Genomic DNA, 50,174 nt, shown 5'->3' on the forward strand with positions numbered 1-50,174 from the left:
GGGCCGGATACGGTATCCGGCCCCCGCCCACCACGCGCCCGCCCGCTAGCGACCCGCTACGGGTCCACGGTTCGCACAGGCCAACGACCCGTTACGCGCCCACGACCCGATACGGGCCCACGGCCCGCTACAGGTTCCCGCGCCGCTCCTGCTCGCGCTCGATCGCCTCGAACAGCGCCTTGAAGTTCCCCTTGCCGAAGCCCATCGACCCGTGCCGCTCGATCATCTCGAAGAAGACCGTCGGCCGGTCCTGGACCGGCTTGGTGAAGATCTGGAGCAGGTAGCCGTCCTCGTCGCGGTCGACGAGGATCCGCTCCTGGCGGAGGGTCTCCACGGGGACGCGGGTCTCGCCCGCCCACTCCCCCAGCGTGTCGTAGTACGAGTCGGGCGTGTCCAGGAACTGCACGCCAGCCGCCCGCATGGCCCGGACCGAACCCACGATGTCGTTCGTCGCCAGCGCGATGTGCTGGACGCCCGCGCCCCCGTAGAACTCCAGGTACTCGTCGATCTGCGACTTCTTCTTCGCGACCGCCGGCTCGTTGATCGGGAACTTCACCTTCAGCGTGCCGTCGGCGACGACCTTCGACATCAGCGCGGAGTACTCGGTGGCGATGTCGTCGCCCACGAACTCCTTCATGTTGGTGAAGCCCATGACCTTGTTGTAGAAGGCGACCCACTCGTTCATCTTGCCGAGTTCGACGTTGCCGACACAGTGGTCGATGGCCTGGAACATACGCCGGGCGGGCGGCTCGACGATCGGGTCGGCGGCGGCGTACCCGGGCAGGTAGGGACCGTCGTAGCCGCTGCGCTCCACCAGGGTGTGGCGGGTGGTGCCGTAGGTGGCGATGGCCGCCAGGACCACCGTGCCGTGGTCGTCCTTGACCTCGTACGGCTCCTGGAGGCCGGTGGCGCCGTGCGCGGTGGCGTAGGCGTACGCGGCGCGGGCGTCCGGCACCTCGATGGCGAGGTCCACGATGCCGTCGCCGTGCTCGGCGACATGGCCGGCGAGGAAGCGTCCGTGGTCGGTCGCGGCCTTGATGACGGAGGTGAACACGAAGCGGGCCGAGCCGCTCGTCAGGACGTAACTGGCGGTCTCGCGGCTGCCGTTCTCCGGTCCGGAGTAGGCCACGAGCTTCATACCGAAGGCGGTCGCGTAGTAGTGGGCGGCCTGCTTGGCGTTGCCGACGGCGAAGACGACCGCGTCCATTCCCTTCACCGGGAAGGGGTCGGCCTCACGCGCGGTGTCCGGGGTGTGCTGGGTGGTCTCAGTCATGGCAGAAGCATCCCGCCGTATCGCAAGGTGCGCAATAGTTCACGATTTTGCTGGGCAATCTGTGCAGTAGAAGACCAGGATGGGCGGTCCATCTGTACAGGGTGACCACAGAACAGTGGCATGCGTGACCGACGGGAGCGAAGCATGGGCGTGGGGACGGGCATGGGTACGGGTTCGGGTGCGGGCATCGACGGACTGGACGGCCGGCTGATCGTGCTGCTGGCCCGTGAGCCCCGGATCGGGGTGCTGGAGGCGTCGCGGCGGCTCGGTGTGGCGCGCGGGACCGTACAGGCCAGACTCGACCGGCTCCAGTCGCATGGAGTAATCCGGGGATTCGGCCCCGACGTCGATCCGGCCGCCCTCGGCTATCCGGTGACGGCCTTCGCGACGCTGGAGATCAAACAGGGCCAAGGGGCCGATGTGCGGGCCCACTTGAGCAGGGTGCCCGAGGTGCTGGAACTGCACACCACGACCGGTCACGGCGACATGCTCTGCCGCCTGGTGGCCCGGTCGAACGCGGATCTTCAACGGGTGATCGACCTGGTGGTGGGTTTCGATGGCATCGTGCGCGCCTCCACGGCGATCGTCATGGAGAACCCCGTTCCGCTGCGGATCATCCCGCTGGTGGAGCAGGCCGGCCGAGGAAGGGGCCCCGAGGAGTGAACTTCTGGCAGTACCTCGGCAACCGCTACCCGCAGCTGCTGGTGGACGCGGGCCAGCATGCGAGCGCGGTGTTCCAGGCGATGGTCATCGCGACCGCGCTGGGGGTGGTGATCGGGGTCCTGTCGTACCGCACGGAGTGGGCGGCCAACGTCGCCGTCGCGACGACCTCCTCGATCCTCACCGTCCCCTCGCTCGCCATGATCGGTCTGCTGATCCCGATCGTGGGTCTCGGTGTCGCGCCGACGATGATCGCCCTGGTGCTGTACGGGCTGCTGCCGATCGTCCGCAACACCATCGTCGGGCTGCGCGGCGTTGACGACGACCTGGTCGACGCGGCCACCGGGATCGGGATGTCCCGGCTGCGGCGGCTGCTGCGGGTGGAACTGCCGCTGGCCTGGCCGCCGATCCTCACCGGCATCCGGGTCGCCACCCAGATGCTGATGGGGATCGCCGCCATCGCCGCCTTCGCGTCGGGGCCCGGCCTCGGCAACCAGATCTTCCGGGGGATCTCCAGCCTGGGCAGCGCCAACGCGCTCAACGAGGTGCTGTCCGGAACGCTCGGGATCATCATCCTGGCGCTGCTGTTCGACGCCGCGTACGTCCTGATCGGGCGCCTGACCATTTCGAGGGGGATCCGTGTCTGACCACGCGCCGTACGAAGGTCCAGGGTCGGTGTCCGGGGCCGGACCGGCGCGCCCGGACCCCGCGGAGCCACCGGAGCAGAACGCCGTCACCGGTGCCACCATCCAGCTGGAGAACCTCACCAAGCAGTACGCGGGAACCCCGCTGCCCGCCGTGGACAGCGTCAGCATGGACATCGCGGCCGGGGAGATCGTGATCCTGGTGGGCCCTTCGGGGTGCGGCAAGTCCACGACGCTGCGGATGATCAACCGGCTGATCGAGCCGTCGTCCGGGGTGATCAGGATCGGCGGCGATGACGTCACCGGCATCGACCCGGTGAAGCTGCGCCGCAAGGTCGGTTACGCGATCCAGTCCTCCGGCCTCTTCCCGCACATGACGGTCGCCGACAACATCGGCCTCGTACCGAAGATGATCGGCTGGTCCAGGCAGCGGGTGCGGGACCGGGTCGAGGAGATGCTCGACCTCGTCGGGCTCGACCCGCGTGAGTACCACGGCCGTTATCCGCGCCAGCTCTCCGGCGGCCAGCAGCAACGGGTGGGGGTGGCAAGGGCGTTGGCGGCCGACCCGCCGGTCCTGCTGATGGACGAGCCGTTCGGCGCGGTGGACCCCATCACCCGCGACCACCTCCAGGACGAGCTGATCAGGCTCCAGCACGAGCTGCACAAGACGATCGTCTTCGTCACCCATGACTTCGACGAGGCGATCAAGCTCGGCGACCGGATCGCGGTGCTGCGCGAGCAGTCGCACATCGCCCAGTTCGACACCCCCGAGGCGATCCTCACCAACCCGTCCGACGACTTCGTCTCGGGTTTCGTGGGGGCGGGCGCTGCGCTCAAGCGGCTGAATCTGACCCGGGTACGGGAGGTGGAGATCGCCGACTTCCCGACCGCGACGATCGACGACCCGCTGGAGTCCATCTTCACCCTGCTGCGGACCGGCCGTACCAACGAGGTGCTGCTGCTCGACACACACCGCCGCCCCTACAAGTGGCTGCGGCGCGGCGACCTGATGCGGGCGCGCGGCTCACTGGCGCGGGCCGGGACACTCGTACACGACCATGTGACCCGGGACGCGACGCTGCGCGACGCGCTGGAGGCCGTACTGACGGACAGCGGCGGGCGGGTCCCGGTGACCGGCCGCAGGGGCGAGTTCATCGGCGTGGTCACCATGGAGACGCTGATGAACTCGGTGCACGAGATGCTGGAGGCCGACCGGCTCGCGGCTCTGGAGCACGATCAGGGCCTGGCGGATCAGCGGGCACAGCAGACCCATGCGCTCCAGGAGGGGATCTCCGGCGGTGGGACGGCCGGCGTACGGGAGGACCCGTCGTGAGCTCCGGCGGCCGGCGCCCGCCGCAGCGTCCCGACGGTGAACACGAGGTCCGGGGGCTGGCGTTCCGCGACGAGCAGGCCGAACAGGAAGGACTGGCCGAGCAGGCGGAGGCGGGGGCCGAGGAGACCCGGCAGGGGCTGACCGCGGCGCGCCGGCCGCCCGGACGGCCGGTGCGCCGGCTGACCTGGCTGAAGCTGCTCTTCATGCCGGTGCTGCTGGCCGTCGTGGTCGGCGCCACGCTGATCTGGATCACCCATATCCACCTGGACTCGATCTCGCGGAACTCGCTGGCCCACGACGCGACCCAGACCGCCCTGTGGCAGCACGTCCAGCTCACCGCGATCTCCACCTTCTTCGTACTGATCATCGCGATCCCGCTCGGTATCGCACTGACCCGCCGCGCACTGCGCAGGGCCTCGCCGTACGTCGTGGCGCTGGCCAACATCGGTCAGGCGACGCCCGCGATCGGCCTGCTCGCCCTGCTGGTGATCTGGCTCGGCACCGGCCGGGAGCCGGCCCTGATCGGGATCACCATCTACGCCGTGCTGCCGGTGCTCAGCAACACCATCGCGGGCCTGCGCGCCACCGACCCGGGCCTGATCGACGCGGCGCGGGGCATCGGGATGTCGGCGCCCGGTGTGCTGTTGCGGGTGGAACTGCCGCTGGCCGTACCGCTGATCCTGGCGGGGGTGCGGACGGCGCTGGTACTGAATGTGGGCACCGCCACGCTGGCCACGTTCGGCGGGGGCGGCGGCCTCGGGGACCTGATCAACGCGGGGATCACCAACCAGCGGATGCCGGTGCTGATCCTGGGCTCCGTACTGACCGTGGCGCTGGCGCTGCTGGTGGACTGGCTGGCGTCGATCGCCGAGGTGCTGCTGCGGCCGCGCGGGCTGGAGACGTGATGCGGGTACGTACGACACTCGCGGCGGCCGGGGCCGGGGTCCTGGCGGCAGCGGCCGCGCTCTCGGGGTGCGGGCTCACCAGCGGAAGCCCCATGGTCGACGATGTGAAGCCCGGGTCGATCGGCCGGGGGCTGCCGCTGAAGGGCGCGAACCTCACGGTCACGTCGAAGCAGTTCACCGAGCAGATCATCCTGGGCGAGATGATGGGCCTTGCCTTCAAGGCGGCGGGGGCTTCGGTCCTGGACCGGACGGACATCCAGGGGTCGATCGGCGCGCGCGAGGCGGTCAAGTCCGGTTCGGCGGACGGAATGTACGAGTACACGGGCACGGCCTGGATCACCTACCTCGGCCACACCAAGCCCATCGCCAGTCCGCAGAAGCAGTGGCAGGCCGTCCATGACGCGGACCTCGCGAACGGCATCACCTGGCTGCCGCCCGCCCGGCTCAACAACACGTACGCACTGGCGGTGAGCGCGAAGAACGCCGCGAAGTACCACCTCAAGGACCTATCCGACGTGGCACGGCTGGCGAAGACGAACCCGTCGGCGGCGACGGTCTGCGTCGAGGCGGAGTTCGCGGTACGCAACGACGGGCTGCCCGGAGTGGAGAGGGCATACGGCTTCTCGATCCCGCAGTCGCACATCAAAAAGATGGACAGCGGTGTGGTCTACACCCAGGTCTCCCGGGGCAGCACCTGCACCCTGGGCGAGGTGTTCACGACGGACGGCCGCATCCCCCACCTCGGGCTCAAGGTCCTCGCGGACAACAGGAAGTTCTTTCCCAACTACAACGCGGCGCCCGAGATGTACACGAAGGCGATGAAGAGGCACCCGGCCATCGCGGACGTGCTCAACCCGATCACGAAGAAGCTGACGACACAGATCGCACAGCAGCTGAACGCGAAGGTGGACGTGGAGGGCCAGGACCCGCACGAGGTGGCGAAGGCCTGGCTGATCAAGGAGGGCTTCATCAGGAACGGGTGAGAGGCAACCGGCGCGAGAGGGGGGGCGACCGGTGCGAGAGGGGCAACCGGCGCGGGACGGGCCGACCGGTGCGGGACGACGGGACGACCAGTGCGGGGAGGCTGCTCAGCAGCTGGGCACGGACCCGCCCTTCTTGAGCGCCCCCAGGGCCGACACCGCGCCCTTGAGCGTGGTGACCGGGATCAGCCGCAGGCCGTGCGGAAGGCCGGACTTGGCGTCCGCGCACTCGGCCTTCGGGACGAGGAAGACGGTGGCCCCGTCGCGGGCGGCGGACTGCGTCTTCAGCGCCACCCCTCCGACCGCGCCGACCTTCCCCGAGGCGTCGATCGTGCCCGTACCGGCGATGGTCCGCCCGCCCGTGAGGTCGCTGCCCGCACCGTCGCCGTCCAGCTTGTCGACGATGCCGAGCGAGAAGAGCAGCCCGGCGCTGGGGCCGCCGACGTCCGCGAGGTGCAGCACCACCTTGACCTTCTTGGAGCTGTCACCGAGGTACGAGAGCGCGGCCTCGGTCGCGGCGTCCTGCGAGCCCTTCATCTCGTCGAGGTTGTGCTGCTCGATCTGCTTGTCGCTGCCGCCGCCCGGATAGACCGCGTCACGCGGCATGACCGCCCGGTCGGTACGGAACCAGCCGTCGACCACCTGCCCCAGATCCACGTCCGTGGACGGCCCGGTCGCCTCGATGGTCACCATCCGCAACTGCCCGGACGTCTTCCGTACGGGAGCACCCGAGACGCTGATCACGGGCTGCCCCTTGTCGTCACCGAGCACGTTGGCGGTCAGCCCCGGCTGCGCCACCGAGAACGGCAGCGGCGCGAAGGCGGCCGTACCGAGCAGAGCGAGCAGCAGAACGGCACAGACGGCGAGGACACGGGAGCGCGGATCACGGAGGAGCACCGCCCCAATCTATCGGGCACCGCAAATCGGCCCGCCCGCCCGGCCGAATCAAGCCCGTCCGGCGACACCCCGGCCAAATCAAGCCCGTCCTGGGGGTCCCCCCGGACGGAGTCCGGGGGAGATTGAGGACCGGGGTCCGGGGCAGAGCCCCGTGCACACCGGGCAGCTCACATCTCCGCACCGCGCCACACACCACCCGCACCGCCCCATGTCACCGCCCCACGTCACCACCCCCCTGTCACCGCAACGCCTCCGCGACCTCCCGCGCCGCGTCGACCACACGCGGCCCCACCCGCTCCGGTATCGAGTCGGCGAGCATGACCACCCCCACACTCCCCTCCACCCCGGTCACCCCGACCAGCGGCGCGGCGGCGCCACTGGCACCGGCCTCCAGTTCCCCGTGGGTGAGCGTGTAGCCGGGCCCGTCGGGCAGCCCCTGCCGGGAGGCGAGGATCGCGCGCCCGGCGGCGCCCCGGTCCAGCGGATGGCGGAAGCCCGCCCGGTACGCCACGTGGTAGTCCGTCCACGTCGGTTCGACGACGGCGACGGCGAGCGCGTCCGAACCATCGACAAGTGTGAGGTGCGCGGTCGCCCCGATGTCCTCGGCGAGCGAGCGCAGCGCGGGCAGCGCAGCCTCCCTGACGAGCGGATGCACCTGCCGGCCCAGGCGCAGCACACCGAGCCCGACCCGGGCACGGCCCCCCAGGTCGCGGCGGACCAGGGTGTGCTGCTCCAATGTGGCGAGCAGCCGGTAGACCACGGTGCGGTTGACCCCGAGCCTGTTGGACAGTTCGGTGACGGTCAGCCCGTGATCGGTGTCTGCGAGCAGTTTGAGGACGCGGAGTCCCCGGTCGAGCGTCTGAGAAGTCTCGGCGGTCACGACGCCCACTCCTTACGTGGTAGTCGCGGCGGCTCACCACGAACGTCACGTCACCGGTTCCCGTCGGCGACGCGCGCGCAGCGGCCGCCGGCAGGCCAGGGCACCGGCTGCGCTCCGAGGCGGCTCTGCCACGGGGCGTATGCGTTGCCGGGACAGTAGCGAGCCGGTCCGCTCAGCGGAAGGGTAAGTCCAGAATCCGGGCAGTCGGTGCGACGTTTGGCCCATTTGTAACGGAATGACCGCAGTACGTGACCGAATCGCGTTCCCCTGCCTTCACTCTTTTTATGCCTAGCTTTTACTCTCCGCCGGGTCTCCCGCGTACCGGCAGCGCGCCCTCTCTCCCGGCGCCCGCTCAGCGCCCCGGAGGTGCGAGCGGGCGGACCGCGACAGACCCGGAGGGTTAGCCGGCCCCACCCCCAACCGGCGGAACCCGATGGCCTGTTGGCTGGATCCAGCGCTCAGACCGACCAGTGGAGTGGGAATGCCGACTGCGGTCCCACTGCGCACCGGCAGCGGCGTTTTACGTTGTCCTACGATCAACCGCGGGCTGAGGCACTGCCCAACACCGCGCACGACACGTATTCGCTCATAAGCAGGGGGACGACATGGGGGAGTCAGAGACACCGGCCGAGCTGAAGAAGCGCGCCGAGACGCTCCGTTCGGCGGCGCGGCGTGCGCGTACCGCCGCACATGGCCTTGGCAGCTATCTCGACAAGGAGGCGAAGAAGGCAGCAGGTAGGGGAAAGGGGCGCACCGAGATATGGAGAGGGCCCTACGCGGAATCCACCACCGCGAAGCTCCAGCTTCACAGCCGCACGCTCCACACGATGGCGAACGACCTCGTCGCCGACTCACGGCGCTGGGACGGTGAAGCGCGGAACCTCGACGAGCGAGCGAAGCACGCCTCCCGCCACAACAGCGGCCACTGATGGGCTTCCGAGGGTTCGATGCGGGAGAGGTAGGAAAACTCGCAGCGGATCTGGAGAGAGCGAGCGCCGGTGCGGGTGCGCTGCACCGCAGCATCGGCTCGATCCTGACCGACGCGCAGCAGGCACTCGACCCCGGACAGCGGGCCACCCACAACCCGGACCTTCAGCGCGTCCAGGAGACCTCTGCGGGTAGCGGGGTCCTCGTACCGACCGCGCCGGTCCCGGCTTTCGCGGGCCTGCCCGGGTCGCTCGGCGCGGAACTGCACCTCATGTCCGCGGAAATCAAGTTGCGCCTACGCATGTTCGACGATGCCAAAGGCCCTCACAGTTTCGGTGACGGAATAATCTCTCCGGTCGACGCGTTCAATGGGATCACCACGCGCGCCAAGCCGGACCCGAAACCAGAACCGAAGAAGCGCTCCTGGTGGAAGAAGTGGGTGGCGGACCCCCTCGAAGACGCCGGCACCGACGTCGCCACCGTCATGCAGGCCGCCTTCAGCCCGGATTCCCTCACCGGCATCTTCGAAAGTGCCGTCGGCATCTGGTTGATGTCCGTCGGCGTCGGGGGCGAGTTCGGCGGCGCCGCGCTCGACGCCACCGGAATCGGCGCTGTTGCCGGCGTTCCCGTGAATATCCTCAGCGGCGCGGCCATCGCAGGCGGCGGGGCTCTGACGTACAAGGGCTTCGACGACTTCATAGCAGCGATGTCCAAGGGCGACTACAACGCCTGGAATCGCGCCAGCCGGAGAGGCCCGAAGCCGCCACAGCCGCGGGAGGCCGACCCGCTCAAGGACGAGGGGTACGGGGGCCATGGAGTCACCAAGCATGTAGGCCGCAGCGACAAGCAGATGGGGGATCGACTGGCGAAGGAAGAAAAGATCAAAAGTGTGTCGACGTTCAAGAACACCGGTGAAGCCCAGCGCTTTTCCCAACGGGCCATCGATGCCAACAAACAAGAGATCAGCAACTGGCTGAAGAACGAAAAAAGCGGAGTTCCGAAGGCTTTCCAGGTGAAGGATACCGGCGAGGTCACCGGCCGATCACTCTCCCGTGCAGATTGGCAGGCCGGTAAAGGTTCCAGAGAGGCCCGGGGCGTACGCGTCATCCTAAGACCAGATCCGGGCGCTCCGGGAGGGTATTACATACTCACTACCCATCCCGTTGCTTGACGGGCAGACGCAAGAGCATAAGAGCAGTGACATCTGAAGGAACAACTAATGACCCAACCTGATATTTTCGACGACGATGCCCCGTGGGCGGAGTGGCTACCGGAGCTGCGGCTGCTTCTTTTTGCGTACTCGTCGGTGAACTACGAAAACGCTTACACCGATACCGATGAGGCTCCGTCCAAGGCTATGCGCAGCTATCTGCGGATGGCCACGTACTACCCAGGCCGGGCCTTCCGGGTATCACGCGAGATCATGGACGTGCTCCACTACGGACTCGACGAGGCCGATGTTGCATCCAACCTCGCCACCATGCCACCGATGATCACCCCACCGGACCGAACTCGTGAAGAGTGCTTCATCGCCATGCTTCCGCATCTGGCGGCCTTCACCGAAGCCGGCGAAGTAGCAGAGCCCGCAGTCCCAGAAACCAGCTGGGAGTGGTGCGAGCGCCTTCCGAATCTGAACACCCTGCTCGGCGGTAGTTTCCATCGGGATATCGAGGATCCGTACGACATCGTCCTGGACGAATACGTCAATGCGGGAACCCACGAAGCGGACCACGAGAAAGCGGCTGCCGCTCACGAGATCACCGAACTCCTCGCCATCTGCCCCGACGAGGAATGTGTGGAAGCCGCAGTCGAAGCCCTCGGGTGTGATCTCATGCCACCAGAGGGCCAGACCTACACACAGTGGATGGATCACATCGCCAAGCGGCTCAACGCCCATCTGGAAGCAGAGGGATACCAGCCCCCAGCGGGCCGGAACCCGGCATATCCACCGCACGACAAACGAGCCGTCGCCCATCTGTAGGGCATCGGAAGCCGGGGCGCATGCCGAGCCCCCTCCCGCCCCCGCGCACCTGCCTCACCGCATCCGCGTGGCCCACTCCTGGACCTTCGCGATGCGTTCCTTCAGCTGGCCCGCCGTCGCCTCCGCGCTCGGGGGGCCGCCGCAGGTGCGGCGCAGTTCTGTGTGGATCACGCCGTGCGGTTTGCCGCTCTGGTGGGTGTAGGCGGAGACCATCGTGTTGAGCTGCTTGCGCAGTTCGAGCAGCTGTTTGTGCGTGACGACCGGGCGGGCCTCGGCGGCCTTCTCCAGCAGGTCGGCCTCCTCGGCCGGCTTCTGGCGGCTGTGCGCGATCTGCCGGGTCTGCCGCTTCTGGAGCAGCAGCTGCACCTGGTCCGGCTCAAGGAGGCCGGGGATGCCGAGGTAGTCCTGCTCCTCCTCGCTGCCCGGATGGGCCTGCATCCCGAACTCGGCGCCGTCGTAGAGGACCCGGTCGAAGACCGCGTCGGATTCGAGTGCCTCGAAGGGCAGTTGCTCCTCGGTCTCCTCGTCCTCCAGCTTCTCCGCGTCGGCGAGGAGCTTGTCCTCCTCCGCGAACGGGTTCTCCTCGTCGCTGCCCTTCTTGGGCTTGTCGAGTACGTGGTCCCGTTCGACCTCCATCTCGTTCGCGAAGTCGAGGAGCATCGGGATCGTCGGCACGAAGACCGACGCGGTCTCGCCACGCCTGCGGGAGCGTACGAAGCGGCCCACGGCCTGGGCGAAGAAGAGCGGTGTCGAGATGGTGGTGGCGTACACACCGACAGCCAGGCGCGGTACGTCGACGCCCTCCGACACCATCCGGACCGCGACCATCCAGCGGGACTCGTCGGCGGCGAACTGGTCGATCTTCTTCGAAGCGGCCTTCTCGTCCGAGAGCACCACGGCCGGCCGGTCGCCGGTGATCTTGCGGAGGATCTTGGCGTAATCGCGCGCGGTGTCCTGGTCGGACGCGATGACCAGACCGCCCGCGTCCGGGATGCCTTTGCGGACCTCGGTGAGCCGCTGGTCGGCGGCGCGCAGCACGTTCGGGATCCACTCACCGGTCGGCGCGAGCGCGGTGCGCCAGGCCTGGCCGATCGCGTCCTTGGTCATCGGTTCGCCGAGCCGGGCGGCGATCTCGTCGCCCGCCTTGGTGCGCCAGCGCATGTTGCCGCTGTAGCTGAGGAAGATCACCGGGCGGACCACACCGTCGGCGAGCGCGTTGCCGTAGCCGTACGTGTAGTCGGCCGATGAGCGCCGGATGCCGTCGTTGCCCTCCTCGTACGTGACGAAGGGGATCGGGTTGGTGTCCGAGCGGAACGGCGTACCGGTCAGCGCAAGACGCCGGGTGGCCGGGTCGAACGCCTCCTGGCACGCCTCGCCCCAGGACTTGCTGTCGCCGGCGTGGTGGATCTCGTCCAGGATCACCAGGGTCTTGCGCTGCTCGCAGCGGTTGCGGTGCAGCATCGGGCGCACGCCGACACCTGCGTAGGTGACCGCGACGCCGTCGTACTCCTTGCTCAGCGGGCCCGCGCTGTAGTCCGGGTCCAGCTTGATCCCTATCCGGGCCGCGGCCTCCGCCCACTGCTTCTTCAGATGCTCCGTCGGCGCGACGACGGTGACCTGCTGCACGACATGGTGGTGCAGCAGCCAGGACGCGAGGGTCAGCGCGAAGGTGGTCTTCCCGGCGCCGGGGGTCGCGACCGCGAGGAAGTCCCGGGGCTGCTCATGGAGGTAGCGCTCCAGAGCGCCTTCCTGCCAGGCACGCAGCTTGCTGGCGGTACCCCAGGGGGCGCGGCCGGGGAAGGCGGGTGAGAGGTGGTGGGAGGCGGTAGTAGTCACGGTCTCCGAATCGGTTCTCAGAGGTGCACGGGGCGGCGGTACGACAACCGGGCCACCCTACCTGTGGCCCGATCGAGCCCTCGCGCGAACGGCGCCACCCGTACGCGATGAGACCCGGCTCACTCCGCCAAGGCGCGCAGCTCCTGGGAGATCTCCTTGACCTCTTCCGTACGCCCCGCGGCCACCGCGACCACCAACCGTTCGGCGGCGTCGATGTCCGGACGCAGCTGCACACCGTTCATGGCCAGGAAGACGACGCAGGACACCCAGGCCGTGCGCTTGTTCCCGTCGATGAAGGGGTGGTTGATGGCCAGCGACTGGAGCAGCGAAGCCGCCTTGTCGAACAGGTCGGGGTACGCCTCCTGGCCGAACATCGACGCCGACGGCCGGTGCACGGCCGAATCGAGCAGCCCGGCGTCCCGGATGACGATGTCCTGGTCGTCGACGGCACGGTCCGCGATGGCCAGTCCGTCGTCAGCCGACAGATACACGGGACTCACTTGAGCCGCTCCATCAGCTCGGACCACTTGGCGACCTGCTCCTTGGCCGTTTCGCGCACGAGGGCCTCATGAGCGGTCCTGGCCAGGTAGTCGTCCACGGCCCGGAGCAGTATGGCGTGCATGCTGGTGCCCTCCTGCTCGGCACGGAGCTTGAGCGCTTCGGTCTGGTCGTCGCGGAGACGCAGATTCATAGCCATACCAATATGGTACCAACGAGTGGGGTCAGAGTGGTACCAGTCAGTCGGTCCCCAGCCGGGTCGCCACCCACGCCCCCGCCAGCGCCACCGCCGCCATCGGCAGGAACACCGCGGCGAACGCCGCCGGGTGCGGGGCCGAGGCCCCGTCGTGCAGGGCGCCCACCGCTCCCCCGCCCAGCGCCGCGAAGGCCGCGCCGCCCGCAGCGAGCAGCAGGACGTTCGAGAGGCCGTCGGAGATCTGCAGGGCGGCCGAGTTCGCGCCCGCCTCCTCGGGGGCCGACAGCTTCAGCATCATCACACTCGTCGATGCGATGACCGTCCCCATGCCGTAGCAGCCGAACGCCCAGGCCACCGCGACCGTCCACGCCGGGACCGAGTGGATCAGCACGCTCGGCGCGGCCAGGATGGCCGCCGCGACGAGAACCATGCCGATGACCATGAGCCGCTGCCGGTACGGCTCCATGCGCGGCCGGGACTGTACATACGAGCCGAGCGCCCAGGTCCCGCCGCCGACCGCCAGGGAGAGCCCGGCAAGCGTCGGCGAGAGGCCGCGCTGGGTGACCAGCATCAGCGGTACGAAGCTCTCGGCCGCGATGAACGACCCGGCGGCCACCCCGCGCAGCAGCACGACGGAAGGCAGCCCGCGCGCAGCCCGGCAGGTACCGCGGGGCAGCAGCCCCAGCACGGCGGGTACCAGCATGGCCACGCCCACCACGGCCGGGACCAGCGAGAACCACCGCAGGTCCTGGCCCGCGTACTGGAGCAGCCCGGCGCCCACCGAGATCCCGAGTGCGAGCCGGATGCGCCGCCGGTCGAAGGCCGGCGGCGGTACGGAGGGATCGGCGGGGCCCGCGGCCGTACGGCGGATCGCAGGCAGCGCGAGGGCGAGCGGCGGCACCACCAGGACCGGGATGGCGATGAACACCCAGCGCCAGCCGAGGTGTTCGGTGACCGTACCGGCGGCGAGCGGCCCGACGACGGAGGGCACCACCCAGCTCGCGGCGAAGGCGGCCATGATCGAGGGCCGCAGCCGCTCCGGGTAGGCGCGGCTGACCACGACGTACAGCGCGACGATGACCAGACCGCCGCCGAGCCCCTGCACCGCGCGCCCGGCGACGAAGATCCACATGCTGGAGGCCGTACCGGCGAGCAGCAGTCCGGCCGCGAAGGCGGCGATCCCGGTGGCGAGCGGGCGCAGCGGCCCGCTCCGGTCGGCCCACTGGCCGGAGAGCACCATCGCGAAGAGCGAGGTGGTGAAGTACGCGGAGAACGCGAAGGCGTAGAGGGCGACGCCGTGCAACTCGCGTGCGGCGACCGGCATCGCGGTGCCGACGGCCGTCGCCTCGAAGGCGATGAGCAGGACGACGGTGACGATGCCGATACTGAGCGCCCGGTGCGCGCTGCCGAGAATGCCGCTGGTCGCGGGGGCGGAAGCGCCTTCGGGCAGCTCGGGGGGCGCGACCTCGGCGTCGCGGGATTCCAGCGCGGTCATGAGCCCAGCGTAAGGGGCGAACCGCCGAATGAACCCTGTCGGAGGGTGGGGCCCGGCTGGTCCGTTGGTCGTACGACCATGAACGGGGTGTGGCAGTCACGTTGCGGCCCGGCCCGCGGCCTTGAGCCGGGCGGTGCGGGGAGCCTACGGTCGGCGTACCGGATCGACCGGATCGGATCGATGGGGTCGGTTCCGGTGACTTCCGACTTGGCCGTGTGCCCGAGTGGTTCAGGGACTCGCCTGCAAAGCGAGTTACGCGGGTTCGATTCCCGCCACGGCCTCTGTGTACGTAGGGGCATCGCCCCCGTGTGTACGTAAGAGCATCGCCCCCGGCCGGCCCCGGCCGGGGATGGCTGGAGGGTGGGCGGCCCTCCACGTACGGAATCTTCAGCCCGTCACCCCCGGGCCGCGTGCGGGCCGCTCGGGACGACGACCAGGCCCTGGCCCGCCGCGGACGGCCGGGGGTGGGCCGGTGGGGCGCCCAGGAGTTCGGCGCGGGTGAGGGCGTGGAGGCGGTTCGCGCTGGCCCGGTAGAAGCGGCGCTGGGTCATACGGCCGAACAGGACGAAGCCCGCGCGGACGACGGGGTTGCGGATCGGCGCCCGCCGGGAGTAGCCGGTGATCAGGAACTCGACCGCACCCGTGTGCGGGTACTTGATGACCTGGTAGAGCAGTTCCCCCTCCTCCAGATGTCCGTCCAGCGTCTGGTAGCCCCAGCCCCAGACCCGCTGCGCCGTGTCGTCCGTACCGCGCCGTTCGTCGGTCACCGAGGTGATCCTGACCCCCATGTCGAAGCGGAGGCCGAGGAAACGGCCCTCCAGCAGGATGTTCCGCCCGAGCAGCGCGTCGTCGCGGCAGTAGAGCGCACGGAGGATGCCCGGCTCCGGGAACTGATAGTCGCGTACGAGCCGGCAGGCGGTCTCCCAGGCGCCGCCCGGCTCAGGGTCGCCCGGCCGCTCACGGGCCAGCGGCCTGCGGAGCGAGTCGACATGCCACCCCTCGTCCCGGGCGGGCGCGCCGCCGGGCGGGAGCGAGTAGTTCACCCGGCGGCCCCGCAGGGAACGCAGTGCCGATGCGGCGCTCTCGCCGTGGAGTCGCCCCTCACGCAGCATGGCCGCCCCTCAGTGGGAGTACTGGAGAACCCCGCGTGGCCGGCACCGGCCGGCCCGCTCCGTCCGCGCTAAACGGTCCGCTCCCGCTGCTCGATCTGGTCGATCAGCTCGATCCGTTCGATCAGCTCGGCTTCGCCGATGGACTGGCCGATGAGCCAGAGCACGGCGGGCCAGAGACCGACGAACAGCGCCCGCCGCTCCGCATTGCCCCGCTCGTCCTGGTCGTATCCCTTGGCCCGCAGCCAGAACCCGATGCAGACCGCGACCGCGGCCATCGAAGCCGCCTCCATATAGACACCGCGCACTCCTGCGCGCCACAGCATCCGCGAGATCCGCACCGTACCTCCCACTGTGTCCAGTAAAAATATGAAGTGAGCGTTTTGAACGTATCGTGACGTTATGACGTCAGCGGATACCGAGCAACCGTTCCAGTTGCCCCCTCGGCGCCGGCTGGGGGTCCTTCTGCGGTTCCCCGCCGGGATGGCGATCACGTCCTGGAACTACCTCTGGCGGATCTGCGCACTGCACCGCAGCGAGGCGCCGGGCGACAGCGGTGATCTGCCGGCCGCCGTCCCCGCCGGCCTGCTGGACCGGCGCAGCCAGTGCCTGGAGGACGGGGTGGGGCCGATGCTCCACCGGCGCTTCTCCGTCCTGATCGAGGGCAGCGAGGCAGGCCCGCGGGAGCTGATGGGCGCAGTCATGGCCGACCTGAACCGGGCGGCTCCGTCGAGCGCCGCCGTGTTCGACAAGACGGCGGGCCACCGGGGGACCGTTCGGGTCGGCGACGAGTACCGGGTGCGGATGCCGGGGCCGTGGGACGGGCCGGTACGTGTACTGCACCGCGACGCGGTGTCGTTCAGGTTCGGCACGCTGCGGGGCCATCTCGAAGCCGGCCAGATCGAGTTCCGGGCCAGGGACGAGGGCGCGCTGCTCGCCTTCGAGATCGAGGCCTGGTCCCGGGCGGGCGACCGGCTGGCGGATCTGCTGTACAACCGTCTCCGGGTGTCCAAGGAGATCCAGTTCAACATGTGGGTGCACTTCTGCCTGCGGGCGGCGTCGATCGCCGGCGGGCGCACCCGTGGCGGCATCACCATCGACACGCGGGTCGTCCCGGCGGCGGACTGCCGGGAAGTATCTGCGGGGTGACGGCCCCGCTCAGGTCATGACCCGGCAGCAGGCCCGGCCCACCCCGGGGCTCATGGCCCACCCCCGGGGCTGCTGGCCCACCCCCGGGTCTCATGCCCCACCCCCTGGGCTGCTGGCCCACCCCCCGGGGCTCATGCCCCACCCCCTGGGCTACTGGCCCACCCCCCGGGGCTCATGCCCCGCCCCTAGGGCTCCGGCCGCGTCGTCGGCTGCTCCGTGTCCTCCACCCGCTCCGAACCGCCCCGCTCCGGCCGCGTCGTCGGCTGCTCCGTGTTCCCGGTCCGCCCCGCCCCGCCGTGCCCCGGCTCACCCCGTGCCGCCTGGACCATCGACCTCAGGTGGTCCTCGTCCTCCGACGAGAGCGACGTCTGGACCAGCTGGCCGCCGAACGGCGCCAGCTCGGCCACGACCTTGTCGGTCGCGTCCGACTGGGCCAGGGCGAAGACCGCCGCGGCCCCCGGGCGGAGGTTCGAGCTGATGTCGCGCATGAAGTCGTCGTTCACCCCGGTGTCGCTGACGGCCCCGCCCGCCGCGCCCGCCGCGGCGCCGACCGCCGCACCGAGCAGAGGCGCCAGGAAGAGCAGCCCGATGAGCCCGCCCCAGAGCGCACCACCTGCCGCACCCGTCGCGGTGAGGTTGACGGCCTGGTGCAGTTTGATCCTGCCGTCGGCCTCGCGGCGCTCGACCACGACCACGTCCTCCAGCTCGACGAGGTGCTGGCGGCTCAGCGAAATGAGCTTGTCGCGAACCTGGTTGGCGGTGGCGACGTCGTTGTAGGCGACGACGAACAGATTGCTCATACGGCTGACTCCTACTCACCGGGGCGCACCTCAGGGAGGCACAGGACTCAGCCCACTATAGGAAATATGCCGCAAAGAGGACACGCGGCAGCGGCGTCCGGGTGCCGGAACGAGTGCCGGACCGGGTGCCGGACCTGCCCCGGGCGCCGCCGCCCCCCTCACCCCCGCCCGACCAGCTCCGCCAGTCCCAGCGCCGCCGTACCGAGCCCCCGGGGAGCGGGCGGCCGGTAGCGGGAGCCGGGGCCGCCCGCGAGCAGATCGGCCTCCGTGTACCGGCGGGTCATCCGGTGCCAGTTCAGGATGGCCGCCATCCAGTCCTCCAGCTCCCGCACATAGCTCCGCAGCGCGGCACGGGCCTTCTCGTCCAGCCCGAAGTCCGCACAGACCACCGGGATCTCATGCTCAGCCACATGCCGGAACTGCCGCATGCGCGACACCATCAGATCGTCGACCATCGCCAGTGCGGTCGGGTAGTCGACCGCGAAGAACGCCTGGACGACCAGGACGGCGTTGTGCACCTCACCCTCGAACTCGATCTCCTTCTGGTAGGAGAAGACGTCGTTCATCAGACAGGCGTAGTCGGCGGCCGAACTCTCCAGCGACTTCACCGGACCGCTGCGGAACACCTCCTCCGGGATCAGGTGCCGATGGCCGAGCCGCGCCAGGGACATCGTCAGATCCGAGCCGAAGGTCATCCGGCGCATCTCGATGTAGTCGACCGGTTCCGGGATCCGGTGCTGCGCCTGGTTGGCGAGCTCCCAGAGCCAGCTGGCCGTCATCTTCTCGACGGCCGTACGGAAGGCGCGGCGCGCCGCTTCGTCCATCGGGGCCGCCGTGCGCGCCCAGAGATCGGCCAGCGCCCGTTCCATGACGTTCCCCGGCGCGGGCGCCTCCCCCTCCAGCGGCATGAAGAGCGAGAACCGCTCGTTCTGCGCCTTCGCCCCCGCGAGGTCGCGGCTGCGCCCGTACACCAGTGGGAAGTAGTCGTCCGCGTACGTCCCCCAGGCCAGCCAGCCGGACGCCAGGTCCAGTTCGTCCGCGGTGGCGTCCGGGTCGATGCCCGCGGCGCAGACCGGGAAGTCGAAGCCGGTGAGCTGCCGCTCGTCCCAGATGTCGTCGAGCATCCGCATCCGGTGCGCCCACTCGGTGAGATGGCGCCGCGCGGTCTCCAGATGCGGTGAGAGCGAGAGGGGGAACGGCATGTCGAAGTCCGGCAGCCGGGAGGGGCCGACGTGCTGGTGCGGCACATGCAGATGGTTCCGGAGCCGGGCCGCCCCCGTCTTCCCCAGGAACTGCTTGATGTCCGCGGCGGATGTGCCGAGCCCCACCGGGGCGAGCGGCAGCCCCCGTTCGGCGACTGCGCCGCCGTCGTTCATGTAGCGGCTGGAGCGCATGTGCCACTCATGGCCGCCCGACTGCCAGTCCTGGAGCCCCTTCACATAGGTGAGCGTGTCGGCCACGCCGTCCGGGCCGACTCCGAACTCCACGAAGAGCGGGCCCAGTTCGGTGAAGAAGGTGTTCTCGAACTGCTGGAGCCGCGCGGTGAGCAGATCGTTGACTGCGTCCGCGGCCTCCTGCGTGGTGCAGCCGAGGAAGGTCTCCAGGACCAGTACGCCGTTGCTGAGTTCGCCCTCCTCCTGGATCTCCCGCTCGTACGAGAAGAGGTCGTTGCGCAGATGCACCCCGTCCGAGAACGTGTCCTTCAGGACGCGCAGCGGACGCGATCCCGCGATGGCCGCGGGGACCTCGGCGCCCGTCGCGTACTCGATGAGCCCCGCCGACCAGGGCGCGCCGCCGACCTTGCGCCGCATCTCGATGTACTCGACGGGGTTGGAGACGCGCCCCGCGTTGATATTGGAGAGCTCCCAGAGAGATTCGTTGAGCAGGTTCTCGGTGCTCACGGCGAAACGTTCCCGCCAGTCCATCGACATCCCGGGCACCGTGCGCGCCCAGAGATCGGCGAGGCCCGCCTCCACCTGGTTCCGCGGCTCGGGGAATCCGTCGGCCAGATCCATCGGCATGAAGGCGGGCAGCCGGTCGAGATACGCCTTCCCGCCCTGCCGGTCCTGCGACCGCTTGAACAGCTCCAGGAAGTGGTCGTCGAAGAAGAACACCCACACGTACCAGTCGGTCACCAGGGACAGTTCGGGTCCGCCGCAGTCGGGGTGGGTGTACGCGCAGAGCAGGGCGTAGTCGTGGGAGTCGAGGTCCTGCTCGTCCCAGATCCCCGACCCCTCCAGCATCCCCATGTCCCTGGCCCACTGCTTGGTATGGGCTCTGGCCTCTTCGAGATGGGGATTCAGCCTGGCCGGATGCGGCAGGTAGAACTCCGGCAGTTCAAAAGGCTTTGACACTGACGTTCGGCCCTTTCCCATGAGGTCGCTGATCGGGGCAGCACTACCCCTGCGCGGGAAAGGGCATCCTCCGGCGGGTCCGGATATGCCCATATGTGTGATGTGGGGGCGAAACGGGGGCGGGGCGGGGTGCGGTGTGCTGCGGGCCGGACCCCGCAGGCGGTCGGCAGTGCGTTGCGGCCCGGTGCGGCCGGCCGTCGGCAGTGCGCCGCGGACCGGCCCCGCACGCGCTTCAGCTCGTGACCACCGCGGCCTGCGGCCGGATCGGGAGCCGGCTCACCGGGCGGCCGGTCGCCGCCCGTACCGCCGCCGCCACCGCGGCCGGGGAGGTGACCACCGGCACCGCGCTCGCTGCCTTCGCGCCGAACGGGGCGACCACGTCGCGCTCCTCGATGAGTTTCACGATGCGGATGTCCGGGGCGTCCAGGGCGGTGGGCAGCGCGTAACCGGTCAGGTCCGGGTGGCGCACCACACCCCGTGCCGTACGGAGGTTCTCGGTGAGGGCCGCCCCGACGCCCTGCGTGACGCCCGCCTCGATACGGGCGGCCAGCAGCCGCGGGTTGAGGATCCGGCCGACGTCCTGCGCGACGGCCATCTCCACGACCCGGACGGAGCCCAGTTCGATGTCGACGTCCACCACCGCGCGGACCGCGCAGAAGGCGAGGCCGACGAAGGCGTCGCCCTGGCCGGACTCGTCGAGCGGTTCGGTCGGATGCGGCCGGCACTGGGCCGTCGCCCAGAGCTCTTTGCCGTCCATGGCCTCGGTGACCGTCGTGGAGAGCACCCCGTCGTACGAGGTGATCTTGCCGTCGGCGATCTGGAGCAGTTCGGTGGACATCCCGAACTGGTGGGCCAGCGGCTGGAGGAGCTGGGTGCGGACCATCTTCGCGGCCCGCTCCACCGCGCCGCCGGATACCCAGGTGTGCCTGCCGTGCGTGGCGGGCCCGGCCGGGGGCTGGTCGGTGTCGACGGACGCGACATGGACCTCCTCGATACCGAGGGTGTCCTGGACGATCTGCCGGGCCAGGGTGGAGAATCCCTGCCCGGTCTCGACGGCGGCGCAGATGACCGTGGCGACCCCGTCGTGCACCTTGACCGTGGCCGTGGAGACCTCGTCGGCCCCCTCGGCGCCGAGCATGTGCACCATGCCCAGTGCGTAGCCGACCCCGCGGCGCACCGCGCCCGGCTCGCCCGCGCCCTCCGGTCCTCCGGGCAGCAGCCAGTCGCTGTCGGGGGTGTCCTTGGGCAGTGCGGGCAGCGGGAAGTCCTTGACGGAGCGCAGGAGTTCGGCGACCGGGGCCGGGCAGGTGATGGTCTGCCCTGTGGGCAGCAGATCGCCGGTGGCCAGTACGTTGCGCAGCCGCAGTTCCGCCGGGTCGAGGGAGAGCCGGGCCGCGAGCTTGTCCATCTGGCCCTCGTACGCGGCGCAGACCTGGAGCGCGCCCTCACCGCGGACATGGCCGGACGGCGGGTTGTTCGTACGGACCGCCCAGCCCTCGATGAAGGCGTGCGGCACCACGTAAGGACCGCAGGCGAACGAGACGGCGGCGGCCAGGGACTCGGACGAGGCGTCGGCGTACGCACCCGCGTCGAGGAGGATCTGCGCCTCGACCTTCACCAGGCGCCCCTCGGCGTCCGCGTGGTGGCGGTAGCGGAGCAGGGTCGGGTGGCGGTGGGCGTGGCCGAGGAAGGACTCCTCGCGGGTGGCGGCCAGTTTGACCGGGCAGCCGGTCCGCAGGGCGAGCAGGCCCAGCGGGAGCTGGAAGCTGGTGTCCTCGCGGTCGCCGGTCGCGCCGGGCACCCCGGTCACCACCACCTTGACCCGGTCCGGCTCCAGGCCGAAGCAGGCGGCGGCCAGATCGCGGTCGGTGTGCGGGTCGGTGGACGCGGTGTAGATCTCGACGCCGCCGTCGGGCCGCGGTACGGCGAGCCCGGCCTCGGCACCGATGGGCGCCGGGTCCTGGCGGCCGATCCGGTAGAGGCCCTCGACGACGACCTCACCGGTGATGTCCGGGTCGCCGAAGCGCAGCGGGATGTGGCGGATCAGATTGCCGTCGGGGTGCAGTGGTTCGGCCTCGAATGCCTGCTCCGGGTCGGTGACCGGCTCCAGGACCTCGTACTCGACCGTGATGGCGGCCACCGCGAGGCGGGCGGTGTCCGGGTGGTCGGCGGCGACCGCGGCGATGGCCTCGCCGTGGTGGCGGACCAGTTCGGATGCGAAGACCGGACGGTCGGCGATCGCGCGGCCGTGCGCGGCGTCGCCGGGAATGTCGGCGTGGGTGACGACCGTGCGGACCCCGGGCATCGCGGACGCCTCGGACGTGTCGATGGAGAGGATCCGGGCGTGCGGGTGCGGGGAGCGCAGCACGGCGGCCCAGAGGAGACCCTCGGCCCACAGGTCGGCCGCGTAGGGGAAGGTGCCCTCGGTCTTCGCCCGGGTGTCGGCGGGCGGGAGGGACGCGCCGAGCCCGTGCGCGGGCGGCTCCTGCTCCGGGCCGTCCGCCTCGGGGGACTTCGCGGTGGCCGCGGTGGCCGCGTCGCTGCTCACGCCATGCCTCCGTCGTGCTGCTGCGGGTTGTCGGGCTGCGGGTTGTCGGGCTGCATGCCGCCGGAGCCGGGTGCTGCCTGGTGCGGGATACGGGGTTCTTCGGACACGGCACCCGCCGCCGCGCGCCCGGCGACCACCTCGCCCACCGCGTCCAGCACGCCTCGGTAGCCGGAGCAGCGGCAGAGGTTGCCGCACAGGGCCTGTCTGGTTTCGAGTTCGGTGGGGGCGTGGTTGCCCTCCAGGAGGTCATGGACCGTCATGGCCATGCCCGGGATGCAGAAGCCGCACTGGACGGCTCCGCAGTCGGCGAGGGCGCGCTGGACGTCGGACGGTTCACCGTTGACGGCGAGGCCCTCGACCGTACGGACCTCGGAGCCGGCGGCGGTGGCGGCGGGGACCAGGCAGGAGGCGACAAGACGGCCGTCCACCTGGACGTTGCAGGCGCCGCACTCCCCCTGCGAGCAGCCGTCCTTGGCGCCCGCGAGCCCGAGCCGCTCCCGCAGGACGTAGAGCAGCGACTCCCCGATCCAGGCGTCCGTGACGGGGCGGTCGGTGCCGTTCACGCGCAGGACGTACGAGGCGGGGGTGTGCTCGCTCCAGGCGGCGGGCGGCGCGTCGGACACGGGCGCCGGACCGGGGTCGGCTGTGTTGGGGTCGGCCGTGTTGGGGTCGGCCGTGCCGGGCTCCGCCATATCCCGGTCCGCCGCGCCGGGGACTGCCGCGCCGGGGACTGCCGCAGGGGCGTCCGGGTGGGTGGCGTCCGGGTGCGCGGCCTCGGGGTGCAGCGCGTCAGCGTGCGTGGCCTCGGGGTCCGCCGGGGCGGGAGCGGTGGTCTCCGGACCGTCATCGGCACCGGCCCCGGATGCGGATACGGCGTCCGGCTCCGGGGACTCCACGCCGGACTCCGCCGCACGGGGCGCGGGGATGTCCTGCGGGTCCGGCGCCGGGGCACCGTGCGGCTCGTGCGGGCGGTGCGGCTCGTGCCCGCCGTCGTGTCCGGCCACCCGGTCGGCGGCACCGGCGCCCTCGTCGTCCTGGCCGGATCCGTAACCGCCCCGCGGGCTGCCGGGCTCGTCGGCCGCCGCCACCGGCGCGTCCCCGGCGGACGGCTCGGCGCCCGCCTGCTGCGCGTCCTGTGGGTCGTGCGGTACGGGCGTGCCACCGGCCGGAGTTCCGTGGTCCGGCGCGGGCTCGGCCGGTACGGCCCACGGCGCGGGCGCGCCACCGGGCAGCGTGGCCGGGCGCATCAGCGAGGAGGCGGTGTACTCGCCGGACTCCTCGGGGACATCGCCCTCGGCGACCGGAATCGTCCACTGCCCGGTGAGGTCCCCGCCGTGCTGCTGATGCGGCTGCGGGTGCTGTTCGTGGGAGTGTGGCTGATGCTGCTGCTGGTGCTGCTGGTACGGCTGTTGGCGACCGGACTGGTCCTGCGCGTCCCCGAAGGTCCACTGACCCGTGGCCACCGGCTCCTGCGGATACCCCGGCCCCGGCTGCGGATCCCGTGCGGGCTCCGGCCAGTACGGCGTCTCGGGCACCGACCGGGGCTGTCCGGACTGGTGGGGCGGGCCGGACTCGTAGGGCTGGTAGGACTGGCCGAACTGGTGCGGCGGGTACGCCTGCTGGGGCTGGTGCCCCTGGTCCGTCGGCCGGCCCTGGTCCTGGGCCTGTGGCACCGTCCACTGCCCGGTGGCGGCCGGGTCCGTCCCCGCCGCGGGCGTCAGCGGCAGAATCATCGGCGGTACATAGCCGTGGCCGGGAGCGGCCAGCGGTGCGCCGGACGGGTCCATGCCCTCCGGGAGCTGCACGAACGCGGTGGCCTCCGCGTCGTACTCACCGCCCTGCGGGACCGGCTGCCAGCCGCCGCGGTCGTCGTTGGTGGTCATGAGAGCGCCCTCCCCAGTGCTCGCCGGGCCAGTGCGGCGACGGTCCGCCGCAGGTGCAGTACGGCCGGGGGCAACGGCGGCGCCTCTCCCCCTTCGGGCGGCGGCGCCGCGTCGGGGATGCAGGCGGCGGCGACGTACTCGCCGAAGGCGGTGAGCGCCTCCTGCGCCAGCCCGCGCTCCCCGTCCCAGTCGATGAGCGAGGCGATCCACTGCTCGGCCTCCATCGGCCGCAGCGGCATCGGCGCGACGGCCCCGACCGCACACCGCACCCCGCGCCTTGCCGGGTCCAGGACCACCGCGACCGACGCGGTGGCCCGGCCAGGTCCGGTACGCCCGGTGGCCTTGAGGAAGACCTGCGGCGCGTGCAGCAGCGGTACCCGTACGAAACCCACGAGTTCGGCGGGCTGGAGCATGTCCCGGCCCGCGAGCAGATGCGAGACCGGGGTCTCGCGGCGGACACCGCCAGGACCCGCGACGACCAGCGTGGCCTCCAGCGCGGCCAGCACGGGCAGCGCGTCACCGGTCGGTGCGGCGGTGACGATGTTGCCGCCGAGCGTGCCCGCGTTACGGATCTGCGGCGGACCGGCGGCGCGTGCGGCAGCGGCCAGCGCCGGGATGAGCGCCGCGAAGTCGGGCCGTCCCATCCGGGCGTGGGTGAGGCCGGCGCCGAGCAGTGCGTGGCCGTCCTGGTAGTGCCAGCCACGGATCTCGCTGATCCTGCCGAGTCCGACGAGTCCTGTGGGCCGCAGCAGCCCCGAGTTCACGGCCGCCATCAGATCGGTGCCGCCCGCGACGGGGACGGCGGCAGGCATGGCCGTCAGTGCCGCCACAGCCTCGTCGAGCGACGTCGGCAGCGTCACGGACTGCGCCGCCTGCGGTGCGTGCGTGGTCAACCCAGCTGCCCCTTCCCGGTGTCCCGGTGTCCCGGCTGTCCCGCCTGTTGCGCCGTACGGTACGTGCTCAGAGCCCGGACGTGGCAACTCTGGCACATCTTCCGCACTGCCCGACGGGAGGGTCCGCGAAGGGCAGATCCATCCCTTCCCAGACTGAACGTCCGCATTCACACGGGATTGCCGTGAACTGCCGATTACCTCTCTTCTGCACCCGTTGCCTGAGTTGTTCGGCCCGGCGGCCCATGGTTCCGGACCGCCGGGCCGCTGCCCTCACCTTGCCCGCACACTCACACGTTCGGGGGCTGCCCCTCGATCGGACGTCCGAGATCCGCGGCGGTCAGCCCCTCCGGTGCGGGGCGGCGCTGCGCGGGCAACGGGCCGCCGGGCGGGCGGTACTGGACACCGAGCGCGTCAAGTCGGGCGTAGTGCGCGGCCATCCGCCGGCCGAAGTCCGCGAAGTCCCGGGCCGCCGGTTCCGGCAGCGCCGACCAGGCCACCTCAGCGAAGGCCGCGAGCCTGGGGAACACCTGGTAGTCGACCCGGCTCTGGTTCTCCGTCACCTCGGTCCAGAGGTTGGCCTGGGTGCCGAGTACATGGGCGGCGGCCTCCGGGCCGAGCTGCGGCGGTACGGGCTCGAAGCGGTAGACGTCCTCCAGGGTGCGGACCCAGCCGATGGGCATCGGCTCGTCCTCGCCGCCGTCCTCCCGGAAGTTCAGATACACCTGCTGCTCGGGGCACATGACGACGTCGTGACCGGCCTCGGCCGCGGCGATCCCGCCCGCGTAACCGCGCCAGGAGGAGACCGTCGCGCCGGGCGCGAGGCCGCCCTCCAGGATCTCGTCCCAGCCGATGAGACGGCGCCCCCGGTCGGCGAGCCAGCGGTCGAAGTGCAGGATGAACCACGACTGGAGCTCGTCCTCGTCACGCAGGCCCAGCTCCTTGATCTGCGCCTGGGCGGTCGCCGACGCCTTCCACTGCTCCTTGGGGCACTCGTCGCCGCCGAGATGGACGAAGGCCGAAGGGAAGAGGTCGAGGACCTCCTCCAGTACGCCTTCGTAGAAGCGCAGCGAACTCTCCGTCGGGGCGAGCACATTGGGGTTGACGCCCCAGGTGTCCCAGACGGTGAGGGCGGCCGTGTCGACGACATCGGCGTTGCCCAGCTCCGGATAGGCGGCGATGGCGGCCTGCGAGTGGCCGGGGACGTCGATCTCGGGGACGACGGTGATGTGCCGCTCGGCGGCGTAGGCGACGATCTCGCGGATGTCGTCCTGGGTGTAGTAACCGCCGTGCGGCTTCTCGTCCCAGAGCGGTGACGCCCGGTGGCCCCACTTCGTACGGGCGCGCCAGGCGCCGACCTCCGTCAGCCGCGGATAGCGCTTGATCTCGATGCGCCAGCCCTGGTCGTCGGTGAGGTGGAAGTGGAAGACGTTGAGCTTGTGGGCGGCGAGGAGGTCGAGGTAGCGCAGTACGCCTTCCTTGGGCATGAAGTGCCGTGCCACGTCGAGCATCATGCCGCGCCAGGCGAACCGGGGGCTGTCCTCGATGGCGCAGCCGGGGATCCGCCAGGGGGCGCCGGGCCGCAGCGGAGCCCGCCGGAAGGCGTCCGGCCCGAGCAGCTGACGGAGGGTCTGGGCGCCCCAGAAGAGACCGGCCGCGCTGCCACCGCTCAGCAGGACGCCGTCACCGCCGACGGCCAGCGCGTATCCCTCGGGGCTGCCAACGCTCCCGTCACCGGGCGTACCGGATCCGGGCGCGGGATCGATCCGCAGCCGGATGGCGCCGCCGAGGGTGGCCCCGCCGGAACCCTCACCGGAACCGGAGTCGGGAGAGGAGCCGGAAGGGGGGATGCCGTCACCGGCCCCGGACCGGGAACCGGCCTCCAGGGGCAGCCCCGTCGCATCGCCCAGCACCTGCCGCAGCCACCGGGCGACACCCTCGGTGCCCGGCCCGGCGTCGATCACCGTGCCGGCGTCCAGGGTGAACGCGTCGCCGTCCTGCCCGTCCTGTGCGCCGAGAGGCGCGGGAATCAGATCCATGCGCCCATCCTGCCGGACCCACGGCAAGTGGCATAGACCAATTCGCCGGGCCGGCCGATGACGACGGGGGGCGACACGGGCCGGGCCCCCACGGCGGAAAGCGGTACAGCCGAAAGCCGTACGGCGAGGCGCAGTACGGCCAGACCGGTCCGGCAAGGAGGAGCCCTGCGCACACCGGTCCGGCGAGAAGAGGATCTACGTGGACCAGTCCGGCGGGGCGGCTACTTCTTGCCGCCGTCCTTGCCGCCCTTGTCCTTGTCGCCCCCGGCGCCCATGGACTCGTAGATCTCCTTGCACATGGGACAGACCGGATACTTCTTCGGGTCGCGGCCCGGCACCCAGACCTTGCCGCAGAGTGCGACAACAGGCGTGCCTTCCAGCGCGCTCGCCATGATCTTGTCCTTCTGGACATAGTGGGCGAAGCGCTCGTGGTCGCCGTCGCCGTTCGACACCTGGGGTGTCGGCTCTACGAGGGTCCCCGTACCTGCCCCGCGCTCGGGCTCAAGAGTGCTCATGAGGGCCAAGGGTACTGACTCATTCCGGCTTCAGTTCAGCGAAGGGTCGTCCGGATAGGTGGCGATCATCGCCAGACCGCTCCGCTGGCGCCTCAGCACCGACCGCCACAGCCCGTCCGGGTCGGGCGACGAGACATCGCCGGGCTCCGAATCCACCACGTACCAGGCCCCCTCCGCCACCTCTTCGGCCAGCTGTCCCGGGCCCCAGCCCGCGTAACCGGCGAAGATCCGCAGCGAGCCGAGCGCCGCCGCGAGCAGCTCGGGCGGGGTCTCCAGATCGACCAGCCCGATCGCCCCGTGCACCCGCCGCCAGCCGATGGGGTCGTTGCGGTCGGCCCGGCGCCGCAGCCCCGTGGCCGCGTCGCCCCACGGCCTGCGCCGGGGGGTGGGCTCGTCGATCCCCGGGACCGGCACCGCGTCGCCGCCGCCGCCGTTCCGCGCCCCGCCGGGGATCACCGCGAGGCCCAGCGCCGAGTCCAGCGAGACCGGGCCGCCCTGGAAGACGACGCCGGGCTCCGCGGCCAGCTGCTCCCAGCCCGCCAGGATGTCGCCGACGCCGACCGGGGTCGGGCGGTTCAGCACCACCCCGAGGGAGCCCTCCCTGTCATGGTCGAGCACGAGCACCACGGCACGGCCGAAATTCGGGTCCGCCAGGGCGGGAGTGGCCACGAGCAGCCGCCCTGTGAGCGAGGACACCTCCGTCATGGCACATATGATCCCGCACATTCGCGTTCCGTGGGGCGCGGGGCCCGGAGCTCTCGTCCGGCGCAGCTCAGCGCGGGAGGAGCACCGCCCCGCGGGCCGGACGGCGGGGACGCCGGGCGGCGGCGCGCCGTGACCGGACCCGCACGGAGCGTGTTGTAGCGAAGTCATGACGCACGACAGCCCCCCTTTGCCTTATGGAAGGGGGCCGTTCGCCCCTTACCCTTTGAGACTGCCCCTCTGTCCACCCTCCTCCACCGGAACGCGAGATTCATGACCGGCACTGGCACCGACGATGTCCTGCTCGTCCACGGCGGTAACCCGCTTGAGGGCGAGATCCGCGTTCGCGGCGCGAAGAACCTCGTGCCCAAGGCGATGGTCGCCGCCCTGCTCGGCAGCGGTCCGAGCAGACTGCGCAATGTGCCCGACATCCGGGACGTACGCGTCGTGCGCGGCCTGCTCCAGCTGCACGGGGTGACGGTCCGCCCCGGTGAGGAACCGGGCGAGCTGGTCCTCGACCCGTCGCACGTCGAGAGCGCCAACGTCGCGGACATCGACGCCCATGCGGGCTCCTCGCGCATCCCGATCCTCTTCTGCGGCCCGCTGCTGCACCGGCTGGGTCACGCGTTCATCCCCGGTCTCGGCGGCTGCGACATCGGCGGCCGGCCGATCGACTTCCACTTCGAGGTGCTGCGGCAGTTCGGCGCGACGATCGAGAAGCGGGCGGACGGCCAGTACCTGGAGGCCCCGCAGCGGCTGCGCGGCTGCAAGATCCGGCTGCCGTACCCGTCGGTGGGCTCGACCGAGCAGGTGCTGCTGACCGCGGTGCTCGCCGAGGGCGTCACCGAGCTGTCGAACGCGGCCGTGGAGCCGGAGATCGAGGACCTCATCTGCGTCCTGCAGAAGATGGGCGCGATCATCTCGATGGACACCGACCGGACGATCCGGATCACCGGTGTCGACCAGCTCGGCGGCTACAACCACCGGGCGCTCCCGGACCGTCTGGAGGCCGCGTCCTGGGCGTCGGCCGCGCTGGCGACCGAGGGCAACATCTATGTGCGCGGCGCCCAGCAGCGCTCGATGATGACCTTCCTCAACACCTTCCGCCGGGTCGGCGGCGCCTTCGAGATCGACGACGAGGGCATCCGCTTCTGGCACCCGGGCGGCCCGCTCGACGCGATCGCGCTGGAGACGGACGTCCACCCCGGCTTCCAGACCGACTGGCAGCAGCCCCTGGTGGTGGCGCTGACGCAGGCGAGCGGCCTCTCCATCGTGCACGAGACGGTGTACGAGTCCCGGCTCGGCTTCACGTCCGCGCTGAACCAGATGGGCGCGCACATCCAGCTCTACCGCGAGTGCCTGGGCGGCTCGGACTGCCGCTTCGGCCAGCGCAACTTCCTGCACTCGGCGGTCGTCAGCGGCCCCACCAAGCTGCAGGGCGCCGATCTGGTCATCCCCGACCTGCGCGGCGGCTTCTCGTACCTGATCGCCGCACTGGCGGCCCAGGGCACGTCCCGGGTGCACGGGATCGATCTGATCAACCGGGGCTACGAGAACTTCCTCGACAAGCTGATCGAACTGGGCGCCAAGGTGGAGCTGCCGGGAGCGGCACTGGTCTGAGGGCGGATACCCGGCCGAACTCCCTCCAGGGGTCCCTGAGTTGTGCGGGACCGCTCAGGCCGCTGCCTTCTTCCGGGTGCGGACGCCGGCCGGGGTGGTGAGCAGGAGCGGCGGCCCGGTCGTCCTCACCGTGGGCAACTCCTTCCGGGCCGGCCCCCTGGCCCGTACCGCACCTGAACAGAGAGGCAAGCCCTCATGACGCTCCCCGTGGCGCTGCTGTGCGACATGGACGGCACCCTGGTCGACACCGAGCACGCCTGGCTGGAGACGGTCGCCCGGCTGCTCAGGGCCGAGGGTGTCCCCGCAGGCCCGGGTGTCGTGGCGGCGTACGCCGGGGCCGCGGTGGCCGACGCGGCGGAGCGCGCGGTCCATGAGCACGGTGTCGGTCTGACGGTGGCGGAGACGGCGGCCCGTCTGGACCGGGACTTCACGGCCGGTGTGGCCTCCGGGGTCACCGTGCAGCCGGGCGCCCTGCGCCTGCTCGACCAGGCGGCGGCGCTGGGTGTCGCGGTGGCGCTGGTCACCGCGTCGGAACGGCATGTGGCCGACATGGTGCTCGACGCGCTCGGTGCGCACCGGTTCGCGGCGTCCGTGGCCTCGGGAGAGTCGGCGCGGGGAAAGCCCCATCCGGACCCGTATCTGGCGGCAGCGGCGGCGCTGGGCGTGGACCCGGCCCGCTGTCTGGCCGTCGAGGACACCCCGACCGGGGCCACGGCGGCGCTCTCCGCAGGCTGCCGGCTGCTGGCGGTCCCCTCGGTCCCCGGCATCGCCGCAGGGCCGCGCACCACCCTCGTCACGTCCCTGGCGACGGTGGACCTGGAGACGTTCCGGGAGAGCTGAGTCCGGGAGAGCCGAATCCGGCTGAGTCCGGTCCTGACATGACGGAGGGCGGCCACCCTGACCGGGTGGCCGCCCTCCGTTCTGTGCTCCGTACTTTGCGCTTGGGGTTACTTGCCCTTCGCGGCTTCCTTGAGCTTCGAGCCCGCGGAGACCTTCACGCTGTAGCCGGCGGGGATGTTGATCGGGTCGCCGGTCTGCGGGTTACGCGCGGTGCGAGCGGCACGGTGGGTGCGCTCGAAGGTCAGGAAGCCGGGGATGGTGACCTTCTCGTCGCCCTTGGCGACGATCTCGCCGACGGTCTCGGCGAGAGCGGCCAGAACGGCGTCGGCGTCCTTACGGGTCACCTCGGCACGATCGGCCAGGGCGGCCACCAGCTCACTGCGGTTCATGTTGTTACTCCCGTGTTCTTCTTGCCTGTAAGGCGTGAGATCGAAGCCGATGCTGCCAGGGCCCTAGGACAGTCCCCGGACCCGGGTCTGACGTCAGACCCTCGCGCCCGAATATGCATCCTGCCCCCACCAACGGCGGGAAAGCCAATCCGGCACTCACCGGAGTCACACGAACGCGTCACTGTCCCGGGACGGTGACGCTCCGTCGACTCCGTGAAACCCGGCTGTGGGCGCCCGGGGGCTCATTTCCCGCCACCCTAGAGGGGCGTTCGGGGCCGTGAGTCCCGCGACGCGCCGGGCGTCAGGCGGACGTGGGCGCCGTCACGGTCACACCGGCGGCCTTCGCGGCCGAGCGGACCGCTCCCGCGACCGCCCCGGCGACCTTGTCGTTGAAGACGGAGGGGATGATGTAGTTGGCGTTGAGCTCGTCCGCGCCGACGACATCGGCGAGCGCGCCCGCCGCCGCGAGCATCATCTCCGTGTTGACCGTACGGGACTGGGCGTCGAGCAGACCGCGGAAGACGCCCGGGAAGACCAGCACGTTGTTGATCTGGTTCGGGAAGTCCGAGCGGCCGGTGGCCACAACTGCCGCCGTCTGACGGGCGATCGCCGGGTCGACCTCGGGGTCGGGGTTCGCGAGCGCGAACACGATCGCGCCGTCCGCCATCGCCGCGACGTCCTCGCCGCCCAGCACGTCGGGGGCCGAGACACCGATGAAGATGTCCGCGCCGACCACGGCCTCCTTCAACGTGCCCGTCACGCCTTCGGGGTTGGTGTTGTCGGCGATCCAGCGCAGCGGCGACTCGGGCTCGGCGTCGACCAGGTCCTTGCGGCCCGCGTGCACCACACCGTGGATGTCGGCGACGACCGCGTGCTTGACACCCGCGGCCAGCAGCAGCTTCAGAATGGCCGTACCGGCCGCTCCGGCACCGGACATGACCACCCGGACCTCGCTGAACTCCTTGTCCACCACGCGCAGCGCGTTGGTCAGCGCGGCCAGCACGACGATCGCGGTGCCGTGCTGGTCGTCGTGGAAGACCGGGATGTCCAGGGCCTCGCGCAGCCGGGCCTCGATCTCGAAGCAGCGGGGCGCCGAGATGTCCTCCAGGTTGATGCCGGCGAAGCCGGGCGCGATGGCCTTGACGATCTCCACGATCGCGTCGGAGTCCTGGGTGTCCAGGCAGAGCGGCCAGGCGTCGATCCCGGCGAAGCGCTTGAAGAGGGCCGCCTTGCCCTCCATGACCGGCAGGGCGGCCTTCGGGCCGATGTTGCCGAGGCCCAGGACCGCGGAGCCGTCCGTCACCACTGCAACGGAGTTGCGCTTGATGGTGAGCCGACGGGCGTCCTCGGGGTTGTCCGCGATCGCCATGCAGACGCGGGCCACACCCGGCGTGTAGACCATCGAGAGGTCGTCACGGTTGCGGATGGGGTGCTTGGACGCCATCTCGATCTTGCCGCCGAGGTGCATCAGGAACGTACGGTCGGAGACCTTCCCGAGCTCGACCCCCTCGATGCCCTTGAGCTGCTGGACGATCTGGTCGGCGTGGTCGGTGGAGGAAGCGGCGATGGTGACGTCGATCCGCAGCTTCTCGTGGCCGGATGCGGTGACGTCGAGGCCGGTGACCGAGCCGCCTGAGGACTCCACGGCCGTGGTGAGCTGGCTGACCGCGGTCCCGCTCGCGGGGACCTCCAGACGCGCCGTGATCGAGTACGAGACGCTGGGCGCCGTTGCCATGGCCGACTTCCTTTGCTTTTCCCTGGTTGTTCGGTAAAACGCATCCGATGGTCGCACCTACCAGCCAGTAGCTGGTAATGGGACCTCCGATTCGGAAAGTGTTTTCCACCATACGAGAAACGTCCTGGTCGGGGAAGCCCCAGGGACGTACGGTCCGCAGAAAGTTGCGCGGACCCGCCCGGAAACAGAAAAAGTCCGCACCACCCGGGGGTGGTGCGGACCTTCTTCAGTCACGGTCTAGGTGACACCGGCCCGCCATGCTCGCCTCGCGGCAAGTGGTCGCTCGAAGCGACGAAGGTTGGGCCCGGGGGCTTGGATCGAGCCGGTGTCACGTCCAGATTAACAAACCACCCGGGAAAGTGATTCCCCTCCGGCACATTGACTCCGGGCCCGTCACCCGGACCCCCGGGCATGAGACGGCCGGACCCCCGGCGAGCTGCGCTGTCAGTCCCGCAGCAGATCCGGTACGCCGTCGCCGTCCGGCGCGTCGCCCGCCGCCGAGACCACCGTGAGCTGCTGCGTGGCACGGGTCAGCGCCACGTACAGCACCCGCAGCCCGGCCGGTGACTCGTCCGCGATCTCCGCGGGCGACACCACGACCGTGGCGTCGTACTCAAGCCCCTTCGCCTCCAGGCTGCCCAGCGCCACCACCCGGTCCCCGAGACCGGACAGCCACTTCCTGGCCTGATCGCGACGGTTCATGGCGACCACCACACCGACCGTCCCGTCGACCCGGTCGAGCAGCAGCCGGGCCTCCTCACGCACCGTGCCCGCCAGATCCCCGTCCGGGACGACGGCGAAGCGCGGCTCGACGCCGGTGGAGCGGACCGCCGACGGCGACTCCATGCCCGGCATGGCCAGCGCGAGCACCTTCGCCGCCAGCTCGGCGATCTCCGCCGGATTGCGGTAGTTGACGGTCAGTGTGAAGCGGCGGCGCGGGCGCGCGCCGAGCGCCTCGTCGCGGGCGGCGGCAGCCTCGTCGGGGGCCGACCACGACGACTGGGCCGCGTCGCCCACGACCGTCCAGGTCGCCTGACGGCCCCTGCGGCCGACCATCCGCCACTGCATGGGCGTCAGGTCCTGGGCCTCGTCGACGATGACATGCGCGTACTCGGTGCGCTCCTGGGCCAGCCGGTCGGCCCGCTCCCACTGGGTCTCCTCGCGCTGCGGCATCAGCTCGTCAAGACCGGTGAGCTGATCCAGCGGGTCGTACTCCCGCTTCTTCCTCGGACGGTGCGGTGTGCCGAGCAGCGCCTGGAGCTCGTCGAGGAGCGCCACATCGTGCACCGAGAGGGTCTCGCGCCGCAGCGAGCGGGCCAGCTTGCGCACCTCGCCCTGGTTGAGCACCCGGCGGGCCCAGCGGCCGAGCCTGCGCTCGTCCGCCATCGCGGCGAGCACCCCGCGCGGGGTCAGCTCGGGCCACCAGGCGTCCAGGAAGTCGGTGAAGCTGTCCTCGCTCGACACGTCGTCGTCGAAGGACGACCGCAGCTCGGCGGCGAGTTCCGGATCGCTCGCGTACGAGGAGGCGCCCCGGGACCGGCCGCCCGACTTGGCCCACAACGCGTCGAGCAGCAGCTTCCTGGCGCGCGGGCGCAGCAGGTTGACGGGCGCGGTGCCGCCGAGGACGTTCTGCCGGATACGCCGGAGCTCGTCGGCCTCCAGCTCGAGCCGGCCGCCGAAGACGACCACCCGCAGCCGGTCGGGGGTGGCGGGGGACGGTGTGTCCCGCGGCTCCTCCCGCTCGCCGGACTGCTCGCCGGACTGCTCGCCGGACTGCTGGTCCGGGTCGCCGAAGGACAGCTGCTCGTCCCCCGCGCGGCCGCCGGGACCGCCGCCCCGGGTCCGCTGCCGTACCGGACGCTGCGCCGGGTTCTCCAGCGCCCCGCGTGCCGCCTTCCGCAGCACCTGGAGCATCCGCGACGAGCCCTTGATCCGGGCGACGGCCGGATCGTCGTACGCCGTCGCCTCCGCGCCGTCCACCAGCGAGCCGACCGCGCGGATCGCGACCTGGCCCTCCTCGCCGAGCGAGGGCAGCACGCCCTCGGTGTACGCCACGAGCAGCGGCGTCGGCGAGACGATCAGGATGCCGCCCGCGTACTTGCGGCGGTCCTGGTAGAGCAGGTACGCGGCACGGTGCAGCGCCACGGCCGTCTTGCCGGTGCCGGGCCCGCCGGACACCTCGGTGACGGATGCCGCCGGCGCCCGGATCACCAGGTCCTGCTCGGCCTGGATGGACGAGACGATGTCCCGCATGGTGTGGCTGCGGGCCTGCCCGAGCGCGGCCATCAGCGCGCCGTCCCCGACGACGGCCAGCGGGGCGCCGTCGAGCGAGGCGGTCAGCTCGGGGCGCATCAGGTCGTCCTCGACGCCGAGGACCTTGCGGCCCTTGGAGCGGACGACCCTGCGGCGTACGACCCGGCCGGGGTCGACCGGGGTCGAGCGGTAGAAGGGCGCGGCGGCCGGGGCCCGCCAGTCGATGACCAGCGGCGAGTAGTCGGAGTCCAGAACCCCGATACGGCCGATGTGCAGGGTCTCGGCGACATCGGCGGTGTCGTCGGGGCGTACGGCGTCGTCGGCCGGCTCGACGGCGGTGTACGCGCCGTCCGGGCCCTTCTTGCCGTCCTTGCCCTGGAGCAGGTCGATACGTCCGAAGAGGAAGTCCTCGAACTCGTTGTTGAGGCGGTTGAGATGGATACCGGCCCGGAAGACCTGGGCGTCCCGCTCGGCGAGCGCGCCCGGCGTGCCGACCTGGCCGCGCTGGGCGGCGTCGTTCATGAGGAACTCAGCCTCGTGGATCTTCTCCTCAAGGCGTCGGTACACCTGATCGAGGTGCTCCTGCTCGGTCGCGATCTCGCGGTCCCTGACCGAGTCGACAGCGGCGTCCTGCGCGGCCACTGAGGCCCCCTTCTTGCATTCATTGGGCGACCGTCAACCCTATGCGAAGGGGGAGCGTATGTCAGGCGCCGTTCCGTCGGCGTTACGGCCGGCGTCCCGCCGGTGTTCCTCCGGCGTTCCCCGGGCGTGCTGCGGCTCCCCCTCAGGTGCGGGCCGCCACGGCCGCCCTGCGGCGGTGGCGGGCGACCCGTTCGCGGTTGCCGCAGACCTCGCTGGAGCACCAGCGTCGGCGGTGTCCCCGGGAGGTGTCCAGATAGAGCCGCCGGCAGTTGTCGCCCTCGCACTGGCGCAGCAGCGCGCGGGCCCCCGGGTCGGTGAGCAGCTCGACGGCGTCCCGGGCGACGGCCGCGAGCAGGGCGTCACGCTCGGGCGCGGCGGCCAGTTCCCTGACGAGGCCGCCGCCCTCACCGCGTACCGCCCGGAGCCCCGGAGGCGGGCCCGCCGCACGGGCGTTGACCTCCGCCAGCGCCCGCTCCGCCGGGCGCCCCGCGACCTCGGCCCGTACCAACTCGGCCACATGGGAACGGAGTTCGGTGAAGGCATGCAGCCAGTCGGCGCCGGGGGCCGGGATCGGGGTGCCGACCGGGACCAGTCCGGCGCCGGTCAGCCAGGCGGCCAGCCGCCGCCCGCAGTCGAGTTGTTCAACGGAATCCGTCCCTGTCGCCACCAGGTCCAGGCAGATGCGCCCGGAGTCGAACCGCAGCTCGTACGCGTGCGAACCCATACCTCTTACAGTGCCCAGTCACGTGCCGTGCCGTAACCCCGCCGGTGAGGGTTGCCGGAACACGCACGTGCCTGATCGCGCACGGCGACCGGATCCCGCACGGCCGGAATCCCTTACCGCCGGGCTCAGTTGCGGTCGTGCAGGATCCGCTGGAAGAGCCGGTGGTCGCGCCACTCGCCGTTGATGTGCAGATAGCGGGGCGCCACCCCGTAGGACTCGAAGCCGCACTTGGTGAGCACCCGCTGCGAGGCAACGTTGTCGAGCAGCGTCCCGGCCTCGACGCGGTGCAGCCCGAGCTCGTCGCGGGCGATCCGGCAGACCTCATCGACCGCACCGGACGCCACCCCGCGGCCTGTGCAGCCCGCGTCCACCCAGTAGCCGACGACCGCGCTGCAGAGCGGTCCGAGGATGATGTTGTTGAGGGTGATGGTCCCCACGATGTCCCCGGTGCCGGTCTCCTCCAGGACCCAGGGCATCACCCGCCCGGCCTCCCGTTCGGCAAGCGAGACCCGGAGGCGCTCCCGTTGGCCATCGACGGTGTAGAAGGACTCGGGTCTGGCCGGGTCCCAGGGGGCCATATGGGCACGGTTGCGGTCCAGGACGGTGGCGAGGGCTTCGGCGTCGGAGAGCTCGACCGGGCGCAGCCGGATGTTTTCGGTCATCATTCCCGCACGGTAGCCCCGGGGCTCCGCGGCCCCGCCGCCGGGTCGGCGGCCGGCCGGCAGTCCCGCCCGGCGGACGTCCGGATCAGCTCGGGCCGCCCCGGCGACCGTCCGGATCAGCTCCGGCCGCCCAGGCTCCGCCCGCGGCCCGGACGCCTCCGCGACGAAGGCCCGCTCGTCACCGCCCGCCTCCGGAAGCACCACCCGCGGATCCGCGCGCGACACCGTCCGACCGGGACGGCAGCTCCGCGCAGAGCAGCTGTACGAGCGGCCCGAGCCGGAAGCGCTCCGGCTGGAGCGTGGGGACGCCGTGCGCCTGGAGGGGCTGCGCCGTGACCGGCCCCACGCAGAACGCGGGCACGCTGTGCCGGAGCGCGGCGAGCAGGTCGGCGTGGAGTCCGCGCGCTTCGGCTCGGGCCAGCAGCGAGACGACCGCGGGTGCGCTGGTGAAAGTCAGGGCGTCGACCGACCCGGCGAGTACCGCGTCGGTCAGCCGGTCGAGCGGGCCGATGTCCTCGGGCGGCAGCCACCGGTACACCGGTACGCCGACCACATCGGCGCCCGCGCCCCGCAGCTCCTGGATCAGACCGGTCAGCGGATCGCCGTGCAGCTGCACCGCGATCCGGCGGCCCGCGACGCCCTGCGCGAGCAGCCGGTCGCGTACTTCGGCCATCGACTCGGACCCGGGCGACCACGCCTCGCGCAGTCCGGCCGCCCGGATCGCCCCCGTGACCTTGGGCCCGCGTGCGAGGAGTTCCGCGCCGTGCAGCCGCTCGGCCAGGGCGCCGCCCAGGCCCCAGCCCTCGGCAGCCTCGACCCAGCCCCGGAAGCCGACCGCGGTGGTCGCGATCACGGTGTCCGGCGCGGTGGCGATCAACTGGTCGGTCGCGGTACGGAGTTCACGGTCGTCGGCGAGTGGGACGGTACGCAGCGCGGGCGCGTGCCGGACCTCGGCGCCCCGCCGCTGGAGCAGCGCGATGAACTCGTCGGCGCGCCGGGCGGCGGTGACGCCGACGGTGAACCCGGCGAGCGGGCCCGGCCGGGGCGGTGCGGTGTCGTGCATGGTGCGTGAGCCTCCCAGGAACGCGTGACGGCCCGGTCCCGCCGGCCGGCCGCCCCTGCCGCCGCGGCGGCGCCCGCCCTGCTGAGCTCGCGGCGTCATCGGTACCGGATCCGTACGCCGACGGTATACCGCCCGCACCAGCCCGGATGCGGTGGACGACCCCGGAACCCACCCGCTCACGGCACGGCCGCCGCACGGTCGGTCACCCGGTGTCGGGTTCGCGGGGGTCGGATCCCGGTTCGGGGTGGACGGCGGGCTCCGCCTCACGGGAAACCGGCTCGCGGGAAACCGGCTCCGGTGCGTGGTGGACCGGCTCCGGCACACGGGAAACGGGCTCCGGATCCTGGTGGACGGGCTCGCGCAGCGCGATGGAGAGCAGGACCGCGAGGACCGGCACGGTGGCAAGCAGCATGAGCGCGCCCCGGGGACCGTAGTGCGTGGCGACGAGGCCCAGCAGCGGCATGAACAGTCCTCCGGCGCTCATGGCGAGGCCGAGTGTCACTCCGGCCGCCGTGCCGGGCCTGCTGGGCAGGTAGTCCTGGCCGAGCTTGATGAGCACGGCGAACGGGATGTTCGAGATCAGACCGACCAGCATCGCCAGCGGCAGCGCGTAGTACTTGTCGTCGCAGACCAGCATGGACCAGAGGGCGGGCAGCATGGCGGCGTTGCCGATCTGCACCGTACGGACCATGCCGATGCGGTCGGCGAGCCGGCCGCCGAGCAGGGTGCCGAGCACGCCGCCTCCGAGTTCGAGGGTCAGGGCGATGCCGCCGAGACCGCTGCTCCCCTCCAGGTGGCGGATCCAGTACAGCGAGATGAAGGTGTTCAGGCCGGTCGAGATGGTGGAGCGCACGACCTCGACGGCGGTCAGGGCCGCGAAGAGGCCGGGCCGGTCCTCGCCCCGGTGCCGCACCGTCCTGGCCGCCGGGCCTGCGGTCCGGTTGTGGTGGCGCAGCAGAACGAATCCCATGAGCACGGCAGGCGGCACGAACAGCGCTGTCGCGCCCATCCCGAGGGTGTCCAGGGCCGGTGTGACCAGCGCCGGAGCGACGAAGAAGCCGACGCTTCCGCCGGCGGCGAAGTAACTCATCGCGGTGGCACTGCCCCCGGCCGCGCGGCGCGCGTCGCGCCCCGCCGGCGGGTGGAACATCGCGATGCCCACGCCCGCCATCAGCAGGAGCGCGAACACCACCGGGTAGGAGGGCACGAGCCCGGACAGGCCCGCCCCGGTCCCCGCCAGGCTGATGCCCAGCGGCGACATCCACCGCAGCCGGTAACGGTCGGCCAGCAGCCCGATCGGCACCTGCGGCAGTGCACTGCCCAGCGTCGCGGCCAGTGCGAGCCCGGACGCCTGCACATAGCTGAAGTCCCGCTGCAGTACGAAGTACGGGACCGCGGCGGGCACCAGGCCCTGGTAGAAGTCGTCGACGGCATGGGCGCCGGCCCAGATCCGCATCCGGCGCCAGTGCCCCGGCCGGTCGGCGGCACCGCTGGGAGCGTCCTCGCCGGGGCCGGCCGCACCGGGAGCGCTTGTTCCCTGGATCGATGTCATTCCCCCACGATGGGCAACAGGCCCCCCGGCGCGCTTCCCGTATTCTGCCTATCCATGTCGCAGATCCGCCACACGCCCGTCGCGCCGACCAGCACCCAGTTCCGTGACGGTGGCGACACCATCGACCGGCACCGCCACGACGACCACCAACTCATCTATGTCAGCTCCGGGGTACTCGCGATCACCACGGAACACGGATCCTGGATCGCCTCCAACGACCGGGCCCTGTGGGTCCCCGCGAACACCTGGCACGAACACCGCTTCTACGGGCAGAGCCACTTCCACACCATCGGTTTCCCCGCCCGGGGAAGGACGCCGCTGCTCCACACCGGACGCCCGACGGTCATCGCCGTGGACAGCCTGGTCCGCGAACTCCTCATCGCCCTGACCAGCACCGCCCTCGCACCGGCCGAGACCCGGCACATCGAAGCCGTGCTCCGCGACCGGCTGCGCCGCGTCCCGGCTCAGCCCGTCGCCCTGCCCGCCCCCCGTGACCGGCGGCTCGCCGACGCCTGCCGCCTCGTCGAGGACGATCTGCGCAGGTGCTACACCCTCGCCCAGCTCGCCGACAGGACCCACACCGGCCAGCGCACCCTCTCAAGGCTGTTCCGCGACGAATTCGGCATGACCTACCCCCAGTGGCGCACCCGCGCCCGCCTCTTCACCGCGCTGGTCATGCTCGCCGAGGGCGCCGCCGTCACCGAGACCGCCCATGCCTGCGGCTGGGCGACCACCAGCGCGTTCGTCCACACCTTCGCCCAGGCCATGGGCACCACCCCCGGGGCCTACCGTGCGGGCGCCGCCCCGGCCAGATAGCGCGCCGTCCGGCCAGAGCCGGGGGCGGCGGCCGGCCGCCAGGTCCTCGATCCAGCCGGTGGCCAGCACGGCCAGCCCGATCAGCGGCCAGACCGCGAGGAACATCCACACGTTGTACGTGGCGGTCAGCGCAAAGTCGAACCGGCCCTCGATGAACGGCACTTCGTACAGCTGGTCGACGAGCGGCACGGTGGCCATGATGAGGGCGTTGTGCCAGAGGTAGATGGTCACCGCGCGGTTGTTGGTGAGCGTGATGACCCTGTCGAACCGGGCCAGGCGGGGCGGGAGTCGGCGCCAGGACGGGGCGTAGGTGAGGAGCAGCGCGCAGGCGCCGAGCGACCAGGCGGCCTGGGCGAGCGGGATGTCGTTGAGGTCCCAGCCGTCGGGCCCGATGTGGCCGTGCGCCCACCAGAGGCCGAACGCCATGACGGGGACGGCGCAGGAGACCAGGAAGTAGCGCGGCACCTTGCTGAGCAGCCCGTCCCGGTGGGCGAAGCCCAGGATCCAGCAGGAGCCGTAGACCGCGAAGTCGGTGAGGGCGAGGCCCGGTTCACCGGGTACGGTCACCATCCCCGTGCCGACGACCGCGGTCAGCGCGAGCGGCGCGAGCAGCGTCGGCCAGGGCAGTCTGCGGAACGCCCGCAGCAGCAGCGGGGAGAGCAGTACGAACCAGAGGTAGGCGCGGAGATACCAGAGCGGACCCACCGCCTGGTCGGGCCAGTCCTGGTCGAGCCTGCCGGACGCGGAGCCGAGCGTGTCGGGATAGGGCGGGGCGCCGAGCGGGACGACGTACCACAGCAGCTTCGTGACGGAGGGCCGCCAACCGGCGTACGCCATCATCCCCACCATCAGCGCGCCGAACGCCCACATCGGCGGCAGCAGCCGGCGGACCCGGCCCCGGATGACGGCCAGAGCTGCCTTTCCGGTCACCGGGGTCCGGCGGCCGAGTGAGCGGGCCATCAGGGAGCCGGCGAGGGCGAACATGACGCCCATGGAAGGGAAGACGACCGACAGCCAGGCCCAGCCGAACAGGTGGTAGAAGACGACGCGGACCAGGGCGGTGGTACGGAGCAGATCGAGACAGCGGTCACGGCCGGGAACGTCCGGGACGGACGGAGGCGTGGTGGCGGTCATACGGCAGAACTCCGTTTATCTCTGGGCCGTTTATCTCTGGGCCGGTTGTCGCTGGGCCGGTTGTCGCTGGGCCGGTTGTCGCTGGGCCGGTTGTCGCTGGGCCGGTTGTCGCTGGGCCGCGCCCCGGGCACGCTGCCCGCTCGGTCCTCGCGTGGTGCGGGCAGCGCGCCGGGGGCGGCGACCGCTCCGGTACGGCGCAGCTTCTGCCAGCGCAGTCGCCCGCCGGTGAGAGCGGTGATCCACGACTGGAGCAGCACGACGTACATCAGCTGCCGGTACAGGATCTGCTGGAGCGGCAGCGAGACCAGGTGCCGCATCCGTTCGCGGTCGAGCCGGAACGCGTACCCGGCGCACACCGCCTGCACCGAGAGGACGGCCAGCCAGGCGAGCACGGTCTTCTCGGTGGGGCCGAAGATCAGCCCGTACAGCAGGAAGACATCGATGAGCGGGGCCAGCAGCGGCGCCAGCACCATGAAGAGCGCGACCAGCGGCAGGCCGATCCGGCCGAACCGCCCGGACGGGCCCCGCTCGACCAGTGCGCGGCGGTGCTTCCAGATCGCCTGCATCGTCCCGTACGACCAGCGGTAGCGCTGCGACCAGAGCTGCTGGACGCTCTCGGGCGCCTCGGTCCAGGCGCGGGCGTTCTCCGCGTAGACCACGCGCCAGCCGTCGCGGTGCAGGGCCATCGTGAGCGGTGTCCTCGGCGAGGGTGTCCTCGCTCAGCCCGCCGGCTCCGTCGAGCGCCGTCCTGCGGAAGGCGCCGACGGCCCCCGGGATGGTGGGCATACAGCCCAGGACGTCGTACATCCGGCGGTCCAGGTTGAAGCCCATCACATACTCGATGTGCTGCCAGGCACCGATGAGGCCGTCCCTGTTGCCGACCTTGGCGTTCCCGGCGACCGCGCCGACCGCCGGGTCGCCGAAGGGCTGCACCAGTTCGCGCACGGTGGCCGCTTCGAAGACGGTGTCGCCGTCCATCATCACGATGAGGTCGTGCCGGGCGTGCGCGATGCCGGTGTTGAGCGCGGCGGCCTTCCCCGCGTTGTGGCGGCGCACCACCCGGACACCGGGCAGCCGCTCCGCCTCCACCAGCTCCGCCGTACCGTCCGACGAGCCGTCGTCGATGACGACGACCTCGACGGGGTGGTCACTTCCGGCCAGCGAGCGGACCGTACTGACGATGCAGGCGGCCTCGTTGTACGCGGGGACGAGCACCGACACCGGTTCGGTGACCGGCTCGCCCCAGCGGAAGCCCGGTGCGCGGACCCTGCGGGCATGGACGAAGGAGAGCACGAGCATCAGCCCGAAGCGGGCGAACACCAGCACGCCGACGACGGCGAGGCAGCCGATCAGGATGCCGGAGACCTCGTCGGAGAGCCCGACCGCGAAGACGAACGCCTTGCCGCGCCACAGCTCGGCGCCGCTGACCGGGGTCTGCGACGAAGGGGCGCCCAGGGCATCGGTGAGGCTGCTGAACTCGTAACCCCTGCGCTGGAGTTCGGGAAGATAGCGGCCGAGCGCCGCCACGGTCTGCGCGCGGTTCCCGCCCGAGTCGTGCATGAGGACGATCGCGCCCCGGCCGCCGTGCGGAGCGGCATTGCGCAGAATCGTGGGGACGCCGGGCCGCTGCCAGTCCTCGCTGTCGACGGAGTCGAGCACCGTGATGTAGCCACGGCTTCCGATGTACTTCACGACCGGCCAGTTCTTGTCGTCCAGCGCGTCGGCGAACGACGAGTAGGGCGGCCGGAAGAGCGAGGAGCGGATACCGGCCGCGCCCGCCAGGGCCAGCTGGGTCTGGGAGAGCTCCCGGTCGATACGGCTCTTCGACTGGTACGAGAGGTCGGGGTGGTCGAAGGTGTGCACGCCGACCTCGTGGCCCTCCTCGACCATCCGCCTGACCAGGGCCGGGTAGCGGGAGGCCATGGTGCCGGTGACGAAGAAGACGGCGTGTGCGTGGTACTTCCTCAGCTCGTCGAGCACCTTCGGGGTCCACTCCGGGTCGGGTCCGTCGTCGAAGGTCAGGACGATCCGGTGGTCGGGGATGCGCAGGCTGGTGGGTTCCCCCTTGCCACGGGCGTCGATGACCGGACCGCCGTCGAGGATGTGGCCGGGCACGTCACCGGTCGGGGCCGGCGGTCTGACCCGGTGGTCCGCGACGATCTCGCTGTGCACATAACCGCGCATCACCAGCATGCCGAAGAGCGCGAGGAGCAGGAGCAGCGGCAGGAGGTACCGCATGGGCGGCCTGAACCGGGCGGGCCGGGCGGCACTCGGCCGTCGGACGGTTCTCATGGCTTACGGTGCGCTCTCTGCGGGTGCGGACGGCTCGGGCCAGTTCGGCGCGCTCGGGCCGGCCGAGGGGGCCGGTGCGGCCGGAGACGGTGAGTGGCCGCCCCCGGACGGCGGAGCGGACACCACGGGCGCCGGATCCGCTGAGCCCGCGCCGGGGGCGCGGACGGGCGGTGCGGATGTACTGGACGTACCGGACTCGGCGGCGCCGCCCTGGCGGGCGCTTCCGGTGCCGGGGGGCGCGGGCGTGACCCGTACCCCGGGGGAGACCGCGGTGGCCGGTTCCGGTGCCCCGGCGGAGGCGACGTTCACCGGTACGGGTGCCGGTGTTGCTCCCGGGTCCCGTACCCCCGGCGCCGGGGACGCCGCATGCGTGGCCGGATCTCTGCCGGTCTCCGCCTTCTTCCCGTGGGCGGGCCCCGGGATCAGCAGCCAGGGGGCGGTGGAGTCCCCGCCGACGACGGTGGCCACCAGCAGTACCGCGTAGGAGGCGCAGGCCAGGGCGATGAGCCAGCCGATACGGCGGTACTGACGGCCCCGGCGGCCACTGGCGTCCACAAAGACGGGACGGTCGGCGGCCGGGGCCGAATCCCCCCGCTCCGAGCCGGCGGAACCACCCGGTCCAGGTGGCACACCTCCCACCCCGGGCGCCACACCTCCTGCTGCGGAGGGCCGGCCCGAGGGCTCGCCGGGCCTGGCGGACTCCCCGGACCTGGGAGAACCGCCCGGCCCCGGAGGTCTGTTCGGCCCGGTAGGCCCGCCCGGCCGGGGTGTCCCGCCCGGACCGCCGCCCGCCACCTCCCGCCCCAGGCAGTCGAGTTGAACGGTCACGTCCGGCGGCTCATACATCTGCCCGAAACGGGCGCCTTCTCGCCATTTTTCCACCACGGTCCACACATCCCCCCAAGGTCGTTTCACTGCGCGTCATTGACCGGACGGATACCGCCGGACCGAGTCCCCACTCAGGTCCGAGCGCCCCCTGCTGGCTGCGTCCGGTGGGCGAATCTAGCGCAGGTTCAAGCCACTTCAGGACGCTTGTTCACAGTTGCTCATATGGGCCCCTGATCTGCCCACTCATCGCCATGTCCACAGCAGGAAGCCACGCCCCGGCAGGCAGGTCCAGCCAGTCATGGGCGGCCACCCCCTCGTCGATCGCCCGATGGAGCGCACGAAGTCCCGCGTGTCGCAAGGATTTTCGCCAGACGAGCGAGATCGGCGAGAGCGGTACAGGACCGACCAGCGGGCGCAGCACCATGCCCGGGACCCCGATGAACTCCGTACTCGCCAGCACCGACCAGCGGCGTTTGCGAATCACCCGCGCGAACTCCTCCGCACCGTCGATCTCCGGGAACGGCTCGGCCAGGACGATGCCCCGGCCGGCGAACAGCCGCTCCGCCAGATCGGTCCACTCCGCCGTGGCCCGGTTTCCCGCCGCCGCATAGAGCGTCTCCCCCGCCAGCGCGGTCAGCGGCACCTCGTCGAGGGGGGCGAGAGGGTGCTCGGCCGGCAGCAGGACCGCCATCCGTTCGAACCGGACCGGCCGGTGGTCGAGCAGGTCCAGCACCTCCGGCGGAAGACCGGCGACCCGGCCGGCCGAGACATCGAGCCGCCCCGCCACGATCTCCGCCGCCGCCCCGGTCAGACCGCTGTGAAAGCGGGCCACGAACTCGACGTCGGGCGCCATCTCCCGGGCCCGCGCCAGCAACCGGGAGGCCGTACTGACCGGGGCACCCACATCGACCAGCAGGGGGCGCCCGTCAGGGGTCCAGGCCGCCGCCAGCTCGTCGTACGCCGCGAGCACCCGCCGGGCGTACGGCAGCAACCGCGCCCCGTCGGCCGTGAGCGACACCTGCCGGGTGGTCCTGACGAACAGCTCGGCCCCCAACTCCCGCTCCACCCGCCGCACATCACGGCTCAGCGCCTGCTGCGCCACATAGAGCCGGGCGGCGGCGCGGGTGAAGTGCAGATCCTCCGCGACGGCGACGAAGGCACGCAGCAGACGGGGTGCGATGTCCGGAAGGCGCTGGGGCATCCGCCGAATTTACAACGCGACCGCGTCAATCGGGCCCGAACAGGTGTTGGACCACGTCACGCCGGGCCCGGGAGGCTGACACCCATGGAGCCGGAAACCACCCGCACCCAAGCCCCCACCGCCACCGCCCCCACCACCGAGAGCCCCACCCCCACCGCCACCGCCCCCACCACCGATGGCCCCGCACCCGCCACGGACGCACCCACCACCCATGAGCCCGCACCGGCCACCGGCGCATCCACCCCCGGCGGGCCCGCACCCACCACCGACAAGCCCACCCCCGACGCACCCCCCACCGCCCCCTCGCCCGCCCCCCGCACCGGGAGCGAACCCGCGAGCGAACCCGCGACCGAGGGTGCGCTCGCCCCGTACCGCAGGCTGCTGGCCACCCCCGGCGCCCGCGCCTTCACCGCGGGCAACCTCCTGGCCCGGCTCCCGATGGGGATGTTCAGCGTCAGCGCCGTGGTCATGATCGCCGGCTCCCGCGGCTCGTACGCGCTCGCCGGTACCGTCACCGCCACCGGCCTCGCCGCCACCGCGGTCGTCGGCCCGTGGACGGCGCGCCTGGTCGACCGTTACGGCCAGGCCAGGATCGCCGTACCCGCCACGCTGCTCGCGGCGCTCGGCTCGCTGGCCCTGCTGCTCTGTGTGCGGTACGGCGCACCCGACTGGACGCTCTACGCCGCCTACGCCGCCACCGCGACCACCCCCAACACCGGCGGGATGTCCCGGGCCCGCTGGTCGCATCTGCACCGCGGGGACCCGGCCGCCCTGCACACCGCCAACTCCTTCGAACAGGCCGTGGACGAACTCTGCTTCATGCTCGGCCCGGTGGCGGCCGCGTTCCTCTGCTCGTCACTCTTCCCCGAGGCGGGCACCCTGGTGGGAGCGTTCCTCCTGGTCACGGGGGTACTGATCTTCGCCGCCCAGCGCGCGACGGAACCGCCCGCGGCCCCCCGTACGACCACGACCCGCTCACCGCTGCGCGCCCCCGGATTCCCGCCCCTGATCGCCGTCTTCCTCGCGACCGGCGCGGTGTTCGGTGCCATGGAGGTCACCACACTCGCCTTCGCCGACGCACAGGGACACCGTGCGGCGGCGGGAGCGGTACTCGGACTCCAGGCGGCCGGTTCGTGCGTCGCGGGGCTGCTCTACGGATCGGTGCGCCCGGCGCCGCACGTACGCCGGCGCCTGCTCGGGTGCCTCGCCGCCATGACGCTGCTGATGGCAGGCCCGCTCGTCGCGGCATCGGCGACCGGCTCCCTGCTCGCCTTGTCGGCCACCCTGCTGCTGGCGGGCGCGGCCACCGCACCGACCATGGTGACCGGTATGACCCTGGTCCAACGCATCACGCCGCAGGGCCAGTTGAACGAGGGGATGACTCTGTCCGTCACCGCGCTCCTGGGCGGCATCGCCACGGGGTCTGCGACGGCGGGATGGATCGTGGAGCACCTGAGCCCCACCGCCGGGTACGCGGTCCCCACATCGGCGGCAGCCGTCGCGCTCCTGCTGTCGGCGGTCTTCCAGCGGGACGGCGGGCCGGGACGACCCGGCCGGACCGGCTGAACACCCCGCCCCTGCGGCTAAGCGCCCCCGGCGGTGGCCTCCGGCGGCGGGGCCGGAAAAGTACGCGGCGGAGCGAAGAGCAGCGGCAGGTAGACGTCGTCGACGATCTCACCGATGACGTCCTCCGGGATCGGGGCCCCGAAGAGCAGGAAGTGGTTGCGGAGCAGATCGATCGCCACCGTGGCACGCCGCGATGCCGGAACCCACGGCTCGATCTCGCCACGTGCCACAGCGCGCCACAGCACTCCCTGGATCGGCCCCGGGCCTGCGCCCTGGACGCGTTCGCGGACCAGCCGGGCGAATTCCGGATCGTGCATGGCCTCGGTCAGCAGACCGCGCAGGATGTCGCCGTGCGAGGAGGCCATCTTGGCGGAGACCTGCCGTAGCGCGGCGAGGACATCGGTGCGCAGGGCACCGGTGTCGGGCAGATCGGTCTCGTACAGGCGGTGGGCCGCGCAGGCGTCGATGACGAGTTCCGCACGCCCCGACCACCGCCGGTACAGGGTGGCCTTGCCGGTGCGGGCCCGCGCCGCCACCCGTTCCATCGTCAGTCCGGCGTAACCGACCTCGGCCAGTTCCTCGACGGTGGCGGCCAGGATGGCGTTCTCCAGCTCCTCGCCCCGGCGGCGAGGATTTCTGCGGTGGTCACCGGTCGGCCGGTCCGGCGCATCTCCGTGGGTTGGAAGCATGACTCCCGGCCATTTGTCGAAACACCCGTTGTGGACCTCAAGGCGGCCAGCCTAGCCTCCCTTTAGAGAACGGACCGTTCTTTAAGCGTCGAGCACATCGAGGGAACGATGACCGAGACCGTTACGACGCCCCCTTCAGGCGCCCCCGCCTATCCCAGCGACCGCACCTGTCCCTACCACCTGCCCGATCAGTACAAGGAGCTGCGGGACCGCGAGGGGTCACTGCAGCAGGTGACCCTCTACGACGGACGGCCGGCCTGGCTGGTGACCGGGTACGAGACGGCGCGGAAGCTGCTGTCCGACCCCCGGCTGTCGTCCGACCGGGCCAAGGACGCGTTCCCCGCGACGTCCGAGCGAGTGATGGGCTTCCGGGAACGCCAGGCGGCCTTCATCGGCATGGACCCGCCGGAGCACGGGTCCAAGCGCCGGATGACCATCAGCGATTTCACGGTCCGGCGCATCAAGGGCATGCGGGCCGACATCGAGCAGATCGTGCACGGCTTCCTGGACGACATGATCGCCTCCGGCTCGCCCGCCGACCTCGTCAGCCAGTTCGCGCTGCCCGTGCCGTCCATGGTGATCTGCCGGATGCTCGGTGTGCCCTACGCCGATCACGACGCCTTCCAGGACGCCAGCAGGCGGCTCATCCAGTCCCCGGACGCGGCGGGTTCGCTGGCCGCCCGGGACGAACTGGAGGAGTATCTGGGCGGCCTGATCGAGTCCCTGCGCGGCAACCCCGGACCCGGCCTGCTGAGCACCCTGGTCACGGAACAGCTGGAGAAGGGCACGATCGACCGCGACGAACTGGTGGCGACCGCGATCCTGCTGCTGGTGGCCGGCCATGAGACAACCGCGTCGATGACATCGCTCAGCGTCATCACCCTGCTCGAACACCCCGACCAGTACGCCGAGTTGCGCGCCGACCCTTCGCTGGTGCCGGGCGCGGTGGAGGAACTGCTGCGCTATCTGGCGATCGCGGACATCGCCGGGGCCCGCATCGCAACCGCTGACATCGATGTCGACGGACAGCTCATACGGGCGGGCGAGGGTGTCATCGTCACCAACTCCATCGCCAACCGAGACAGTTCGGTCTTCTCCGACCCGGACACCTTCGACATCCACCGCCAGGCACGCCACCATCTGGCGTTCGGCTACGGGGTGCACCAGTGCCTCGGCCAGAACCTGGCCCGCCTCGAACTGGAGATCATCCTCACGGCGCTGTTCGACCGCCTGCCGAACCTGCGGCTCGCGGTACCGGTGGAAAGCCTGACCCTGCGCCCTGGCACCACGATCCAGGGCGTCAACGAACTCCCGGTCATCTGGTGACCACGGCGAAAGGAGCAACCATGCGCGTGACGGCCGACCGCGAGGTCTGCGTGGGAGCGGGCCTGTGCGCACTCACCGCGCCGGAGGTCTTCGACCAGGACGACGACGGCGTGGTGACGGTACTGACCCCGGACCCGTCTCCGGAGACCCACGCCACAGCACGCGAGGCCGGCATGCTCTGCCCGTCGGGCGCGCTGCGCGTCACCGAGTAGCGCCCGGAGACTCGGGCAGTGGCCGCCGGGACGTCCCGGCGGCCCCCGCCCCGGCCCCCCCCCCCCCCAAAAATGCGCAATCCCCCCCCGGCCAAAGCCGGCCGGGCCGGGCCCCCCCAGGGGGGGGGGGGTTGGG

The 50,174-nt window shown here is 71.3% G+C and carries 41 protein-coding genes, 1 tRNA gene and 3 pseudogenes; 16 read left to right on the plus strand and 29 right to left on the minus strand.

Annotated features, from left to right (window positions below; translation table 11 throughout):
* Positions 1 to 127 precede the first annotated feature (127 nt).
* Positions 128 to 1,273: a 4-hydroxyphenylpyruvate dioxygenase gene (gene hppD, locus ACWGKJ_RS27455; RefSeq protein ID WP_385033219.1), complete on the minus strand. Its 1,146-nt coding sequence runs from the start codon at positions 1,271 to 1,273 to the stop codon at positions 128 to 130.
* A gap of 144 nt (positions 1,274 to 1,417) precedes the next feature.
* Between hppD and ACWGKJ_RS27460 the strand changes: the two genes are divergently transcribed.
* Genes ACWGKJ_RS27460 through ACWGKJ_RS27480 form a run of 5 tightly spaced genes read left to right on the plus strand, consistent with a single transcriptional unit; the run spans position 1,418 to position 5,798 of the window.
* On the plus strand, positions 1,418 to 1,936 hold the full coding sequence (locus ACWGKJ_RS27460; RefSeq protein ID WP_385033216.1) for an Lrp/AsnC family transcriptional regulator: 519 nt from the start codon (positions 1,418 to 1,420) through the stop codon (positions 1,934 to 1,936).
* Entirely contained in the window at positions 1,933 to 2,580 is a 648-nt protein-coding gene (locus ACWGKJ_RS27465) for an ABC transporter permease (RefSeq protein WP_385033213.1), read from the plus strand. Before ACWGKJ_RS27460 ends, ACWGKJ_RS27465 begins: the two co-directional genes overlap by 4 nt.
* Before the next feature lie 28 nt (positions 2,581 to 2,608).
* Positions 2,609 to 3,910 carry an ABC transporter ATP-binding protein gene (locus tag ACWGKJ_RS27470; protein WP_385033222.1) on the plus strand — a complete coding sequence of 434 codons (1,302 nt, stop codon included), beginning with the start codon at positions 2,609 to 2,611 and terminating at the stop codon, positions 3,908 to 3,910.
* Complete coding sequence (locus tag ACWGKJ_RS27475; RefSeq protein WP_385033210.1) at positions 3,907 to 4,815, plus strand: ABC transporter permease; 909 nt, start codon at positions 3,907 to 3,909, stop codon at positions 4,813 to 4,815. Before ACWGKJ_RS27470 ends, ACWGKJ_RS27475 begins: the two co-directional genes overlap by 4 nt.
* Positions 4,815 to 5,798 (plus strand): glycine betaine ABC transporter substrate-binding protein, encoded by a 984-nt coding sequence (locus ACWGKJ_RS27480; RefSeq protein ID WP_385033207.1) that lies wholly within the window; start codon positions 4,815 to 4,817, stop codon positions 5,796 to 5,798. The genes ACWGKJ_RS27475 and ACWGKJ_RS27480 overlap by 1 nt, the downstream gene beginning before the upstream one ends.
* Before the next feature lie 105 nt (positions 5,799 to 5,903).
* Here the strand turns inward: ACWGKJ_RS27480 and ACWGKJ_RS27485 are convergent, their stop codons facing one another.
* Together ACWGKJ_RS27485 and ACWGKJ_RS27490 are read right to left on the minus strand one after the other, a co-directional pair.
* On the minus strand, positions 5,904 to 6,692 hold the full coding sequence (locus tag ACWGKJ_RS27485; protein ID WP_385033204.1) for a S16 family serine protease: 789 nt from the start codon (positions 6,690 to 6,692) through the stop codon (positions 5,904 to 5,906).
* Positions 6,693 to 6,930: 238 nt separating this feature from the next.
* Entirely contained in the window at positions 6,931 to 7,572 is a 642-nt protein-coding gene (locus tag ACWGKJ_RS27490) for an IclR family transcriptional regulator (RefSeq protein ID WP_385033201.1), read from the minus strand.
* 605 nt (positions 7,573 to 8,177) lie between these two features.
* On the opposite strand from ACWGKJ_RS27490, the gene ACWGKJ_RS27495 reads away from it, so the two are divergent.
* The 3 genes from ACWGKJ_RS27495 to ACWGKJ_RS27505 are packed head-to-tail and all read left to right on the plus strand — an operon-like array spanning position 8,178 to position 10,480.
* Complete coding sequence (locus tag ACWGKJ_RS27495; RefSeq protein WP_385033198.1) at positions 8,178 to 8,501, plus strand: hypothetical protein; 324 nt, start codon at positions 8,178 to 8,180, stop codon at positions 8,499 to 8,501.
* Positions 8,501 to 9,670 (plus strand): RNase A-like domain-containing protein, encoded by a 1,170-nt coding sequence (locus tag ACWGKJ_RS27500; RefSeq protein WP_385033195.1) that lies wholly within the window; start codon positions 8,501 to 8,503, stop codon positions 9,668 to 9,670. Before ACWGKJ_RS27495 ends, ACWGKJ_RS27500 begins: the two co-directional genes overlap by 1 nt.
* 48 nt (positions 9,671 to 9,718) lie before the next feature.
* The gene (locus tag ACWGKJ_RS27505) at positions 9,719 to 10,480 is read left to right on the plus strand and encodes a contact-dependent growth inhibition system immunity protein (protein ID WP_385033191.1); all 762 of its coding nucleotides are present in this window, start codon (positions 9,719 to 9,721) and stop codon (positions 10,478 to 10,480) included.
* A gap of 54 nt (positions 10,481 to 10,534) precedes the next feature.
* Here ACWGKJ_RS27505 and ACWGKJ_RS27510 read toward each other — a convergent pair whose 3' ends face one another.
* The 4 genes from ACWGKJ_RS27510 to ACWGKJ_RS27525 all read right to left on the minus strand — a co-directional run bounded on the left by ACWGKJ_RS27510 (position 10,535) and on the right by ACWGKJ_RS27525 (position 14,505).
* Entirely contained in the window at positions 10,535 to 12,316 is a 1,782-nt protein-coding gene (locus ACWGKJ_RS27510) for a DEAD/DEAH box helicase (protein ID WP_385033188.1), read from the minus strand.
* A gap of 119 nt (positions 12,317 to 12,435) precedes the next feature.
* Positions 12,436 to 12,816, minus strand: a complete 381-nt coding sequence (locus tag ACWGKJ_RS27515) for a type II toxin-antitoxin system death-on-curing family toxin (protein WP_385033185.1) — start codon at positions 12,814 to 12,816, stop codon at positions 12,436 to 12,438.
* Positions 12,813 to 13,013 (minus strand): CopG family transcriptional regulator, encoded by a 201-nt coding sequence (locus tag ACWGKJ_RS27520; protein WP_385033182.1) that lies wholly within the window; start codon positions 13,011 to 13,013, stop codon positions 12,813 to 12,815. The genes ACWGKJ_RS27515 and ACWGKJ_RS27520 overlap by 4 nt, the downstream gene beginning before the upstream one ends.
* Positions 13,014 to 13,053: 40 nt before the next feature.
* Positions 13,054 to 14,505 carry an MFS transporter gene (locus ACWGKJ_RS27525; RefSeq protein WP_453315841.1) on the minus strand — a complete coding sequence of 484 codons (1,452 nt, stop codon included), beginning with the start codon at positions 14,503 to 14,505 and terminating at the stop codon, positions 13,054 to 13,056.
* Between the two features lie 209 nt (positions 14,506 to 14,714).
* Here ACWGKJ_RS27525 and ACWGKJ_RS27530 point away from each other — a divergent pair.
* Positions 14,715 to 14,786, plus strand: a tRNA-Cys gene (locus tag ACWGKJ_RS27530).
* A 114-nt stretch (positions 14,787 to 14,900) separates the two neighbouring features.
* On the opposite strand, the gene ACWGKJ_RS27535 is transcribed toward ACWGKJ_RS27530, so the two are convergent.
* Together ACWGKJ_RS27535 and ACWGKJ_RS27540 are read right to left on the minus strand one after the other, a co-directional pair.
* The gene (locus tag ACWGKJ_RS27535; protein ID WP_385032909.1) at positions 14,901 to 15,617 is read right to left on the minus strand and encodes a DUF1990 family protein; all 717 of its coding nucleotides are present in this window, start codon (positions 15,615 to 15,617) and stop codon (positions 14,901 to 14,903) included.
* A gap of 68 nt (positions 15,618 to 15,685) precedes the next feature.
* A complete protein-coding gene (locus ACWGKJ_RS27540) occupies positions 15,686 to 15,940 on the minus strand; it encodes a hypothetical protein (protein WP_453315842.1) in 255 nt (84 codons plus the stop codon).
* Between the two features lie 76 nt (positions 15,941 to 16,016).
* Between ACWGKJ_RS27540 and ACWGKJ_RS27545 the strand changes: the two genes are divergently transcribed.
* On the plus strand, positions 16,017 to 16,763 hold the full coding sequence (locus ACWGKJ_RS27545) for a DUF1990 family protein (RefSeq protein ID WP_385032915.1): 747 nt from the start codon (positions 16,017 to 16,019) through the stop codon (positions 16,761 to 16,763).
* Positions 16,764 to 16,948: 185 nt separating this feature from the next.
* Here the strand turns inward: ACWGKJ_RS27545 and ACWGKJ_RS27550 are convergent, their stop codons facing one another.
* The 8 genes from ACWGKJ_RS27550 to ACWGKJ_RS27585 all read right to left on the minus strand — a co-directional run bounded on the left by ACWGKJ_RS27550 (position 16,949) and on the right by ACWGKJ_RS27585 (position 28,497).
* Positions 16,949 to 17,563: a DUF1269 domain-containing protein gene (locus tag ACWGKJ_RS27550; RefSeq protein WP_385032918.1), complete on the minus strand. Its 615-nt coding sequence runs from the start codon at positions 17,561 to 17,563 to the stop codon at positions 16,949 to 16,951.
* A gap of 158 nt (positions 17,564 to 17,721) precedes the next feature.
* Complete coding sequence (locus ACWGKJ_RS27555; RefSeq protein ID WP_385032921.1) at positions 17,722 to 19,917, minus strand: terpene synthase family protein; 2,196 nt, start codon at positions 19,915 to 19,917, stop codon at positions 17,722 to 17,724.
* A gap of 232 nt (positions 19,918 to 20,149) precedes the next feature.
* Positions 20,150 to 22,465, minus strand: a complete 2,316-nt coding sequence (locus ACWGKJ_RS27560) for a xanthine dehydrogenase family protein molybdopterin-binding subunit (RefSeq protein WP_385032924.1) — start codon at positions 22,463 to 22,465, stop codon at positions 20,150 to 20,152.
* Positions 22,462 to 24,348: a 2Fe-2S iron-sulfur cluster-binding protein gene (locus ACWGKJ_RS27565; RefSeq protein ID WP_385032927.1), complete on the minus strand. Its 1,887-nt coding sequence runs from the start codon at positions 24,346 to 24,348 to the stop codon at positions 22,462 to 22,464. Before ACWGKJ_RS27565 ends, ACWGKJ_RS27560 begins: the two co-directional genes overlap by 4 nt.
* Positions 24,345 to 25,241 carry an FAD binding domain-containing protein gene (locus tag ACWGKJ_RS27570; RefSeq protein WP_385032930.1) on the minus strand — a complete coding sequence of 299 codons (897 nt, stop codon included), beginning with the start codon at positions 25,239 to 25,241 and terminating at the stop codon, positions 24,345 to 24,347. Before ACWGKJ_RS27570 ends, ACWGKJ_RS27565 begins: the two co-directional genes overlap by 4 nt.
* Positions 25,242 to 25,528: 287 nt before the next feature.
* Positions 25,529 to 27,277 (minus strand): beta-N-acetylhexosaminidase, encoded by a 1,749-nt coding sequence (locus ACWGKJ_RS27575; RefSeq protein ID WP_385032933.1) that lies wholly within the window; start codon positions 27,275 to 27,277, stop codon positions 25,529 to 25,531.
* Positions 27,278 to 27,498: 221 nt separating this feature from the next.
* Positions 27,499 to 27,792 carry a DUF3039 domain-containing protein gene (locus ACWGKJ_RS27580; RefSeq protein ID WP_164266014.1) on the minus strand — a complete coding sequence of 98 codons (294 nt, stop codon included), beginning with the start codon at positions 27,790 to 27,792 and terminating at the stop codon, positions 27,499 to 27,501.
* 30 nt (positions 27,793 to 27,822) lie between these two features.
* Positions 27,823 to 28,497: a YqgE/AlgH family protein gene (locus tag ACWGKJ_RS27585; RefSeq protein ID WP_385032937.1), complete on the minus strand. Its 675-nt coding sequence runs from the start codon at positions 28,495 to 28,497 to the stop codon at positions 27,823 to 27,825.
* Between the two features lie 270 nt (positions 28,498 to 28,767).
* Here ACWGKJ_RS27585 and murA point away from each other — a divergent pair, with 270 nt between their 5' ends.
* Together murA and ACWGKJ_RS27595 are read left to right on the plus strand one after the other, a co-directional pair.
* Positions 28,768 to 30,114 carry a UDP-N-acetylglucosamine 1-carboxyvinyltransferase gene (gene murA / locus ACWGKJ_RS27590; protein WP_385032940.1) on the plus strand — a complete coding sequence of 449 codons (1,347 nt, stop codon included), beginning with the start codon at positions 28,768 to 28,770 and terminating at the stop codon, positions 30,112 to 30,114.
* A gap of 195 nt (positions 30,115 to 30,309) precedes the next feature.
* Positions 30,310 to 30,954, plus strand: coding sequence for an HAD family hydrolase (locus ACWGKJ_RS27595; RefSeq protein WP_385032943.1), 645 nt, complete (start codon positions 30,310 to 30,312; stop codon positions 30,952 to 30,954).
* Between the two features lie 107 nt (positions 30,955 to 31,061).
* Here ACWGKJ_RS27595 and ACWGKJ_RS27600 read toward each other — a convergent pair whose 3' ends face one another.
* From ACWGKJ_RS27600 to ACWGKJ_RS27630, 7 genes and pseudogenes are all read right to left on the minus strand, one after another.
* On the minus strand, positions 31,062 to 31,343 hold the full coding sequence (locus tag ACWGKJ_RS27600; protein ID WP_003968811.1) for an HU family DNA-binding protein: 282 nt from the start codon (positions 31,341 to 31,343) through the stop codon (positions 31,062 to 31,064).
* Between the two features lie 301 nt (positions 31,344 to 31,644).
* Positions 31,645 to 33,078, minus strand: coding sequence for an NAD-dependent malic enzyme (locus ACWGKJ_RS27605; protein WP_385032707.1), 1,434 nt, complete (start codon positions 33,076 to 33,078; stop codon positions 31,645 to 31,647).
* A gap of 444 nt (positions 33,079 to 33,522) precedes the next feature.
* The gene (locus ACWGKJ_RS27610) at positions 33,523 to 35,973 is read right to left on the minus strand and encodes a HelD family protein (RefSeq protein WP_385032710.1); all 2,451 of its coding nucleotides are present in this window, start codon (positions 35,971 to 35,973) and stop codon (positions 33,523 to 33,525) included.
* Between the two features lie 142 nt (positions 35,974 to 36,115).
* Positions 36,116 to 36,697 (minus strand): CGNR zinc finger domain-containing protein, encoded by a 582-nt coding sequence (locus ACWGKJ_RS27615; protein ID WP_385032713.1) that lies wholly within the window; start codon positions 36,695 to 36,697, stop codon positions 36,116 to 36,118.
* Between the two features lie 125 nt (positions 36,698 to 36,822).
* Positions 36,823 to 37,362: a GNAT family N-acetyltransferase gene (locus ACWGKJ_RS27620; RefSeq protein ID WP_385032716.1), complete on the minus strand. Its 540-nt coding sequence runs from the start codon at positions 37,360 to 37,362 to the stop codon at positions 36,823 to 36,825.
* 226 nt (positions 37,363 to 37,588) lie between these two features.
* Positions 37,589 to 38,422 (minus strand): annotated as a pseudogene (locus tag ACWGKJ_RS27625) (uroporphyrinogen-III synthase); the annotation flags it as partial.
* 202 nt (positions 38,423 to 38,624) lie between these two features.
* Positions 38,625 to 39,878 carry an MFS transporter gene (locus tag ACWGKJ_RS27630; protein ID WP_385032740.1) on the minus strand — a complete coding sequence of 418 codons (1,254 nt, stop codon included), beginning with the start codon at positions 39,876 to 39,878 and terminating at the stop codon, positions 38,625 to 38,627.
* A gap of 150 nt (positions 39,879 to 40,028) precedes the next feature.
* Here ACWGKJ_RS27630 and ACWGKJ_RS27635 point away from each other — a divergent pair, with 150 nt between their 5' ends.
* Positions 40,029 to 40,790 (plus strand): AraC family transcriptional regulator, encoded by a 762-nt coding sequence (locus ACWGKJ_RS27635; protein WP_385032719.1) that lies wholly within the window; start codon positions 40,029 to 40,031, stop codon positions 40,788 to 40,790.
* On the opposite strand, the pseudogene ACWGKJ_RS27640 reads toward ACWGKJ_RS27635, so the two are convergent.
* From ACWGKJ_RS27640 to ACWGKJ_RS27655, 4 genes and pseudogenes are all read right to left on the minus strand, one after another.
* Positions 40,758 to 41,924, minus strand: a pseudogene (locus ACWGKJ_RS27640) (acyltransferase family protein); the annotation flags it as partial. The gene ACWGKJ_RS27635 and the pseudogene ACWGKJ_RS27640 sit on opposite strands and share 33 nt — an antisense overlap.
* A 98-nt stretch (positions 41,925 to 42,022) precedes the next feature.
* Positions 42,023 to 44,162, minus strand: a pseudogene (locus tag ACWGKJ_RS27645) (bifunctional polysaccharide deacetylase/glycosyltransferase family 2 protein); the annotation flags it as partial.
* 57 nt (positions 44,163 to 44,219) lie between these two features.
* Positions 44,220 to 44,846, minus strand: a complete 627-nt coding sequence (locus ACWGKJ_RS27650; RefSeq protein ID WP_385032722.1) for a hypothetical protein — start codon at positions 44,844 to 44,846, stop codon at positions 44,220 to 44,222.
* A gap of 406 nt (positions 44,847 to 45,252) precedes the next feature.
* Entirely contained in the window at positions 45,253 to 46,245 is a 993-nt protein-coding gene (locus ACWGKJ_RS27655; protein ID WP_385032725.1) for a LysR family transcriptional regulator, read from the minus strand.
* Between the two features lie 84 nt (positions 46,246 to 46,329).
* On the opposite strand from ACWGKJ_RS27655, the gene ACWGKJ_RS27660 reads away from it, so the two are divergent.
* On the plus strand, positions 46,330 to 47,811 hold the full coding sequence (locus ACWGKJ_RS27660; protein ID WP_385032728.1) for an MFS transporter: 1,482 nt from the start codon (positions 46,330 to 46,332) through the stop codon (positions 47,809 to 47,811).
* A gap of 17 nt (positions 47,812 to 47,828) precedes the next feature.
* Here the strand turns inward: ACWGKJ_RS27660 and ACWGKJ_RS27665 are convergent, their stop codons facing one another.
* A complete protein-coding gene (locus ACWGKJ_RS27665; protein ID WP_385032731.1) occupies positions 47,829 to 48,500 on the minus strand; it encodes a TetR/AcrR family transcriptional regulator in 672 nt (223 codons plus the stop codon).
* Positions 48,501 to 48,608: 108 nt separating this feature from the next.
* Here ACWGKJ_RS27665 and ACWGKJ_RS27670 point away from each other — a divergent pair, with 108 nt between their 5' ends.
* Both ACWGKJ_RS27670 and ACWGKJ_RS27675 read left to right on the plus strand, forming a co-directional pair.
* Positions 48,609 to 49,826 (plus strand): cytochrome P450, encoded by a 1,218-nt coding sequence (locus ACWGKJ_RS27670; protein WP_385032734.1) that lies wholly within the window; start codon positions 48,609 to 48,611, stop codon positions 49,824 to 49,826.
* A 20-nt stretch (positions 49,827 to 49,846) separates the two neighbouring features.
* Positions 49,847 to 50,038, plus strand: a complete 192-nt coding sequence (locus ACWGKJ_RS27675; RefSeq protein ID WP_453315843.1) for a ferredoxin — start codon at positions 49,847 to 49,849, stop codon at positions 50,036 to 50,038.
* Positions 50,039 to 50,174: the final 136 nt, after the last annotated feature.

The organism is Streptomyces sp. NPDC054757, assembly GCF_053612185.1.

Bases quoted from the DNA above. Each gene is read 5' to 3' on its own strand.
- hppD (WP_385033219.1), bottom strand. From the start codon at position 1,273: ATGACTGAGACCACCCAGCACACCCCGGACACCGCGCGTGAGGCCGAC.
- ACWGKJ_RS27460 (WP_385033216.1), top strand. From the start codon at position 1,418: ATGGGCGTGGGGACGGGCATGGGTACGGGTTCGGGTGCGGGCATCGAC.
- ACWGKJ_RS27480 (WP_385033207.1), top strand. From the start codon at position 4,815: ATGCGGGTACGTACGACACTCGCGGCGGCCGGGGCCGGGGTCCTGGCG.
- ACWGKJ_RS27495 (WP_385033198.1), top strand. From the start codon at position 8,178: ATGGGGGAGTCAGAGACACCGGCCGAGCTGAAGAAGCGCGCCGAGACG.
- ACWGKJ_RS27500 (WP_385033195.1), top strand. From the start codon at position 8,501: ATGGGCTTCCGAGGGTTCGATGCGGGAGAGGTAGGAAAACTCGCAGCG.
- ACWGKJ_RS27505 (WP_385033191.1), top strand. From the start codon at position 9,719: ATGACCCAACCTGATATTTTCGACGACGATGCCCCGTGGGCGGAGTGG.
- ACWGKJ_RS27520 (WP_385033182.1), bottom strand. From the start codon at position 13,013: ATGGCTATGAATCTGCGTCTCCGCGACGACCAGACCGAAGCGCTCAAG.
- ACWGKJ_RS27525 (WP_453315841.1), bottom strand. From the start codon at position 14,505: ATGACCGCGCTGGAATCCCGCGACGCCGAGGTCGCGCCCCCCGAGCTG.
- ACWGKJ_RS27535 (WP_385032909.1), bottom strand. From the start codon at position 15,617: ATGCTGCGTGAGGGGCGACTCCACGGCGAGAGCGCCGCATCGGCACTG.
- ACWGKJ_RS27540 (WP_453315842.1), bottom strand. From the start codon at position 15,940: ATGCTGTGGCGCGCAGGAGTGCGCGGTGTCTATATGGAGGCGGCTTCG.
- ACWGKJ_RS27545 (WP_385032915.1), top strand. From the start codon at position 16,017: ATGACGTCAGCGGATACCGAGCAACCGTTCCAGTTGCCCCCTCGGCGC.
- ACWGKJ_RS27550 (WP_385032918.1), bottom strand. From the start codon at position 17,563: ATGAGCAATCTGTTCGTCGTCGCCTACAACGACGTCGCCACCGCCAAC.
- ACWGKJ_RS27565 (WP_385032927.1), bottom strand. From the start codon at position 24,348: ATGACCACCAACGACGACCGCGGCGGCTGGCAGCCGGTCCCGCAGGGC.
- ACWGKJ_RS27575 (WP_385032933.1), bottom strand. From the start codon at position 27,277: ATGGATCTGATTCCCGCGCCTCTCGGCGCACAGGACGGGCAGGACGGC.
- ACWGKJ_RS27580 (WP_164266014.1), bottom strand. From the start codon at position 27,792: ATGAGCACTCTTGAGCCCGAGCGCGGGGCAGGTACGGGGACCCTCGTA.
- ACWGKJ_RS27585 (WP_385032937.1), bottom strand. From the start codon at position 28,497: ATGACGGAGGTGTCCTCGCTCACAGGGCGGCTGCTCGTGGCCACTCCC.
- murA (WP_385032940.1), top strand. From the start codon at position 28,768: ATGACCGGCACTGGCACCGACGATGTCCTGCTCGTCCACGGCGGTAAC.
- ACWGKJ_RS27595 (WP_385032943.1), top strand. From the start codon at position 30,310: ATGACGCTCCCCGTGGCGCTGCTGTGCGACATGGACGGCACCCTGGTC.
- ACWGKJ_RS27600 (WP_003968811.1), bottom strand. From the start codon at position 31,343: ATGAACCGCAGTGAGCTGGTGGCCGCCCTGGCCGATCGTGCCGAGGTG.
- ACWGKJ_RS27605 (WP_385032707.1), bottom strand. From the start codon at position 33,078: ATGGCAACGGCGCCCAGCGTCTCGTACTCGATCACGGCGCGTCTGGAG.
- ACWGKJ_RS27615 (WP_385032713.1), bottom strand. From the start codon at position 36,697: ATGGGTTCGCACGCGTACGAGCTGCGGTTCGACTCCGGGCGCATCTGC.
- ACWGKJ_RS27620 (WP_385032716.1), bottom strand. From the start codon at position 37,362: ATGATGACCGAAAACATCCGGCTGCGCCCGGTCGAGCTCTCCGACGCC.
- ACWGKJ_RS27630 (WP_385032740.1), bottom strand. From the start codon at position 39,878: ATGCGGATCTGGGCCGGCGCCCATGCCGTCGACGACTTCTACCAGGGC.
- ACWGKJ_RS27635 (WP_385032719.1), top strand. From the start codon at position 40,029: ATGTCGCAGATCCGCCACACGCCCGTCGCGCCGACCAGCACCCAGTTC.
- ACWGKJ_RS27655 (WP_385032725.1), bottom strand. From the start codon at position 46,245: ATGCCCCAGCGCCTTCCGGACATCGCACCCCGTCTGCTGCGTGCCTTC.
- ACWGKJ_RS27660 (WP_385032728.1), top strand. From the start codon at position 46,330: ATGGAGCCGGAAACCACCCGCACCCAAGCCCCCACCGCCACCGCCCCC.
- ACWGKJ_RS27665 (WP_385032731.1), bottom strand. From the start codon at position 48,500: ATGCTTCCAACCCACGGAGATGCGCCGGACCGGCCGACCGGTGACCAC.
- ACWGKJ_RS27670 (WP_385032734.1), top strand. From the start codon at position 48,609: ATGACCGAGACCGTTACGACGCCCCCTTCAGGCGCCCCCGCCTATCCC.
- ACWGKJ_RS27675 (WP_453315843.1), top strand. From the start codon at position 49,847: ATGCGCGTGACGGCCGACCGCGAGGTCTGCGTGGGAGCGGGCCTGTGC.